Source organism: Clostridium sp. AM58-1XD (assembly GCF_003464085.1).
In the GTDB taxonomy this organism is placed as follows: Bacteria; Bacillota; Clostridia; order Lachnospirales; family Lachnospiraceae; genus Lachnoclostridium_A.
The window spans coordinates 57,672-114,769 of record NZ_QSDR01000008.1 but is presented as its reverse complement, the minus strand read 5'-3'; the positions used below and the strand labels follow the sequence as shown (position 1 = coordinate 114,769).

Genomic DNA, 57,098 nt, shown 5'->3' with positions numbered 1-57,098 from the left:
TTTGATTGCGAGCCGGTAGATTATTACCGCGACGTGATCAGGGCGGGAGGATTTTCTACTACGATGGTGAACCTGCGCCGCGAGCAGTACCGCCATCTGATTGAGACATACCATCTGGAGGGAAAGCGTTTTATTGAAGTTGGCTGTGGAAGAGGAGAGTTCCTTTCTGTGCTGACGGAATTCCCGGTGAAGGCTTATGGGATTGAACATAAAAAGGAACTGGTGCAGATCGCACGGGAGCAGGGGCTGAACGTAACGGAAGGCTTTACGGAATACGGAAATGGGACGATTGAAGGAGCCGCTTTTGACTGCTTTTTGTCTTTTAACTTTCTGGAACATCAGCCGTGCCCAAATACGATGCTTCAGGCCATTTACAACAGTCTGTCAGAAGGCGGAATGGGACTCGTCACTGTTCCAAGCCTGGAATATATTCTGCAGTATGACGGTTATTATGAACTGATCCGCGACCATATCGCTTATTATACATTTGAATCATTGAGAAATCTCATGGAGAATAACGGATTTGAGGTGCTGGAGGAAGAGATGGTCAACCGTGATACAATCTCCATGATTGTAGGGAAGGCTCCTGAGAAGAGGCAGGAAAATCCGGGGGGGAGGCCATACATCACCGGCGGCCATAAAGTCACGCGCCTTAATGCAGCCGGGCTGAAAAAGAGCCGGGAAGTGATAAGCGAAGAAGTCAACGGTCTGATTGACAGCCTGCACGGGGATGGACGAACGGCAGCCATCTGGGGAGCCAGCCACCAGGGATTTACGCTGGCGGCGACGACAAAACTGGGAGAAAAGGTGGCTTACATTATCGATTCGGCCCCTTTTAAACAGGGACGGTTTGCGCCTGCTTCCCATATTAAAATTGTACCGCCGGATCACTGGAAGGAAGAGCCTGTGGATGCCATTCTGATTGTGGCGCCAGGCTATACGGATGAGATTGCCGGTATTATCAGAGAAAAATTTGTTAAGAAAGATGGCGGCAGACCGGAAATTCTGACATTAAAATCCAATCATCTGGAGAGACTGTAAAAAAGAAGCGCAGACAAAGGAGAGAAGAAATCATGAAGGCATTTGTCTTAAAAAGAACCGGGGGTAGTCGGCTGGCATGACGCGCCGGAGCCCAAACTGGTCCCCTATGGTGCGATTCTGAAGCCGGTTGCAGTGACCCCATGTTCTTCCGACGTTCATACGGTATTTGGAGGCGGCTCCAGAAAGGAACCAAATCTGATTCTGGGTCATGAATGTGTGGCTAAAGTGCTGGAGACAGGGGAACTGGTCCGGGATTTTGTGCCGGGAGAGATCGTAGCAGTACCTGCGATTACTCCGGACTGGAGAGCCAAGGCGATCCAGGAGGGAAATGACCGCCATGCTTCCGCTCCTTTTTCCGGCCACCAGCTTGGAAGAAGCCAGCCAGGCGTTTTTGCGGAAAAATTTCTCATTCCGGATGCGGATACGACACTGGCGAAGATACCGCAGGGCGTGACGCTGGAACAGGCGCTGATGTGTGTCGATGTCGTGACAACAGGCTTTACAGGGGCAGAGTATGCTGATATAAAGATAGGAGATACGGTCGTTGTAATGGGCATTGGTCCCATTGGTCTGATGGCGGTAGAAGGCGCGAGACATTTGGGAGCTGCCAGAATTATTGCGGTAGGCAGCCGCCCTGTATGCAGAGATCTGGCAGAAGAGTTCGGCGCTACCGATCTGATCAGCTATAAGGACGGAGATGTGGTGGAGCAGGTTCTGTCTATGACGGATGGAGTCGGGGCGGATTCTGTCATTATCTGCGGAGGCGGAGACGAAGTCTTTACTCAGGCAGTCGATATGGTGCGCTACGGGACCGGAACGGTTTCCAACGTGAATTATTACGGGGGAACGGGAGCGCTGGGCTTTCCAAAATTCTCCGGAGGACGTGGCATGGCAGGAAAAACCATACACACAGAGCTGGCAAAGGGCGGCCGGGCAAGAATAGAACGTCTGCTTTCCATGGTTAAATATGGAAGGATTAATCCGCAGAAGCTGGTGACTCATCACCTGACGGGGCTTGATGAGGTAGAACGTGCGCTCTATATGATGAAAGAAAAAAAAGACGGGCTGATCAAAGTGATGGTCACGATTGATTAAATATGCAACGGCAGAATGACAGAAGAGGTAACAGATGAAGACGGTAAGTATTGTAGTACCATGTTATAACGAAGAAGAAAATGTGGAGCCGCTGAGCCAGGCGATTATTCAGGCATTTGAGAAAGAGCTTCCGGAGTACACATATGAACTTCTTTTTATAGATAATGACTCAAAGGACAGGACGAGGGAGATCATACGCAGATTGTGCGCAGAGAACGGGCGGATTAAGGGGATTTTCAATGCGAAGAACTTCGGCCAGTTCAATTCCCCTTATTATGGAATGCTCCAGACGACAGGAGATTGCACGGTTCTCATGGCTGCGGATTTTCAGGACCCGGTGGAAATGATTCCACAGTATGTAAGGGAATGGGAGAAGGGCTATAAAATTGTAATCGGCATTAAGAAGTCCAGCCAGGAGAATAAGGTGATGTACTGGCTCAGAAGCTGCTATTACAGAACGATAAAAAAACTTTCCGATGTGGAGCAGATTGAGCACTTTACGGGCTTTGGCCTGTATGACCGGCGTTTTATCCAGGTTCTTAGGGATCTGGACGATCCGACCCCGTTTCTCAGAGGTATTGTGGCGGAACTGGGATTTGGCAGGAAGGAAATTCCTTATGAACAGCCCAAGCGCAGGGCGGGAAAAACAAGCAATAACTTCTATCGTCTGTACGATGCCGCCATGTTAAGCGTCACCTCCTATACAAAAGTAGGGCTGCGCCTGGCAACCATTTTCGGCAGCCTCTGTTCTGCTGTCAGCATGGTCATAGCAGTCGTCTATCTCGTTATGAAGCTGCTGTATTGGGACAGGTTTCCGGCAGGTATGGCGCCTATGCTGATCGGAATGTGCTTCCTCGGGTCGGTGCAGATATTCTTTATTGGGCTCGTAGGAGAATATATCCTGAGCATCAATGCGAGGGTGATGAAACGGCCTCTTGTAGTAGAAGAAGAGAGGCTGAATTTTGACGAGGATAAGCTTAGCGAGGAGAATCAAAACGGTCATGAGGTATAAGGTAGATATTGTGAGAATCAGGGAAAATATGATAACCCTGAATGGATGGGCCATAGGCAGGACGCCTGAATCACGTCTGGAATTTTTTATAGAGGATAAGAACCGCAGGCCTTTGGAATGCAAATATGTCTCTACGAGACGGGACGACGTGAGCCAGATTTATTTTGGAAAGGCATATGACAGGGACTTCGGATTTGACATTCAATTTCCTTATGAGCGGGGAGAGGATTATTATCTTGTCATAGAATGCGATGGAAGAAGGGTGAAAATCCGGTATAATGAGGAATTGATTGCAAAGCGTTCCAGCGTGGCTCACAAGCGGAAAGAGAAGATTAAAGACCTGATGAATATGGAAACAGTACGCGTTGCCTGGGATTTCTGGAAAGAAAACGGACTGCGCGCGCTCGTTGTCAAATCGAGGCATAAACTTCAGGGAATTGACAATGATTATGACTATGGAGAATGGTATGATCTGACGAAGCCGTCTGATGAAGAGCTGGAAGCGCAGCGCAAGGAAGTTTTTTCGGTAGAACCTGTATTTTCCATTGTCATTCCGGTATACCAGACTCCGGAGCGTTATCTTCGCGAAATGCTGGATTCCATTATCGCTCAGACTTATGGAAAATGGGAAGTCTGTATCGCCGATGGAAGCCCAAAGGGCAGGAGCGCGGAAAAGATTCTGAAAAAATATGCGGAACAGGACGAGAGAATCCGCTACCAGATTCTGGGAGAGAACAGAGGAATTTCGGGAAATACGAATGCAGCCATGGATATGGCTGAGGGAGACTATATCGTGCTGGCGGACCACGACGATACAATCACCCCCAACGCGCTGTATGAACTGGCCAAAGCGGTCAACAAAGATCAGGATAATGAAGTCATCTACTCCGATGAAGATAAGCTTGATATGGACGGCGGAGCTCTTTTTGAGCCTCATTTTAAGCCGGACTTTAACGTAGACCTTCTGACGAGTACGAACTATATCTGCCATTTGTTTGCAGTCAAGAAAGATCTGGTGGAGAACGTAGGCCGGTTTAACCATGAGTTCGATGGCGCCCAGGACTATGACTTTATTTTCCGGTGTACGGAACAGGCAAAAAAGATTTATCATGTACCGAAGGTGCTCTATCACTGGCGCTGTCATCAGGAATCCACGGCCAGCAACCCGGAGAGCAAGCTGTATGCGTTTGAAGCAGGAGCGAGAGCGATTAAAGCTCATTTCGACAGGCTTGGAATTGAGACGGAATCCATCGTCAAGGGCGTCGATTACGGAAAATACCACACCCGTTTTCAGATTAAGGGAGAACCACTTGTATCAGTTGTTATTCCAAACAAGGACCATCATGCCGATCTGGATATATGCGTGAAGTCTCTGATGGAAAAAGAGACATACAAGAACCTGGAATATATTATCGTCGAGAACAACAGTACGGAGAAAGCCACATTTGAATATTATGAAAAGATGCAGAAAGAACATGATAATTTCCATGTGGTTACGTGGGAAAAGGAGTTTAACTATTCTGCAATCAACAATTTCGGCGAAACGTTTGCAAAAGGAGAATATCTGCTTTTCCTTAACAACGATACGGAAATGATCGAGCCTGACTGTATCCAGGAGATGCTGGGATACTGTCAGAGGGATGACGTGGGAGCGGTAGGAGCAAGGCTCCTGTATCAGGATGATACGATTCAGCACGCCGGGGTAGTCGTGGGCTTCGGAGGAATCGCCGGACATACGTTTATCGGACTTCATAAGAGCGAAAACAGCTATTTCCACAGGGCCATGTGTGCTCAGGATTACAGCGCCGTAACAGCGGCCTGTATCATGGTGAAGAAATCGGTGTTTGATGAGGTGGGAGGATTCAGCCCGGAACTGGCAGTGGCGTTTAACGACATCGATCTGTGTATGAAAATACGGTCGGCGGATCAATTGATCGTATATAATCCATACGCTCTGCTTTATCACTATGAGTCGAAATCCAGGGGACTCGAGGATACGCCGGAAAAAGTGGCCCGTTTCAACAGGGAAATCGCCATCTTTGCCAGAAAGTGGCCGGATATTCTGGAAAATGGAGATCCTTATTACAATCCGAACCTGACACTTAGAAAGTCCAATTTTGCCCTAAGGGATCTGAAAAAAGAAAAAATCGGTGAACCGTACAAATTGGAAGTGGAACTGGAAAGGGAAGGATAAAACTGGGAGAATACAAGGATTATGAAAAAAAAAGTAACGGTCATTATTCCAAATTACAACGGCCTGACGTTTATGAAGCCATGCTTCCAGGCGTTGAATAAGCAGACGTACAAAAACTTTGATGTCCTGGTGGTTGACAACGGTTCCACGGATGGAAGCGCAGAATGGCTGAAGGAAAATGGAGTTCCTTCAATATTCCTGGAAGAGAACACCGGTTTTTCGGGAGCGGTCAATACGGGGATCCGGGCGGCTTCTACTCCGTACGTCATCCTTCTCAACAATGACACAGAGGTATGTCCTGATTATGTCAAAGAGCTGGTGCGGTGTATCGAGCGTTCGCCGAAGATATTTTCTGTCAGCAGCAGGATGATTCAGTCGGCGCATCGGGAACTCATGGATGATGCAGGCGATATGTACAGCCTTCTTGGGTGGGCATATCAGAGAGGTGTGGGCCAGCCGGTAAAGGGATATAAAAGGGCAGGGAGGATATTTTCCGCCTGTGCCGGAGCCGCGATTTACCGCAGAAAGGTATTCGATGAAATCGGATATTTTGATGAAATGCATTTCGCTTATCTGGAAGATATGGACGTAGGATTCCGTGCTAAAATCGCCGGCTATGACAATCTGTACTGCCCGACAGCGGAGGTTTATCACGTAGGGAGCGGAACCAGCGGATCGAAGTACAATTCCTTTAAAGTGAAACTGGCGGCACGCAACAACATTTATCTGAATTATAAAAATATGCCGGCTCCGATGCTGGTTTTCAACAGCCTTCCCCTTGCCGCAGGGGTATTTATGAAATACCTGTTTTTCAGAAAAATAGGTTTTGGAAAGGATTATACGGCAGGTCTGAAGGAAGGAATTTGCACGGCAAAAAAATGCAGAAAAGTGTCCTTTCGAATGGAGAATCTGAAGAATTATGCCTTCATCGAATGGGAAATGGCAGTCGGAACTCTTCTTTATATATACGAATTTTCTAAAAGACAACTGAAAAAATTTCCTTTATTGTAAGAGATTTGTAATGACACGGAGCTGTGATTTCATGTATAATAGATGAGATGTTGAGGTGATATCCTATGATTAAAGATCATCAGCGGGAATTCAACAGACTTCATGTAGTGCTGGACGCCATGGTAATTATGGCTGCCTATGGGCTTTCATGGTTACTAATGATAATCGGTCTTGTTCCATCAAAGGGACGGACTCTGGAAGCGAGATACTACTTACTGGCTCTTGGTGTCGTATTGCCGGTGTATCTGCTTTTGTACGGGATTTTTCATTTGTACACACCAAAGAGGGTGCAGGGGCGCAGGCTGGAGTTTGCGAATATATGTAAGGCCAATGGAATCGGCCTGCTGATTTTTACGCTTGTATTATACCTGCTGGGAAAAGATTTATTCTGGCAGCATTTTTCGCGCCCTATGGTATTGTATTTCTTCGTAATCAATATCATTCTGGAGACGCTGGAGAGAAATGCCATAAGAATGGTCTTGCGCTCCATGCGGTCCAAGGGGTATAATCAGAAACATATTGTGCTGGTCGGCTACAGCCGGGCGGCAGAAGGCTATATCGACAGAGTGTTTGCCAACCCCGAATGGGGATACAGGATCGCCGGAATTCTCGACGACCACAGGCAGAGAGGGACAGAATACAGGGGCGTCAGAATCATCGGAACAACAGGTGAGCTGCAGTCGCTGCTGGATATGAACCTGATGGATGAGATCGCTGTGACGCTGAGCCTGAATGAATATGAAAATCTGGAAAAGATCGTTGCGGCCTGCGAAAAATCGGGGGTGCATACGAAATTTATTCCTGACTATAATAATATTATTCCAACAAAGCCATATATGGAAGACCTTCTGGGCCTTCCGGTTATTCACATACGCCATGTGCCGCTTGCAAGTGGTATTAATGCGGCGATGAAACGGGCGGTGGATATTTTCGGTGCAGTGATTGCGCTGGTTATTTTCTCACCTGTTATGTTCCTTACGGCGATTTTGATTAAAGTGACGTCGCCGGGGCCTGTTCTGTACAGCCAGGAGCGGGTGGGCCTTCACAACAGGCCGTTTAAAATGTATAAGTTCCGTTCTATGGAAGTGCAGGTGCCGTCGGAAGAGCAGAGTAAATGGACAACGCCTCACGATCCGCGGGTTACTTTTATAGGAAAGATTATCCGGAAAACGAGTATCGATGAGATGCCTCAGTTTTTCAACATCCTTGTTGGAGATATGAGCCTTGTAGGTCCCCGGCCGGAACGTCCGTTTTTTGTAGAGAAATTTAAAGAAGAGATACCGAGATACATGGTTAAGCATCAGGTTCGTCCGGGACTGACCGGGTGGGCGCAGGTAAACGGCTACCGTGGCGATACTTCCATTACGAAACGGATTGAACACGACCTGTATTACATTGAAAACTGGACCCTGGGATTTGATTTTAAGATTTTGTTCTTAACCATTTTCAAAGGGTTTATAAATAAAAACGCATACTAAAGTGATAGAAACTGAAGAAAACGAGGGTGAAAGATGAATCGTGATTATGATGATGAGGTAGGACGTTCCCGTGCCAGAAGCCGCAGGAAGCCTTCCGCCAGGGAGGTCAGGGAAACGAATGACAGAAGCGTTTCCGGAAGCGGCAGAAAAAGCAGTGCGAGGGAGCAGGCCCCGGAAAATAGAGCTACAGGCAGAAGACAGACAGAGAGAAGGCCGGAACCGAGAATTCAGGAGGATGACGGGCTGAAACTGTGGAATGAACCGAGCTATACTTCCTCTGGTTCCGGCTCCAGATCAGGCGATCCATCCGGAAAGAAAAACGGAAGACGGACGTATCAGGAGTCTCCGGCAGCTTCCAGAGTAAAAGCAAGATCGGAACAGTCCAGGAGAAAACGCAGGATTATTACCATGATTATTGCCGAATGTTTTGCCCTGCTGTTTATCTTCGGCTATGCTTTCGTAGCGAGGAAGATGAGTCTGATTCAGCATGCGGAAGACTTTAAGGCAGATGCGGTAAAGAGTGATCTTACGATTGATACGCTGGAGAAGATGGAAGGGTACTGGACCATCGCTCTGTTCGGCGTAGACAGCCGTAATTCCAATGTGGAAAAAGGTACGAATGCAGACGTCAACATTATCTGCAACATTAATGAAGATACGGGAGAAATCCGGCTTGTGTCCGTATTCAGGGATTCCTATCTGAATATCGATGACAGCGGTTCTTATAATAAAATCAACCAGGCATATTTCAGAGGCGGCCCGACACAGGCTGTAAAAGCCCTAAACAAGAACCTGGATCTGGATATTACGGATTATGTTACATTTAACTGGAAAGCCGTTGCACAAGGAATTAATATTCTGGGCGGCATTGACCTGGAACTGAGCAAGGCTGAATTCCACTATATTAACTCCTTTATCACCGAAACGGTAAAGGTAACCGGAATTCCATCCAAGCATCTGACCCATGCGGGTATGAATCATCTGGACGGTGTACAGGCCGTTGCCTACGGACGCCTTCGTCTGATGGATACGGACTATGCCAGAACAGAACGTCAGAGAAAGGTGATTCAGCTGGCCTTTGAAAAGGCAAAACAGGCTGATATCGGAAAACTGAACCAGATTGTAGAGGTTGTATTCCCGAACATTTCCTCCAGTATGACGGCTCCGGACTTCATTAGAATGGCGCAGAAGATTACAAAGTACCATCTTGGCGAGAGCGGCGGCTTCCCGTTTGCAAGAGGCGACGCGAACCTGGGTAAAAAGGGAGCATGCGTAATTCCTCAGACATTGGAAAGCAACGTAAAAGAACTTCACAAATTCCTGTTTGATGATGAGAACTATGCCCCGACTGATTCCGTTAAGAAGATCAGCGCAAAGATTTCCGCAGACTCAGGTATGTATAATCAGGGAAAATCCATCGGTCATGTATCTACGGAGGGCGGAGTTATTACGAAGCCAAAGACGACGGAAGCGGACAATAATCAGAAGAAAGAAACAAAAGAGAGCAAGGAACCGGAAACCCTTGAAGGCGGACTGGATCTGGACGGAGACGGAGTTCCTGATGTCGATTATAACGATGAGGAATTCTGGGACGACCCGGACAACTGCCTACCGACGCGGACGGCAATCCGGTACACCCTGGAATGACGGAACCATCTTCGACGAAAGCGACCGGAGAAAGTGAGAGCGTAAAGGAGACGAATCCAGATGGAACGGCTGTGACAAAACCGTCCAGAGGAGACGGCAGCACGACTGCTAAGCCTACCAGGCCCGACAGTACTACGGCAGCACGACCAACCGTTCCGAGTGAACCGAGCAGCTCGGAAAGGCCTACGAGACCGACGGAAGTCGTTCCGACATCAGGATCGAATGAAGACGGCCCGGGACCTGGAGATGCTACGGCAGGTACGACGGCTTCCGGAAACGGACCTGGCAATGACAACAGCAACACGACGCCGGTGGAACCGCCGCCAACCGGCAATAACGGAGGCGGATCAGAAGGGCCCGGAGGACCAGGAGGCCCTGGTGATCTCAACTAGACGTGTATAATTACGGATGACATAAAATGCAGCCTGCGATGCAGGGACTGAAAAGCAGCAGATTTATTTCTGCTGCTTTTCATAGTTTTATAATAGTTTTATCACATTTTAGTCACATTTCATTGTTAGACTTTAGCCGTAAGATAAACAAAACGAAAGGGGATATGTTTTATGTACGACGATTTTGAACGTGAAAATAACAGTGTTTCTCAGGGCAGCACGCATGAAGACAATGATAATACACCGAAATTACAGGCCGAAGGAGAAACAGAAAAAAACAGGGAAAACAGTCAGGTACATTGCGAACGAAGAGAAGAAGGCGCTGAGAGCAGGAATGTTCCGCCGCAGAGCGGGGGACAGCAGTATTATGGAGCACCTTATCCTCAGCCGGAACCGGTAAAAAGGAGTAGAAAGAATCACACGATGGCTGGAAGAATTGCGGGAATCACAGCGGCTGCGCTGCTGTTTGGAACGATATCGGGAGGGACGATGGTCGGAATCAATATGATGGCCGATTATCTGAACGGAGACAGACACCCTCAGATCGGACAGACGGAAACCATGCCGGATGAAGAGGAGAGCCAGACAGAGAAAGCGCCGGAAACCGTGCAGGCGGCAGAGACGGAAGCCGGCGTAAGCTCTCTGATTGCCATGGACGTTTCAGCAATCGTGGAAAAAGCGATGCCGTCTGTTGTAGCGATTAACAATACGATGCTTTATCAGAGCCAGTCCTGGTTCGGACCGAGCCAGACATATGAGGTTCCAAGCAGTGGCTCGGGAATTATCGTAGGACAGAACGATGATGAGCTTTTAATTGTGACGAATAATCATGTAGTTGAAAACTCCAAAGACCTCCAGGTAGTGTTTATTGACAATAAATCCATAAAGGCAGCTGTGAAGGGAACCGATGCAGAAAATGATCTGGCCGTCATTGCAGTGCCCTTAAAGGAGATTCCGGCAGACACCATGAGCCAGATCGCCGTAGCGACATTAGGAAATTCTGATGATCTGAAGGTTGGCCAGGGGGTAATCGCCATCGGTAATGCACTTGGATACGGGCAGTCTGTAACGGTTGGCTATGTGAGTGCGCTGAACAGAGAAGTGAAAACACAGGAAAATGAAGCTAAGAACCTTCTCCAGACGGATGCGGCCATTAATCCCGGCAACAGCGGCGGCGCCCTGCTGAATATGAAAGGAGAAGTAATTGGAATCAATGCGGCGAAATACTCTTCTACGGATGTGGAAGGAATGGGATATGCGATTCCGATCAGCAAGGTACAGGATATCATCGATGATCTTATGACTAAGAAGACGAGAATCGAGGTTGCAGAGGATAAACAGGGATATCTTGGAATCAAGGGCTATGATGTGAACGACGAGATGGTTCAGGTGATGGGTATTCCAAGAGGCGTTTATGTAACGGAAATTATTGAAGGCGAGGCGGCTTCCAACTCTGATCTTCACGAAAAGGATATTATTACAAAGTTTGACGGACAGGGAATCAGAGGAATGGACGATCTGAGAGAACTGCTTACCTATTATGAAAAAGGAACAGAAGTTACCATAACCGTACAGTCGTTAAAGGATGGCCAGTATACAGAGCGTCAGGTAACTGTAACTCTGGGAGAGAGACCCCAGGAAGATAATTAAATACCATCGATTATGATAAGAAACGGGAAACCGGACATTTGCCCCCTGCACAGAACGGGCTGTTGCTCTTCTGCAGACTGCAGGGGGCTTTTGCGCTTGTGTATAAAAGAAAAATAGCTTATAATCAGTAGACATAGGAGACTGAACAGACCAACATTTTAAGGAGAACATATTTTGGAAGATAAAGAGAGAGAAGAGCTGGAAGAAGAGAAGAACATATCTTCCGGAGAGAAAAAGGCAGAAGAAGCGGCCGCAGACGACGACGGGGACGATTATGAAAAGATATGCTACGTCTGCCGCAGGCCGGAGAGTAAGGCGGGAAAGATGGTTACCATGCCCGGCAATATGTACCTGTGCCATGACTGCATGCAGAAAGCATTTGATTCAGTAACGAGCGGAAATCTGGACTGGTCCAAGATTCAGAACATGCCTTACATGAATATGAATTTCAGCGATCTGGCCAATACAAATATACCGGAGATGGCGATTCCCAAGAAACAGAAGGTAAAGAAAAAATCAGAAAATAAAAAGGTGGAATTCAACCTGAAAGATATTCCGGCTCCCCATATGATCAAACGCCAGCTGGACGAGTATGTGATCGGCCAGGATAAGGCTAAGAAGGTGGTATCCGTGGCTGTTTATAACCATTATAAACGAATCTACCTGGAAGGACGGAAGGCGGAAGGCAAAAACGGTGCGGAGGACGAAATCGGAATAGAAAAATCCAATATTCTCATGATCGGGCCGACTGGAAGCGGAAAGACATATCTTGTAAGAACACTTGCAAAGCTTCTGGACGTACCGCTGGCCATTGCTGATGCTACGTCTCTGACAGAAGCGGGATATATCGGTGATGATATTGAAAGCGTCATTTCCAAGCTCCTTGCGGCAGCTGGAAACGATGTGGAGAAGGCGGAACATGGAATCGTCTTCATCGATGAGATCGATAAAATTGCAAAAAAGAAGAATATGAATACGAGAGATGTAAGCGGTGAGGCTGTTCAGCAGGAGCTTCTGAAGCTTCTGGAGGGGGCCAAGGTGGAGGTGCCGGTAGGCTCGAATCAGAAAAATGCGCTGACACCTATGGAGACGATCAATACAGACCATATTCTGTTCATCTGCGGAGGTGCATTCCCGGATCTCGAAGATATCATAAAGGAAAGGCTTACAAAGAAATCATCCATGGGGTTTGTGGCAGATTTGAAGGATAAATTTGATGATAACCCCAATATACTGAATTACGTCACAAATGAAGACCTGCGCCATTTTGGAATGATACCTGAATTTCTGGGCCGTCTGCCGATTACGGTAACGTTGAGCAGCCTTACGAAAGACCTGCTTGTAAAGATTCTGAAGGAGCCCAGGAATGCCATTTTAAAGCAGTACATAAAGCTTCTGGAGCTGGATGAGGTGAAACTCGTTTTTGAAGATGAAGCTTTGGAGTGGATTGCTGAAGAGGCGCTGAAAAAGGATACGGGAGCCAGAGCCCTGAGAGCGATCCTGGAGGAATTCATGCTGGATATCATGTATGAAATCCCCAAGGACCCTGACATAGGTTCTGTAATCATTACCAGGCCGTATCTTGAGAAAAACGGAGGCCCGCTGATCCGAATGAGAAGCTGACAAAATCCCGCGTCATTCGCGCATACGAAGAAAAGACTGATAGAGATCCAGTTTGCCGTATCCCCATTCTCTGGACGGATATGAATAAACTGGATTTCTTTCTGCACCGCGGATCAGTGTGGATTTGACGGAAGCCGAACTCATAAACTCCGTCAGGCCGTTGCGCAATTCCCAGCTCAGCAGGTCAGCCACAGCTCCGGCGACGTGAGCAGCAGCTACAGATGTCCCGCTCCTTCGTGTCATCGGCAGCGTTGTAGTTTCCAATTCGTCTGAAGAAGGTGCAGAAGCGGAGCGGAAAAGTCCCGGACCGTATACGTTGACTCCCGGAGCCACCAGTTCCGGCTTGATAAATTCAGTACGGGTGAAACCGCGGCTGGAGCGGATGTAAATACTGTTGTTTTCATGATTGTAAGCTCCCACGGTGATGACGGAAGGCGTATTGCCCGGATCGGTAATGGTGGTATTCGGGTTGGAACGGAGAAAAACCGTATTTTCGGAAAGAAAGCCGTGAATGGGCAGCCACATGTGGAACTGTCCGGTGATGTACAGGCTGTTGTAAACGCGTACGTGCCATATACCAGGAGTCGGAGCTTCGAACCGCATGAAAATCAGCTGGCTTCCGGATGAAAATTCTGCATTGATGTAGTTGACGGTAATCACCGTCTGTTCCAGCAGAAAGGTAATGCGGTTGTCGCTGCTGAATGTGAGGGGGATTCGGGGAATATGCTCGCCGGTTGGTGAGATAAATCCTACGGTATACAGTTCGGACTGTCTGGACCAAAGCTCTACTACAAAGCCAGGTTCGTTGGATGCCACGCTGATTTCCACGTCTTCATATTCCTGGTCTTCGGATATCATGCCTAAAAAGTGATGGCGGTATCCTGACTCGTTGCCGGCGGCAATGACTGGCACCAGGCCAGGGAAGTTGGAGACAGGGCGGAAAACCTGCCCAAGGGGCGCAGTACCGTCATGGCTTCCATATGTAGTGCCCATTCCGATCAGAATGACGAGAGGCATCGTATAGTGGGAAGCCAGAAACAAAAGGTATTTAATTCCCATCATAATATCATTTTCCTGATAAGCCTCCGCAGAGGATGAAATCAGGAAAAAATCACGGAGATATTGCTTTGCGGGCTTCAGCTTTACAATTCCGATATTGCACTTGGGAGAAGCCCCGATGAAAGAGCCGTCCTCCGCTTCCCCACCTGCGGCAATTCCGGCCAGGAAGGTTCCATGGCCGCTGGTATCCGTGGAAGGTACGACTTCCAGAGGGGATGGAGATGCGAGCGCCTGATTGATCTCTTCGTTTGTATAAGTCGTCCCATATAAAAGGGTCGGTTCCGTAAACATAATGCTCTGGTCGCGCGTACCCGGACTGGGGAGGGGAGAATCTCCGGGGATGGTCTGGTCCCATATGCCGAGAATCCGTGTCGATCCGTCTGAGTTGCGGAAAAGCGGATTTTCATATTGAATACCGGTATCGATGATACCGATAATAACATTTTCTCCGGTGGCACTTAAGGATGGCTGGGCAAAAGAAGCAGTAATTCCGGAAGCTTCCATACTGGTTGTATCAAGAGGCGTGTATAATTTTGGAATAGAACTGTAAGAATATTTGGATAGAGACAGAGGAAGAACCTGAGACAGAGGGACGTAGGCGATTGCATATTCACGGTTGGCAAAGTCTACACAATTTGTCTGAAGAATGGAATATATGGTTTCGGCAGGATAATTCGTATGCTGGAATATAAAATCGGCAAAGTCCTCGGATTCTATGGAAGAAGTACAGCGATCCATGGAAAACCCCCGTCATTTTTTTTCATTATATGCAGAATCGGGGAAAATATTAACCAATCTGTTCGGTTGTTCTGGACTGAGAGGCAAAATAAGAGTAAAATGGCATTATAAAAGCCGGAAGGAGGAGGTTTATGGTATTTATCTGGTTGATTATTGTGCTGGCTGCAGCAGATCTGCTGATAAAGGCAGAAATTGAATCAAGGGATGGAGAAGAATTTCCCAGGCCGTTTGACAAAGGAGGCCTGATAACCCTTCATAAAAGTCATAATGCAGGGCTTCCGTTTGGATTTTTAAAGAAGTACCAGGACGCTGTCAGGATGATACCGATTGTAACGCTGTCGGCACTGGGCGGCATTTTGTTCTGGCTGCTTCAGAAAAAGGGCCATTTATTTGAAAAGACAGCGTTTGCCATAACGATTGGAGGAGCGCTCAGCAATCTTTACGATCGGCTTGTACGCCATTATGTGGTGGATTATTTCTCCATTAACTGCAAAGCAGTGAAAAAGGTGATTTTTAATCTGGGCGATATCATGATATTTACCGGCTCGCTGATGGTTCTGGTTCATGAGATCTGGTCCAGTTTGAGCGATGGGAAACAGAAGAAAAAGTAAAGACATCATTCAGATGGATGAAAGGCAGGAGTACCATGGGGGAAGAACCCTGTAAACAAGGGAATTCCTGCCTTTTGGCTGTATTGACAACTATTCATATCTATTGTACAATCAGCTTACTGCTCATCAGTAGAAAATACGAAATTGGGAGTTGATTTTTTTGGATTCGAGTGACGCGAACGTCATACAATTTGCTGCATTAATCATTTTATTAGGCCTTTCGGCATTCTTTTCGTCTGCGGAGACAGCACTTACTACGGTGAATAAGATGAGGATCAGAACACTGGCGGATGCCGGACATAAAAAGGCAATTATCCTTACCAGAGTAATCGAGAATCCCGGTAAGATGCTTTCTGCCATCTTAATCGGAAACAATATCGTGAATCTTTCTGCATCAGCCCTTGCGACATCTGTTGTTTTGGGGATATGGGGAAATAAGGCGGTCGGTATTGCTACCGGTATTCTTACATTGCTCATCCTTGTATTTGGTGAGATTACACCAAAGACCCTTTCTACCATTTATTCTGAGTCAATTGCGCTGAATTATGCGAAAATCATATACGTACTTATGGTGGTGGCAACGCCGTTTATCATCCTGATCAATAAGATGTCTCTGGGTGTGCTTCTGTTGCTGCATATCGATCCGAACAGGAAACCTGAGTCCATCACCGAAGATGAACTGCGTACGATCGTGGAAGTGAGTCACGAAGAGGGGGTAATTCAGTCAGAAGAGAAAAAGATGATTAATAATGTGTTTGATTTTGGCGATGCCCGTGCAAAGGATGTGATGGTGCCGCGTATCGATATGGTGTTTATTGATGTAAATGCCACATACAGCGAGCTTCTGGATGTATTCCGAAGAGAACGGTATACAAGAATCCCTGTCTATGAAGAAACGACGGATAATGTGATCGGAATTGTCAACGTGAAGGATCTCCTTCTGATCGATGACGAGAAGGAATTTTCCATTCGGGGAATTATGAGACAGCCCCTTTACACATACGAGTATAAAAAAATAGCGGAGCTCATGGTAGACATGAAGGAAACCGTGAATAATAATATTGTGATTGTACTGGACGAATACGGAGCAACAGCCGGACTGATTACTCTGGAGGACATGCTGGAGGAAATCGTAGGAGATATCCGGGACGAGTACGATGAGGATGAAGAAGAGGAACTGGTTGAAATCGGCGAGAATGAATACCTTGTGGAAGCTGCCATGAAGCTGGATGACCTGAATGACAGCCTTGGCCTTAATCTGGAATCAGAAGATTATGATTCGATCGGAGGACTGGTGATCGGCCTTCTCGACCACCTGCCGGAAAAGGGGGAAGAGGTAACGTATGACAATATCCGCTTGACCGTAGAATCCGTGGAGAAGAACAGAATCGATAAAATTCACCTGTATCTGTTAGAAAAACCAGATGAGGAAGAAGATAAATAAAGTATATGGAGGAAGAAAGAATGGCAATAAATGAAAACAGGAAGACAGACGGCATAATCAGCCTGGACGCTGCCAGAAAGAACAGGAAAGATGAGCCCGTACCGAAAGAACTGGAATATTCCATCCATGTACCCAAAGTGGTGGACCGTATTGCAGAAGATATTGCGGAATTCAAAAAGGAACTGGAAGAGCGTGCTAAGGGAAGAGACGAAGATAAAAAACGTGAGATTGACAAGGGACAGTTTATCTGCCTGCTGAGCGGAATTTCCACCTGCCGCAGGACTCCTGGAATCCCTGAACACATGGGATACAGAGGTCTCTATATGTGCCAGACGGAGGCTGATATCAAGGCCGTCAGGGATCATCTGGAAGAGGTATTCAATATTCACGATGAGGATACGATGAAAAAGACGATGTGGGGATCTGTGTAAACCACGATTACCGTCAGTTCGAAAGCTTCTGGGAAGGCAGGCCTGACTTTGACGTGAAGGACCTGAAAACGAAGGGAAGGACGGCTTTTGAAAGTGCGAAAGCCTGCGCCGAAAAGTTCGTTCCTCTCGTTGGAAAGCAGGGATTTCTCGCATGGGATATCAACGAACAGGTGGGCATGTGCCGCAAGATGTATGCATGCGGTCTTCTTTCTGAAGAAGGATTTAAAGAACTTACCGTTCCGCTTGCAAGGAACGCATTTCGCCGTTTCCAGTCATGGGAAGAATATGCAGTGAGCTGTCTGTGCGGCGCCGCCTATTTTGGCTTCCGCAATCATGATAATGAAGACAGCCAGTGGGAATTCTACCAGCTGAATAAGGGAATTGTAGACCATTTGCTGAGTGAAAACGGAGCCTGGTCAAGAAACAAATTTAAACCATTATAAGAAAAAAATCATCCCATCCGGGACAGTGAGCGCCGCAGCGAACCCAGCGGCCGCCACCCAACCAAGAAAAAAATCATCCCAGCCTGCGCCTTGGCCACCGCCTGAAGCAGGATGGGATGATTTTTTTCTCTTCTTTTACGACAGCATACCGCCGAACATACCGCCGGCAGCACACATCGCCAGTACCTTCACGATATCTGCCATTTCTCCCTTTAGCCCTTTCTGCATGGCAAATGACATGCCGAGAAGGATGAAAAAATAGAGCAGGCCCGTAAGGAGCCCCCAGAAAAAGCGCCGCTGCCGGATGCCTTTTCCGGCAGCAAAGCCGCCGACAATACAGGTTACGACGTAAATGACGTTGACTGCCATTCCTACCTGCTTTTCACCAAGACGGAACTGATACAGAAGAAAAGCAAGAAGGACCAGAAGAACTCCGGTAAAAATGTAAGAAATGAGCAGTGAGCGCAAAACGGCTTTTACCCTTGAATTACTCATGTAATATCCCCTTTTTATTTCCTATGGTGCAGTATATTCCTTTGTCCTTTGAGGTATGCCAAAAAACCTTGCACTGGCGTGAAACATGTGTTATAATCGCTAAGAAAATCAATATTTTTCAGGAGGATGAGCGGTATGACACGTGTAAAGACATTAAATTCCAACACATTAAAAGATACAATGAAAAAAGGCGGCTGCGGTGAGTGCCAGACTTCCTGCCAGTCAGCTTGCAAGACATCCTGTACAGTAGGAAACCAGACCTGCGAGAACAGCAACCGTTAAGAGAAACCGTTGTTTTAAGCAGAAAAGGGCAGACGAGGAAAGACCCCTACAGTCCTTGGGACTGTAGGGGCTACTTGAGTTGTCTGCCCCGTTGTGTCTGATGGGATATACGAATGGTAAAGGAGAATACAAGTGATTCATCAATATAAAAACAACGGATACGACATCGTGATGGATGTGAACAGCGGTTCTGTCCACGTAGTCGATGATCTGGTGTATGATATGATAGAACTGCTTTCAGAAAAGGTACCGGAGATGGACAAGCCGGAAAAACTTTCTGAAGAGGCTAAGACATATATCAGGGAAAAGCTGAAAGGTAACTATGAGGAAGGGGATATCCAGGAAGGACTTTCCGATATTCAGGAACTGATTGACCGGGAAGAACTTTTTACGAAGGATGTTTATTCCGAATATATAACGGATTTTAAAAAGAGAAAAACAGTGGTAAAGGCGCTCTGCCTTCATATTGCGCATGACTGTAACCTGGCATGCAGATACTGCTTTGCAGAAGAGGGAGAGTACCATGGACGCCGGGCTCTGATGAGCTTCGAGGTGGGAAAGAAAGCGCTGGACTTCCTGATTGCCAATTCAGGAAGCAGAAGAAATCTGGAAGTAGACTTTTTCGGAGGCGAACCTCTGATGAACTGGGAGGTTGTAAAGCAGTTGGTTGCATACGGCCGCTCAAAAGAGGAAGAATATAATAAGAAATTCCGTTTTACACTGACGACGAACGGTGTTCTCCTGAATGACGAGATCATGGAATTCTGTAACCGAGAGATGAGCAATGTGGTGCTCAGCCTTGACGGCCGCAAAGAAGTAAATGACTTTATGCGCCCATTTCGGAACGGTAAGGGCAGTTATGATCTGATCGTACCAAAGTTCCAGGCATTTGCTGAAAGCCGTAAGGGAAAAGACTATTACGTCAGAGGAACATTTACAAGAGAAAATATGGACTTTTCACAAGATGTCCTGCACTTTGCCGATTTGGGCTTTAAGAGCATGTCGATTGAACCGGTCGTATCCCTTCCGGATGAACCGTTTGCAATTCGGGAAGAAGATCTTCCCAAAATCATGGACGAGTATGATAAGCTGGCGGTTGAGTACATTAAGAGAAAAAAAGAGGGAAGAGGTTTTACATTCTTCCATTTTATGATCGATTTGAATCAGGGACCATGTGTGGCGAAACGGCTTTCGGGCTGTGGATCAGGAACAGAATATCTTGCAGTTACCCCATGGGGAGATTTCTATCCCTGCCATCAGTTTGTAGGAGATGAAAAGTTCCTTCTGGGCAACGTTGATACAGGCGTCACCAATGTGGAAATTACGGACGAGTTCAAGCTGTGCAACGTCTATGCAAAGGAAAAATGCAGAAACTGTTTTGCCAGATTTTATTGCAGCGGCGGTTGTGCGGCGAATTCCTATAAGTTCCACGGATCTATCACCGATGCGTATGATATTGGCTGTGAGATGCAGAAAAAACGGATCGAATGCGCAATCATGATAAAAGCAGCTTTGGCTGATGAAAATTAAAAAAGGAGATATAACCATGAAAAGTAACAGAGGAAAAGGCCTTTTAGGTTTGCTGCTTGTGATTATCGCAGTTGGCGTCTTCGGATTTTTCGGATATGATACCATGGACGATATCAAGCTCGGTCTGGATCTGGCCGGCGGTGTCAGCATAACTTATGAGGCGGTGGGCGAAACGCCAACAGCGGAACAGATGTCGGACACTCGTTATAAGCTTCAGAAGAGAGTCGAAGGATACAGTACGGAAGCGGAAGTGTATCTGGAAGGCGGCGACCGTATCAACATCGATATTCCGGGCGTGTCAGATGCGAACGAAGTTCTTCAGGAACTGGGAAAACCAGGTTCCCTCGCGTTTACCGACATGCAGGGAAACACGATCCTGACAGGCGATCAGGTGGCCAGTGCAAAGGCTGCTATCGTGGATAATAACGGCATGAAAGAATATGTGGTTGCACTTTCCTTTACACCGGAAGGAACGAAGGCATTTGCAGACGCTACGACGAAAATGGTAGGCCAGCAGATTGCCATTATCTATGACGGACAGATGATATCCGCCCCAAGGGTAAAGGAAGCAATTACAGGAGGAGAGTGTACAATTGACGGTCAGGAGGATTATCAGGAGGCAGAAACATTAGCTTCCACAATCCGTATTGGTTCTCTTTCCGTAGAGCTTCAGGAACTGCGCTCCAACGTAGTCGGCGCGAAGCTGGGACAGCAGGCGATTTCCACCAGCTTAAAAGCCGGTGCGATCGGATTTGGAATCGTAGCAATATTTATGATTGCAGCATATCTGATTCCCGGACTGGCAGCAGTGATCGCCCTTTCGCTCTACGTCGGACTGATTATTATATTGCTGGCAGCATTCGGAGTAACCCTTACACTTCCAGGTATTGCTGGTATTATCCTGTCCATTGGTATGGCTGTGGATGCCAACGTCATTATCTTCACGCGTATTAAGGAAGAAATCGGCCTTGGGAAAACTGTAAAATCTGCGATTAAGACAGGTTTTGCAAAAGCCTTATCCGCAATCGTGGACGGCAACATTACAACGCTGATCGCAGCTGTTGTGCTTTACTGGAGAGGCTCCGGTTCGGTTAAGGGCTTTGCAACAACACTTGCCCTCGGTATTGTTCTTTCCATGTTCACAGCGCTGTTTATTACTAAATTTGTACTGAACTGTCTGTATAACGCAGGCTTTGAAGACGCGAAATTCTACGGTATTAAAAAGGACAAAAAGCCGATCAACTTCCTCGGAAAGAAGAATATCTGCTTTATCATTTCCCTGGCGGCTATCGCTGTTGGACTTGTAGCCATGGGAGTGAATGTTTCCAAGGGAAACGGCGCGCTGAATTACAGCCTGGAATTCAGAGGCGGTACATCGACGAATGTTACGTTTAATGAAGATATGTCTCTGGATGATATTTCACTCAAAGTCGTACCTGTTGTGGAAAAGGTTACAGGGGAAGCTGGAACACAGACCCAGAAGGTAGCTGGGACAAATGAGGTTATCATCAAGACGAGAACGCTTTCGGTGGAAGAACGAGAGGCTCTGGATAATGCTCTTGTAGAAAACTTTGGAGTAGAACCTGAGAAGATTACGGCAGAGAGTATATCAGGAGCGATCAGTAATGAGATGAAGAATGATGCTGTTGTTGCAGTTATCATCGCTACGATTGCTATGCTGATTTATATCTGGTTCCGTTTTAAAAATATCCGTTTTGCTGCCAGTGCGGTACTTGCACTCGTTCATGATGTACTCGTAGTAGTCACCTGCTATGCATTGTTCAAGTGGTCGGTTGGCTCTACATTCATCGCGTGTATGCTGACGATTGTAGGCTACTCAATCAACGCTACTATCGTTATCTTCGACAGAATCCGTGAAAATCTAAACCTTGAAGGCGGCAGAAAAGATCTGGCAGAGATTGTAAATCAGAGTATTACGCAGACATTTACGAGAAGTATCAATACATCCCTGACAACCTCGTCATGGTATTTGTACTGTTCCTGTTGGGCGTTTCTTCCATTCGCGAATTTGCTCTGCCGCTTATGGTAGGTATAGTATGTGGTACGTATTCATCTGTCTGTGTTACAGGATCTCTCTGGTATGTCCTGACGACGAGACAGCAGAAGAAGGCAGAAGCGGCTAAGAGCCTGGCAGCAGCGGAAAAAGCAGAAGCCAAGGCCGCTAAAAAGAAACATGGTAAGAAAGATGGAATATAAAATAATCGCGAAGGATGGCCGTGCAAAGCGGGCAGAGGTAAAGACCGTACATGGTGCCATCCAGACGCCGGTATTTATGAATGTGGGTACTGTTGGCGCCATTAAAGGCGCTGTATCCACAGATGATTTAAAAGAGATAGGCACGCAGGTAGAACTTTCCAACACGTATCATCTGCATGTGCGTACAGGGGATAAGCTTATTAAAGAATTCGGCGGCCTTCATAAATTTATGAGTTGGGACAGGCCGATTCTCACGGATTCCGGCGGCTTTCAGGTATTCTCTCTTTCTGGTCTGAGAAAGATAAAGGAAGAAGGCGTTTACTTCAATTCCCACATTGACGGCCACAAGATTTTTATGGGCCCGGAAGAAAGCATGCAGATTCAGTCCAACCTGGGTTCTACGATTGCAATGGCGTTCGACGAATGTGCGCCGGCGCTCTCTACAAGAGAATACGTAGAAAATTCCGTTGCGCGTACGACGAGATGGCTGATTCGCTGCAAAGATGAGATGGCAAGGCTGAACGCTCTGCCGGATACGGTGAATAAGGAACAGCTCCTTTTCGGAATTAATCAGGGCGGTATTTTTCCGGATATCCGTATCGCTCATGCGAAGACGATTTCAGAGATGGATCTGGACGGCTATGCGGTCGGCGGTCTTGCGGTCGGAGAGTCACATGAGCAGATGTATCATATTCTGGATGAGACCGTTCCGTATCTCCCGGAGAACAAGCCGACTTACCTGATGGGAGTAGGCACCCCAGCCAATATTCTGGAGGCCGTAGACAGAGGAGTGGACTTCTTTGACTGTGTTTATCCATCCAGAAACGGACGTCACGGCCATGTATATACAAATCAGGGAAAGCGTAATCTGTTTAATGCAAAATATGAGCTTGATCCCAGGCCGATCGAAGAAGGCTGCCAGTGTCCGGCATGCCGGTCTTACAGCAGGGCATACATTCGCCATCTGCTGAAAGCGAAAGAAATGCTGGGTATGAGATTATGCGTATTGCATAATTTGTATTTTTATAATAAAATGATGGAAGAGATTCGAGATGCCATCGAAAATCATCGATATTCTGACTATAAGGCTGAAAAGCTGGATGGAATGGCAAATGGTCAGAAGGAAAAATAGGAATGAAGCTCTGGGGCAGTGAAAAAGGGGCTTACAATTAAGGAGGAAATTTATGAACACAACATTTTTGATTGGCTACATTATCTTCTTCGGAGCATTGATGTACTTTATGGCAATCAGACCGCAGCAGAAGGAAAGAAAGAAAAGAGAAGCTCTTTTAGCAACGATTGCAGTCGGCGACAGCGTTCTGACAAACAGCGGCTTTTACGGAGTTATTATCGACATGACGGATGATACGGTTATCGTTGAGTTCGGAAGCAATAAGAACTGCCGTATCCCGATGCAGAAGGGTGCGATTGTCCAGGTAGAGAAGCCGGAATTGTAATAGAATAAACAGTAAGCAGACATGATAAAAGAGGGTTCTGCCGCATAGATGAATGCGGCCGGAATCCTCTTTTTTGTTACATAGGAAAGACCTTGTTATTATAAAGTGATAAAGCGTATGATTTCCTAGAAAGCAAAAACGCTCCGCTATGGATGCGCACTCGCGCGAAAGGAATTATGTCGCTAATGCGACGCGCGGGAGTTCCGCTTGCGAAACTCTTTGTACTATTTTACAATCAGCCGGTTCTGTATGAAAATTCCTTATGGATTCGAACTGTAAAAGGAAGAAGGAAGAGAACGGGAAAAATCAATAAAATCTTTTACGAAAGGAAGTTTTAAATAGTCCGACTTGCAAAAAATAACGGTATCCCTGATAACCGGCCTTCCGTCCCCATAGATAAGCGGCGAGATAAACAGGTGCTTACAGCCTGCTGTATATGCTCTCGAAAGGAAGATACTGTAGCCAAGCCCGTTCATTACCATTTCACGGGCGATTTCTCCGTGGCTTACTCTCATGCCAATCAATGGAGGGATGGAAAAATGGCTGTACCACCATTCATCAATCAGAGATTGATTATAAGGATCCATAACGAAATCGATCCGCGGCAAATAAGGAAGATCAGATATAGAAAAAGCCTCTTTGTACAAAATACATCCCTGTTCTTGGGAGAGTCTGGAAATATAACCTGTATAATGATCGATGTATCCTTTCACAATTCCTACATGAGATTCACCGCGTTCAATAGAGTGAATGACCTTTGCCCGAAGAGCGCTGGAAGCAGTGACTTTAATTCCCGGCCTGTTTTGATGAAAACTGTTTAGCAATTGAGGAAGTACAAATCGGCCGCAACTGTTGTCTGCAAATAGTTTCAAACTTCCTGCCGTATCGGACTGCATGGAATGAAGTGTCTGACAGATTTCCTGATGTATGGAAAGGATCTGCTCTGCCTTTTTTGCCAGATAATCACCCTGCACGGTGAATTCCAGACCACGTGTGTTTCTGACCGCGATTACAACATCGAGTTCAGATTCGATTTTTTGCAGACGCTTCGTTAGCGTAGGCTGGGTAATGTGGAGAAATTCTGCAGATTTAGTAATGTTTCTGGTTCGCTTAAGGGTGCTGATTATTTCCCAGTCTAGTTCGGTCATAAATGCCTCCATATTTATTCCATATTGGAATATATAGCTATATAATAAAGCGATTTTACAAACGTGTCAATGACTTATATAATAATATTACAAAACAAAGATGAATGCATTCTAAAAATTGTATAATTTGTACAAAAATGCCAAAGGAGGATAAAAATGGAAAATAGGAAGGGGTACAGCTGGACAGCTGCAGTGATTGCCGCCATTGCAATTGCTGCATGTGTCTTTCATCTGTATACTGGAATGTTTGGCGTGTTGACGGCTTTCAAACAGAGAATCGTGCATTTCGTATTAATTGGCACAATAGGGCTGCTTTATGACAAAAAGGGTAAGAGACCTTCTGTCCTGGATATGGTTCTGTCATTTGGCATGATTGTCTGTATGATTTATTTCATTGGAAATTACAAGGCGTTCACTCAGAGAAATGGACAGTTTACATCGTTGGAACTTTTCATGGGGATATGGATGATTCTGTGCGTTCTTTATGTTACGAAAAAGAATCTGGGATGGCCGATTGTAATGATCGCTCTTGTAGCTCTTGCCTATGCGTACTGCGGCGCGTATATTCCAGGACGCCTAGGACATAAAGGATTCTCAGGGCCAAGGATCGTATCTCACCTGGCATTGGGAACGGAAGGAATTCTTGGGTCTCCGGTTGGGGCGTCTGCTACTTTCGTAATTGTATTCGTGATCATGGCTGCACTGCTGGATCATTCAGGAACCGGTGATTTTTTTATAAATTCGGCATTGGCATGTACGGGAAAACGGCGCGGAGGGCCAGCAAAAGCAGCAGTACTGGCCAGTGGATTGTTTGGGGCAATATCTGGAAGTTCTGTGGCAAATGTGGTAAGCACAGGTACTTTTACGATTCCCCTTATGAAACGCACTGGATTTCGCAGTGATGTGGCTGCAGCTGTAGAAGCAGTCGCATCAACTGGCGGTCAGTTGATGCCTCCTATTATGGGAGCAGGTGCTTTTGTAATGGCGGAAGTGACTGGAATCCCATATTTTACGATTATGATTGCTGCAATAATTCCTGCAATGCTTTATTATGCAGCCCTGTTTTTTTCTATCGACTTTTACAGCGCAAAGAGTGGCTTTACAGGTACTCCGGCGGAACAGCTGCCAAGTATTAAAGAGGAAATGAGACTCAGAGGACACATGGTAATTGCACTGCTCGTATTAATTATAGCTCTTACTATGGGATATTCTCCTCTGCGTTCAGGATTTTATGGAACAACAGCAGTAGTTGTATGCTGTTTTTTAAAGAAAAGTACACGTTTAAGCCGTAAGGATTTCTTTGAAGCTCTCGTTGACGCGGGGAAGGCCTCGGTTGGGTGTACCTGCGCCTGTGCCTGTGCCGGAATCATCATGGGAGTAATGACATTAACGGGGCTGGGATTGAAATTTTCGTCTATTATTATTGCCTTCTCCATGGGAAGCAGGATTTTAGCGCTGGTGCTTACAATGCTTGCAGCGCTTCTGCTGGGTATGGGTCTTCCGACCGTAGCTTCTTATATTATGCTTTCCATACTGGTAGCTCCGGCCCTGATTGATTTGGGCATTTCAAAGCTGGCGGCACATATGTTTGTCTTTTATTTTGGCCTTCTTTCAGCAATTACTCCTCCTGTTGCCGTAGCATCTTTTGCTGCGGCCGGAATTGCGCAGTCGCCTTCCGGAAAAACAGGATGGACGGCTGTAAAGCTGGGGCTTACAGCTTTTATTGTACCATATATGTTTATTTATGGCCCAGAGATTTTAATGGTTGGTAAGCCTTTTCCTATTGCATTGGCAGCGGTTACTTCAATGATAGGGGTATATTTCCTGGCAGCTTCTACCGAAGGGTGGGGCCCTTTGGGTAAACTAAGGTGGTATGAAAGGGGGCTGTTTGCCGGAGCCGCTCTGCTTCTGATCATCCCTGGTGCAGTGACAGATGCAGCCGGCATTGCGTTGGGCATAGCGGGGCTAGGCCGGGCATTTTTGGAGAAGAGACAGAAAAAGATTATTCATACATAGGTACTCAACACAAAGATTCGAGAAGAAAAAGGAGGATAAACCATGAAAAAAGGAAATCAGATCGCAACACTATTGTCCGTACTTGCAATAACAGTATTCCTGTCAGCATGTTCTAAAAGTCCGGGAGAATTACAGCAAACATCAGAAGTCAATGATCCAGAAGGAACAGCAGAATTACATGTTGAGGCCAATGGGCCTGTAAAGCTTCACAGGCTGTCGATGGCGACAGGCGGTACGACAGGAGGAATGTATATTGTGGGAGGAGGAATTGCCAATGTCCTTTTGCAGAATATAAATAATATTGATATTGCTGCGGAAGTTACAGGAGGAACACTTGATAATCTGGGATTTCTTCAAAACGGCAGCTGTGAACTGGGGCTATCCAATGCGGACTTTGCACAGTGGGCTTATGAAGGAACAGACCCATTTACGGAAAAGCACGATATTCTTTCCATAGGAGCTCTGTTTCCAAGTGCAGTACATATAATCGCAAGCAAATCTTCCGGAATCGAAAGTGTAGCGGATATGGCTGGAAAAAAGATCGGTGTAGGTCCTCTTGGAAGCGGAAATCGATTAAATTCGGAGAAGATACTGGGATTTTATGATTTGTCTTTCGATGATATTACGCCGTATGATTATAATAACGGAGAAATGATTGATGCCCTCAAAGACGGCGACATAGATGGGATTATTTTAATTACCGGCGCACCTGTTTCTAAATTAATTGACCTGTTTATGACAACGGATGCCGATTTCGTCACCCTTGGCGATGAAATGACTGAAGAATTTATAAAGCAGTACAGCTATTTTCAAAAACTGACTCTTCCGGCTGATCTGTATGGTACGGATGAAGACGTCAGCACAATCGCTGTAACAAATCTTCTGTTGGTTCGTTCTGATCTTGAAGATGAAGTGGTGTATTGGATTACACGGGGAATATTTGAAAATCTTGAAGCGGTCAGACAAGTGCATACTCTGGTATCAGACCTTTCGCCGGAAGAGGCAGTGAATACGTCGGTACCTCTTCATCCAGGGGCGGAGCGTTATTATCGTGAAGCTGGTATTATCAAGTGATTTAGTCGGAGGAAATAAAGATGAGATATCAGGTAAATGTATTGTTTCCCGGATTTTCCGGCAGGTTAAAAAATGGAAGATTAAATTGGGGGACGGTTGCGTTAATCCAGGGCTGCGGTCACAATATTTTGATGGACTGCGGAGGAATGGTTATTCGTTCCAACCTGAAGGAAATGCTTGCAGAGTATCATCTGAAGTGTGAAGATATTGACGTGATATTACTCTCTCATATGCATGCAGACCATGTGTACAATATTGATTATTTTCCCCAGGCTGAAATTTTCCTCAGTAAAGCAGAGTGGGAGCACGCATACGATATGATCCATAGGGATTATTCGGTGGGGGAAAATGCAGTTTGCTTGTTGAGAAGCTATCATCTGAACCTGATTGAAAGAGAAGGAGAAGAGATTGCGCCGGGAATCAGGACGCTGATGACACCTGGACATACGCCAGGCTGTATGTCATATGTACTGGATCAGGAAGAAAGGGGAATCTGGATATTGACTGGAGACGCGGTAAAAAACCGATATGAGCTTTCGAATGAAACCGTACAGCAAACGTTGTGCAAGAAAGACAGCATAAGCAGTATAAGAGTAATTAAAAAATTAGCCGATCGAGTACTACCCGGACACGACTGCTGGCTGACGGTTAAGGATGGAAATGTGATTGCTGAAGGCGGCAATGATATTGTATTCCAGTTTGGACAGGGGGGACGAGTAAACGGGAAGACCTCAATCATTTTTGCAATGGAATGAGAGAGGCATTTACTTCCGTTCCTCTGGATCGTATGAAAAATCAGTTGTAACTGCTGCCTGAAGCAGGTATACTAATCAGGGAGAGACGTTCTCCATGATAAATGATTAAAAGTACGGCAGGAGGTATGAGTGGTGATTAAAAATATTGTATTTGACATGGGAAATGTTCTGGTAGGATATGATGCAGAGATCGTGTGCCGCCATTTTATAGAAGATGAAGAAGAGAGAGCGAGAGTAAAGACAGCTGTTTTCGTATCTCCGGAATGGGTCATGCTGGACATGGGCGTTATGAAAGAAGAGGACGCGATAGAGAAAATGGTGTCGCGCCTTTCTTCCGAACATGAAAAGGAAATGGCAAGGCAATGTTTTGCCCACTGGCATGAATATAATATGTGGGGCATCGATGGAATGGGCAGTTTAATACAGGAACTAAAGGCGAATGGATATGGAATCTATCTCTGTTCCAATGCTTCGGTACGCCTGCTGGAATGCTACCAGGATATTATACCGGGAATTGAATTATTCGACGGTGTTCTGTTTTCTGCACCTGAGAAGTGTATGAAGCCGCAGAAAGAATTCTACGAGAGGCTTTTTGAACGGTTTGATATAAAAGCGGAAGAGAGCTTTTTTATTGACGATCTTCAGCTGAACATAGACGGCGCGGCCGCCTGCGGAATGAAAGGCTACTGCCATACCGACGCAGACGCGGCGAAGCTAAGAAAAGTACTGGAGTCCGCATTGAAATAAGATATTTTGTTCCGGTGCAGTGGAATATGTCCTTTGGGACTTGCCTGCTTCATTTGTCTTATGACACTCTACCAGCGGATTCCTTTTAACATATGCCCGGAAGAACAGGACAAAAAAATATCCATGCGCATGACCTGGCCACTGCCTCGGAATGCGCATGGATATCTTTTTTGCCGTAACTTTATTTTCCTGCCATATTTTAATCAGCTTCCCACCTTCCGGAAGCTCCGCATGGAAGAACCAGCCCTGTTTTTGTGACAGGAAGGCCGATTTCTTCAGCATGAACACAGCCGCCGAATTTAGGACAGATTTCTACTCCCATCATATAAGAAAGGACGGAGGCAGCAAGACCTGTCGTATAGGAGTTGATGAGGAAAAACAGAGGCTTGTCAGATAAGAGTTGTGCACACAGCTTTACAAGCGGGTGTATGGCATCTTCGATTTTCCAGATCTCACCTTTCGGGCCTCTTCCGTAAGAGGGCGGGTCCATGATGATTGCATCATAATGATTTCCGCGTCGGATTTCCCGTTCTACAAATTTAACGCAGTCGTCGACGATCCAGCGTATGGGGGCTTCAGAGAGCCCGGATGATTTTGCATTCTCTTTGGCCCAGGCAACCATGCCCTTGGAAGCATCTACATGGGTCACAGAAGCTCCGGCCTGTGCGGCGGCTAAAGTAGCGCCTCCTGTATAAGCAAAAAGATTCAGAACTTTGATCGGTCTGCCGGCCTTTCTTATTCTGTCACCGAACCAGTCCCAGTTGGCTGCCTGTTCGGGAAACAACCCGGTATGTTTAAAACTGAAAGGCTTCAGATTAAAAGTCAGCCCCTTATAATTAATAGTCCACTGCTCGGGGAGGCTGAAAAATTCCCATTCACCACCGCCTTTTGCGCTTCTGTGATAGTGGCCGTCCATTTTTTTCCACCCTTTTTCCACGCGCGGAGTATCCCAGATTACCTGAGGGTCGGGACGGACAAGGATGTATTTCCCCCAGCGTTCCAGCTTTTCTCCTTTTGAACAATCTATTACTTCGTAATCTTTCCAGCTATCTGCTATCCACATATTATCGATCAGCCTTTCTGTTATCTTTTATGATTCATTTTCGCGCAGCATATGCGCTCAGCTATTCTTCATTTTGAGGGATGACAGAAAATATGTCAAGTGAATCAAGGACAAATTGTAAAGAAAAAGAAAGATTTTATTAGTTGAATAATTTACGTCTTATTGCTACAATGTATTATAGGTATATTATGAGCACCCGGCGAAGTGTTTTTAGACTTGGTGTGAGTCATACGAATGTACTTGGCGAGATGTTGGATGGGCTTAGTACAATATGTATACTATGGAGGAAACTAAAGGAGAGATGATATGAAGGGAAAAGGTTTGGCATTATTCGTTCTGACAGCGGCATTAACGGTGGGAACGGCAGTGACTTCCCTCGCCGCGGAAGGATGGGCTAAATCCGGGGATAACTGGGTATACTATAATTCCAGTGGAGACTTGATACGAGACGCCTGGCGAAAAGGTGCAGATAATAAATGGAGATATTTGAACGGCAGCGGAGAGATGGCAATCAACGAATGGGTTGATGACGACTATTATGTAGATTCCAACGGTATTATGGTATCTGATAAATGGCTTAAGATCGAATCTGATGACGACGACGCGGTGGATGGCTATAAGTGGTATTACCTGGGAAGCAATGGAAAAATGGCCAGCGATACGTGGAAGAAGATCGACAGCAAATGGTATCACTTTGACGACGACGGCGAGATGGAAATCGGCTGGATCCTGGATGATATGTATTACTGCGGAGACAATGGAGTGATGCAGACCGGATGGAAGAAGCTGTATCCGCCGGATTCGGATGAATATGAGAAAAACCGTACCAGTCCTGGCGACGATGACGACAATGATGATAAGAAGTGGTTTTGCTTCTCTTCCAATGGCAAGAAGTATGTGCCGAATGACGTAACGGGAGACGCCTGCGGTACCCGCAAGATTGACGGTGTTAATTACTGCTTCAATGCAGACGGAGAGATGCAGACGGGCTGGACAGACATGACAGGAAGCAACAGTTCTATGGCTAACTTTTCTGATTACCGCTATTTCGGCGATGACGGAAAGGCAAAGAGCGGCTGGCTGTCCCTGGAGCCGCCGGACAATGTAAGCGGATATGACGGAGAAGTAGAATGGTTTTATTTTGAAAAAGATGGTACGCCGGAGATCGGGCCGAAAGTCGGAGAGGCTACTGTCAGCGATATCAGGACAATCAAAGGTAAGAAATATCTGTTTAACGACAGAGGAAATCCAGTGTACGGACTGCAGAAGGTTTACCTGAATAAGAACGGTACGGAATATACTTCCTACTATTTTGGTAAGAACAGAAATAACTGCTCTATGGACAAAGGAAAGATAAAGGTAGAAGAAGGCGACGGTACGATCAGCGATTTCTATTTTACAGATAATGGAAAGGGCTATACGGGACCGAAAGACGGTTACCTTTACTATTTGGGCAAGCTGCAGAAGCCTGATTCGGGAGCGAAGTACACCATCATCTCTCTTCCGGATAATGATGGGAAAAAGAACTACGTAGTTAACAAGAACGGAAAGCTGGAAAGTAATAAAACGGTTAAGGATGAAGACGGTGTGAAGTATACAACTGGTTCCAACGGCATTCTCCAGAAGATTGATGGAGAGGCGGCCGGAAGCGGTACATACGAAGAAGCGATTGAACCGTCCTACCAGGAAGACTGGTAATACTTATATTATATATAGAAGAGAGTGCTGCAAAAAATCACTGCCCTCAATATCCGGTGAAGTTAACGGATACTGCCTGAAACGGAATTTGGGATCGGAGGCTTGGCTGATTATATTTTGACAGCACTCTCTTTTTGACTTTTTGCACTGGTTTGCGGAAACATGTTTATCTTATTTTGCTGTACGAATCCAATGTAAGGCAAGATAAATATAGAATTATTTGGAAATAATAAGACTGAAAGATTATCTCAGTTCGCAGGAAATCGGCAGCGGAAATATCCGAATGAGGACAATAAAAAAAGTGCGGAAAAGATTGAAAAATAAAGAAAAAATACCTTGCATTTCTAAAAAAAGTGTGATAAGCTAATGAGGCTGTGGCATGATAGCTGTGAAGCGCGAGGTTGCTGCCCGTCAAGGCAGGTTTTCCGTGGAGCGAATGTCAAGTTAGGAAACTGGCGACAAGTCACTGTACAATTTAGGAATTATTTCTGCTTTATTAAGTGAGGAATGATGTGTGAGTCTTTATGACACACACGGGAACGTGTACAGTCACCGCTTGTCGTACTACGAATAGTGCGAAAAGGAGGCGACTTTTTTTATGGCAAGTCAAGTAATGAGAATCACATTAAAAGCTTACGATCATCAGTTAGTAGATCAGTCAGCTGGAAAAATCATCGAGACTGTAAAAAAGACAGGATCACAGGTGAGCGGACCGGTGCCGTTACCGACAAAGAAGGAAGTAGTAACAATTTTAAGAGCTGTTCATAAGTACAAAGATTCCAGAGAGCAGTTCGAGCAGAGGACTCATAAGAGACTCATCGATATCATCACACCAAGCCAGAAGACGGTTGATGCATTATCCAGACTGGAAATGCCGGCAGGTGTTTATATTGATATCAAAATGAAAAACAAATAAGGTAAAATCCTGAAGGGTTTAGATAGATTCTGGACTGTTCTAGGATGAACACTTCGATTAAGAAGTGTTCCGCTGTAGAAAAGCAACAGGAGGTCAAAAAATGAAGAAAGCAATTTTAGCTACAAAAGTTGGAATGACACAGATTTTCAATGAAAATGGCGTGCTTGTTCCGGTAACTGTTCTTCAGGCTGGTCCTTGTGTAGTAACACAGGTTAAGACAGAAGATAATGACGGTTACAAAGCAGTACAGGTTGGTTTTGTTGACAAGAGAGAAAAATTAGTTAACAAGCCGGTAAAAGGTCACTTTGATAAGGCAGGCGTTTCTTACAAGAGATATGTAAGAGAGTTCAGACTCGACAACGCTGAAGAATATTCTGTAAAAGATGAAATCAAAGCAGACATCTTCGCAGCTGGCGATAAGATCGACGTAACAGCTATTTCCAAAGGTAAAGGTTTCCAGGGTGCTATTAAGAGACATGGACAGCACAGAGGACCTATGGCTCATGGTTCTAAGTTCCATCGTCATCAGGCTCAAATGGTTCCGCTACTACACCAGGCCGTGTATTTAAGGGCAAGAAGATGCCAGGCCAGATGGGTAATGTAAAGGTTACAGTTCAGAATCTTGAGGTTGTAAGAGTAGACGCAGACAACAGCTTGATCCTTGTTAAGGGCGCTGTACCAGGACCGAAGAAGTCTTTAGTAACACTGAAAGAAACAGTAAAAGCTGGCAAATAAGCTTTTATAGGAAAGGAGGAACACACAGATGGCAAACGTATCTGTTTACAATATGGAAGGCAAAGAAGTTGGGACATTAAGTTTAAACGACGCTGTGTTTGGTGTTGAAGTAAACGAACATCTGCTTCATTTAGCAGTAGTTGCCCAGCTGGCAAATAAACGTCAGGGAACACAGAAAGCAAAAACTCGTTCTGAAGTTTCCGGCGGTGGTAGAAAACCATGGAGACAGAAAGGAACCGGTCATGCAAGACAGGGTTCAACGAGATCTCCTCAGTGGACAGGCGGCGGAGTTGTATTCGCACCAGTTCCAAGAGATTATACAATCAGATTAAACAAGAAGGAAAAGAGACTTGCTCTTAAGTCTGCATTAACAAGCAGAGTACAGGACAACAAATTCATCGTTGTAGATGAAATGAAGTTCGAAGAGATTAAGACGAAGAATTTCCAGAATGTAATGAACAGCTTAAATGTTAAGAAAGCACTTGTTGTTCTTGGCGGAGAAAATGAGAATGCAGTTAAAGCTGCAAGAAACATCGCTGACATCAAGACAGCTTCTGTCAATACAATCAATGTATATGACATCTTAAAATACAACACAGTCGTTGCTGACAAGGCTGCTGTTGCTGCTATCGAGGAGGTGTACGCATAATGGCTGCTATTAAATACTATGATGTAATCCTCAGACCAGTTGTAACTGAAAAGAGCATGAATGCCATGGCGACCAAGAAGTATACATTCCTGGTTCATCCGGAAGCAAATAAATCTATGATCAAAGAAGCTGTTGAGAAAATGTTCCCAGGCACGAAAGTTGCCAATGTCAATACCATGAACCTTGAAGGTAAGACAAAGAGAAGAGGAATGACATTCGGAAAAACAGCAAAGACAAAGAAAGCAATCGTTCAGCTGACAGAAGACAGCAAAGAGATTGAAATCTTCGAGGGATTATAAGCACTTAGCGAGGTCTTGGCGAGCTTAGTGCGGACCTCGTTCGGGAATCTTAGCTAGGTCTTTACGAGCTTAGATGAACGAACACATCCGTTCTAAATGAGAGGCAGCGAAAACCTCAATAAGAAGCCCCGATACAGCCAGGAAAACCTATCTGGCACCTATACGATACCAATCGTGACAAATTAATTGAGAAACGCTAGGGAACGTTGAACCCCTGACGTTTGAAAGGAGTTAAAATCATGGGAATTAAAACATACAGCCCATATACACCTTCCAGAAGACATATGACTGGTTCTGATTTCTCCGAAATCACAAAAGCAACACCAGAAAAGTCTTTGGTTACTTCTTTAAAGAAGAACGCAGGTCGTAATAACCAGGGTAAAATTACTGTAAGACACCGCGGCGGCGGTTCCAGAAGAAAATATAGAATTATCGACTTTAAGAGAAATTCCAAGGATGGCGTTCCGGCAACAGTCGTTGCAATCGAATACGATCCGAACAGAACAGCAAATATCGCTTTGATCTGCTACGCAGACGGCGAGAAAGCTTATATCCTTGCTCCTGCAGGCTTAACTGTTGGAATGAAGGTTATGAGCGGTGAAAATGCAGAAGCCAAAGTAGGCAACTGTCTTCCATTAAGCCAGATCCCGATCGGTGCTCAGATCCATAACATCGAGTTATATCAGGGAAAGGGTGGCCAGCTGGTTCGTTCTGCAGGAAATGCAGCACAGTTAATGGCTAAAGAAGGCAGATATGCAACTTTAAGACTTCCTTCAGGCGAAATGAGAATGGTTCCGATCGCTTGCCGCGCAACAATCGGTGTTGTTGGCAATGGTGATCATAACCTGATTAATATCGGTAAAGCAGGAAGAACACGCCATATGGGATTCAGACCTACTGTACGCGGTTCCGTAATGAACCCGAATGACCATCCGCATGGTGGTGGTGAAGGTAAGACTGGTATCGGCCGTCCAGGTCCATGTACGCCATGGGGCAAACCAGCACTTGGCTTAAAGACGAGAAAGAAACACAAACAGTCTAACAAGTTAATCGTAAGAAGACGCGATGGCAAGGCCATTAAATAATTGAAGGAGGCACACCTATGGCACGTTCATTAAAAAAAGGACCATTTGCAGATGATCATTTATTAAAAAAGGTTGAGGCAATGAACGAAGCAGGACAGAAGCAGGTTATCAAGACCTGGTCCCGCCGTTCCACAATCTTCCCACAGATGCTCGGACATACAATTGCAGTTCACGACGGCAGAAAGCACGTTCCGGTATATGTAACAGAAGATATGGTTGGACATAAGCTTGGCGAGTTCGTAGCTACCAGAACCTATAGAGGACACGGAAAAGACGAGAAGAAATCAGCTCGTAAGTAATCGATCGCTTTGAAAGGAGGTTATAACAATGGCTAAAGGACATAGATCCCAAATAAAGAGAGAAAGAAATGCGAAGAAAGATACAAGACCTAGCGCAAAATTATCCTACGCCAGAGTATCTGTTCAGAAAGCATGTTTCGTTTTAGATGCCATCAGAGGCAAAGATGTGCAGACTGCACTCGGTATTGTAACTTACAATCCCAGATATGCTTCTAGTTTAATAGAAAAATTATTAAAGTCAGCAATCGCAAATGCTGAAAACAATAATAACATGAATGTTGAGAACCTGTACGTAGAGGAATGCTACGCCAACAAGGGACCGACCATGAAGAGAATTCACCCAAGAGCACAGGGAAGAGCTTACAGAATCGAGAAGAGAATGAGCCACATCACGATTGTGCTGAATGAAAGATAGGAGGCAAATATGGGACAGAAAGTTAATCCACACGGCTTGAGAGTCGGTGTTATTAAAGACTGGGACTCAAAATGGTATGCTGAAGCTGATTTTGCAGACTGCTTAGTTGAAGACTACAATATCAGAACATTCCTTAAAAAGAGATTATACAGCGCCGGAATTTCCAAGATCGAAATCGAGCGCGCATCCGATAGAGTTAAAGTTATTATCTATACTGCAAAACCAGGCGTTGTAATTGGTAAGGGCGGTTCAGAGATCGAGAAGTTAAAAGTAGAAGTTCAGAAACTGACTGACAAGAAGATCTTTATCGACATCAAAGAAGTAAAGAGACCAGACAGAGATGCTCAGCTGGTTGCAGAATCCATCGCACAGCAGTTAGAGAATCGTATTTCCTTCAGACGTGCAATGAAGTCCACAATGTCCAGATCCATGAAGGCTGGCGTTAAGGGTATCAAAACAGCAGTTGCTGGCCGTCTTGGCGGAGCTGATATGGCTCGTACAGAGTTCTACAGTGAGGGAACAATCCCGTTACAGACATTAAGAGCAGATATTGACTATGGTTTCGCTGAGGCAGATACAACCTACGGCAAATTAGGCGTTAAGGTTTGGATCTACAAGGGCGAAGTACTTCCTACTAAGGGAAATAAGGAAGGGAGCGATAAATAATGTTAATGCCTAAGAGAGTAAAGCGTCGTAAACAGTTCCGTGGATCTATGGCAGGCAAGGCCCTGAGAGGCAATACAATATCCAACGGTGAATATGGTTTAATCGCTACAGAGCCATGTTGGATTAAGTCCAATCAGATCGAGGCAGCCCGTGTTGCCATGACACGTTATATCAAGCGTGGCGGTCAGGTTTGGATTAAGATTTTCCCTGATAAGCCAGTAACAGCAAAGCCGGCAGAAACCCGTATGGGATCTGGTAAAGGTGCTTTGGAATATTGGGTAGCAGTTGTTAAACCAGGTCGTGTAATGTTCGAAATCGCTGGTGTACCAGAAGAGACAGCTCGTGAAGCTTTACGTCTTGCTATGCACAAGTTGCCATGTAAGTGTAAAATTGCTTCTAAAGCAGATTTAGAAGGCGGTGATAACAGTGAAAACTAATAAATTTGTTGAAGAATTAAAGGCGAAATCAGCTGCAGAGTTAAACGAAGAATTAGTAGCTGCAAAGAAAGAACTTTTCAATTTAAGATTCCAGAACGCAACTAACCAATTAGATAACACCAGCAGAATTAAAGAAGTTCGCAAGAACATCGCTAGAATCCAGACTGTTATTACAGAAAACGCTAAATTAGCTTAATTGGAATTTGAGACGTTTTGGTATACCGATGTCCTGATTTGAGGGCAATTTGAATGAAAGGAGAACATCTACCGTGGAAAGAAACCTTAGAAAGACACGTACAGGTAAGGTTGTAAGCAGCAAGATGGACAAGACAATCGTAGTTGCTATCGAAAACCATGTAAAGCATCCTGTAATCGGTAAGATTGTAAAGAGAACCTATAAATTAAAAGCTCATGATGAAAACAATGAGTGCTCTAAAGGCGATATTGTTAAGGTAATGGAGACAAGACCTTTGTCTAAAGATAAGAGATGGAGACTTGTTGAGATTATTGAAAAGGCTAAATAATATATTCTATTCTAGGAAGGAGTATTAGGCATGATTCAGCAGGAAACCAGACTTAAGGTTGCCGACAATACAGGTGCAAAAGAGCTTCTTTGTATCCGTGTTTTGGGCGGTTCTACCAGAAGATATGCTAATATTGGTGATATTATCGTTGCTTCCGTTAAAGATGCAACACCAGGCGGTGTTGTAAAAAAAGGCGACGTTGTAAAAGCTGTTGTTGTTCGTACCGTAAAAGGCGCACGTCGTAAAGACGGTTCTTATATCAAATTTGATGAGAACGCAGCAGTAGTTATTAAAGATGACAAGACCCCAAGAGGAACACGTATCTTTGGGCCGGTTGCAAGAGAACTGAGAGAGAAACAGTTCATGAAGATTGTTTCTTTAGCTCCAGAAGTATTATAAGGAGGTGTCCACTGTGCAGAAAATCAAAAAAGATGATCTGGTAAAGGTCATCACAGGAAAAGATAAAGATAAACAGGGTAAGGTCCTTGACGTTGATACAAAGAAGGGCACCGTTTTAGTAGAAGGCTGCAATATGGTGACAAAGCACTCCAAGCCGGCACCAGGCAACCCACAGGGCGGTATCATTCATAAAGAAGCTCCAATCGATATCTCCAATGTTATGCTGGTTGTAGACGGAAAAGCTACGAGAGTAGGCTTTGAAGTTAAGGATGGCAAAAAAGTTCGTGTTGCCAAAGCAACCGGCAAGGCTATTGACTAATTGAAGAGAGGAGGAACAGAGAGTTGAGTAGATTAAAAGAAATTTATCTGAATGAAATCGTTGATGCAATGGTTAAAAAGTTCGGATATAAGAACGTTATGGAAGTACCGAAGTTAGATAAAATTGTTATCAACATGGGCGTTGGCGAAGCAAAAGATAATGCAAAAGTTCTTGATTCTGCAGTAAGAGATCTGGAGATCATTTCCGGACAGCATGCAGTGCTTACAAAGGCTAAGAAGTCAGTTGCTAACTTCAAAATCAGAGAAGGCATGGCAATCGGATGCAAGGTTACTCTTCGTGGAGAGAAGATGTATGAGTTTGCTGATCGTTTAATCAATCTGGCACTTCCACGTGTACGTGACTTCAGAGGTGTTAATCCAAACGCATTTGACGGCAGAGGAAACTACGCTCTTGGTATCAAGGAACAGCTGATTTTCCCTGAGATTGAATACGATAAAGTTGACAAAGTAAGAGGTATGGATATTATCTTCGTTACGACTGCAAAGACTGATGAAGAAGCTCGTGAACTTTTGACATTATTCAATATGCCATTTTCAAAATAATTAGGAGGATTTATCAATGGCTAAGACTTCAATGAAAGTAAAGCAGCAGCGCAACCCAAAATTCTCCACAAGAGAATATAATCGCTGCAGGATTTGTGGCCGTCCACACGCATATTTGAGAAAATACGGAATCTGCCGTATCTGCTTCCGTGAACTGGCATATAAAGGTCAGATTCCAGGCGTAAAGAAAGCAAGCTGGTAGACCGAAAGCAGCTTAGCGAGCGCGAGCCGCAAGGCGAAGCGGAAGCTTAGCGCGAGGTCGTTCACGAACCTTAAGGAGGCAGAGCCAAAGGCGATGGCCGAGTTTAGTTGAGTGAACATTCCCGTGTGCAGCTTAGCGAGCGCGAGCCGCAAGGCGAAGCAAGAGCTAGCGAGGTCCGCAGCAACCATTTCCGAATAAAGTAGAAGAAAGATAAGAAAAGGAGGCAATCTCAAAATGACAATGAGCGATCCAATTGCAGATATGCTTACAAGAATCCGTAATGCCAACACTGCAAAACATGATACAGTAGACGTACCTTCTTCTAAAATGAAATTAGCAATTGCCGATATTTTAGTTAAAGAAGGTTATGTTAAAAAATACGATCTTGTAGAAGATGGCGGTTTCCAGACGATCCGTATCGCTTTAAAGTATGGTAAGGATAAGAACGAAAAGATCATCACAGGTATTAAGAGAATCTCTAAGCCGGGTCTTCGTGTTTATGCAAACAGCGAAGAAATGCCGAAAGTACTTGGCGGCTTAGGAATCGCAATCGTTTCCACCAACCAGGGTGTGATCACTGACAAAGAAGCAAGAAAACTCGGCGTAGGCGGAGAAGTTCTGGCATTCGTTTGGTAGGCCGAAAGCAACTTAGCGAGGCGGAGCCGAAGGCGACAGCGGAGTTTAGTTGAGCGAGCATACCCGTTATGTATTATTAATACGCATGTTATTCAACATGAAAATAGAAGCACTGAAAACAGAGAAGCCGCAAATGGCTTCTCCGAAAATCTAAGTAGGAGGTAAATGGCATGTCACGTATAGGAAGAATGCCAATCGCGGTTCCGGCAGGAGTAACTGTTACAATCGCAGATGACAACACAGTGACTGTAAAAGGTCCAAAGGGAACACTTGAGAGAGTATTGCCTGCAGAAATGACAATCAAAGAAGAAGATGGTCAGATCTTAGTTACAAGACCAAATGATTTAAAGAGAATGAAATCTTTACATGGTCTGACAAGAACCTTAGTTAACAACATGATTCATGGTGTTACAGAAGGTTATGAGAAAGTCCTGGAAATCAACGGTGTTGGTTACAGAGCACAGAAACAGGGCAAGAAGTTAACACTTCACCTTGGTTATTCTCATCCAGTTGAAATGGAAGATCCGGAAGGAATCGAAACCATACTTGACGGACAGAATAAGATTACAGTAAAAGGTATCAGTAAAGAAAAAGTTGGCCAGTACGCTGCTGAAATCAGAGACAAGAGAAGACCTGAACCGTATAAGGGCAAGGGTATCAAATATGCTGATGAAGTGATCAGACGTAAAGTTGGTAAGACTGGTAAGAAATAAGTAAGGAGAGTGTAAAAATGGTTAGTAAACAATCAAGAAGCGAAGTTCGCGTTAAAAAGCACGCTAGATTACGTAATCGTTTTGCCGGTACTGCAGAAAGACCGCGTTTAGCAGTGTTCAGAAGTAATAATCATATGTATGCTCAAATTATTGACGATACAGTTGGTAATACTTTAGTAGCTGCTTCAACAGCAGAAAAGGCAGTAAAGGCAGAATTAGAATATACAGACAATGTAGACGCTGCTGCTTATGTTGGTACATTAATTGCCAAGAGAGCATTAGAAAAAGGTATTAACACGGTTGTCTTTGATAGAGGCGGATTCATATATCATGGTAAAGTCAAAGCTTTGGCAGATGCTGCTAGAGAAGCTGGACTGGAATTCTAGTAGAGAGGAGAAGACAGCATGAAACGTACAATCATTGATGCAAGTCAGTTAGAGTTAAATGACAAAGTAGTTGCTATCAAGCGCGTATCTAAAACTGTTAAAGGTGGACGTACCATGAGATTCTCTGCTTTAGTAGTTGTAGGCGATGGCAATGGTCACGTAGGCGCAGGCCTTGGAAAAGCAGGTGAAGTTCCGGAAGCAATCCGTAAAGGACGCGAAGCTGCAACGAAGAATCTGATTACGATTCCGTTAGATGAAAACAACAGTGTACCTCACGATTTCGTAGGTAAATTCGGAAGCGCAAATGTATTATTAAAGAAGGCTCCGGAAGGTACTGGTGTTATCGCAGGCGGTCCGGCACGTTCTGTACTGGAATTAGCAGGTATTAAGAACATCCGTACAAAATCTCTTGGTTCCAACAACAAGACAAATGTTGTTTTGGCAACAATTCAGGGATTATGCGAAATGAAGACTCCGGAAGAAGTTGCAAAACTTCGCGGCAAATCTGTTGAAGAGATTTTAGGCTAAGGAGGAGAACAAAATGGCAGAGAAATTAAAAATCACATTAGTGAAATCTCCAATCGGTGCTGTTCCGAAGCAGAGAGCAACTGTTGAAGCTTTAGGATTAAAGAAACTTCAGAAAACAGTTGAAATGCCTGACAACGATGCTGTAAGAGGCATGATCCAGAGTGTCAGACATTTAGTAAAAGTAGAAGAAATCTAATCATTCAGTAAGGAGGTGCAAAATCATGGAATTATCCAATTTAAGACCTGCTGAAGGTTCTAAACACAGTGATAACTTCAGAAAAGGACGTGGCCATGGTTCAGGCAACGGAAAGACAGCTGGTAAGGGCCATAAAGGTCAGAAAGCCCGTTCCGGAGCTACAAGACCAGGTTTTGAAGGCGGCCAGATGCCTTTATACAGACGTATTCCTAAGAGAGGATTTACAAATAGAAATACAAAAGTGATCGTTGGAATCAACGTGAACGCTTTAGAGAAATTCGATAACGACGCAGTAGTTACTGTCGAGACTTTAATCGAGGCTGGAATAGTTAAGAATCCACGCGACGGCGTTAAGATTCTTGGAAATGGAGAGTTAACCAAAAAGCTTACTGTTAAGGTTGACGCTTTCAGTGAAGGAGCAAAGGCTAAGATTGAAGCTTTAGGCGGAACCTGCGAGGTGATCTAATATGTTAAAAACCATCCAGAATGCGTTTAAGATTCCGGATATTAGAAAAAAGCTGATTTATACCTTTATGATGCTGGTTGTCATCCGGTTTGGCTCACAGTTGCCAATCCCGGGTGTAGACCCGTCATTTATCAGAGATTTTTTTGCAAAACATCAGGGCGATGCATTTAACTTCTTCAATGCGATGACAGGTGGTTCTTTTACCAACATGTCCATTTTTGCATTGAGTATTACTCCGTATATCACATCTTCCATCATTATACAGCTGCTTACCATTGCAATCCCCAAACTGGAGGAAATGCAGAAGGAAGGCGAAGACGGAAGAAAGAAGATTATTGAGTATACACGTTATCTGACAGTCGCTCTTGCTCTGATTCAGTCGACTGCTATGTCAATCGGTTTTGGCAGTTCAGGACTTCTGATTAATTACAACGCACAGACGACAATGGGTAAGATGGGTATGATTGTGGTTGCGGTTGCTACCATGACGGCAGGAAGTGCCCTTCTTATGTGGATCGGTGAGAGAATAACGGAAAACGGAATTGGAAATGGTATTTCCATCGTCCTGTTATTCAACATTATCTCCAGTATCCCGGAAGATGCGAATACACTTTACACCAGATTTATGGCTAACAAATCAGTTGCGATTGCCGTAACATCAGCTATTATTATTCTGGCGGTGCTCGTAGCTGTTGTAGTATTCGTTGTAATTCTGCAGGATGCTGAGAGAAGAATTCCCGTTCAGTATTCCAAGAAGATGCAGGGCCGCAGGATGGTTGGGGGACAGTCTTCCCATATTCCGTTAAAAGTGAATACGGCAGGCGTAATCCCGGTTATCTTCGCCTCTTCCATCATGTCTTTCCCGGTTGTTATCGCTCAGTTCTTTAAAGTGGACTACAGCACAATCGGCGGAAAGATTCTTATGATGATGAATTCATCTTCCTGGTTTAAACCGGAGCAGCCACTGTATTCAATCGGTATGATTGTATATATTGCGCTGATTATCATATTTGCGTATTTCTATACGTCGATTACCTTTAATCCGCTGGAAGTAGCGAACAATATGAAGAAACAGGGTGGTTTCATCCCTGGCATCCGTCCAGGCAAACCAACTTCTGATTATTTAAACAACCTTTTAAATTACCTCGTTTTCATCGGTGCAGTTGGACTGACTATCGTATGTATCATTCCGATTATGGTTTCCGGCCTCTTTAATGTAAGCCACTTATCTTTCGGAGGAACATCTTTAATCATTATCGTATCTGTTACGCTTGAAACGATTAAGGCGGTAGAGTCTCAGATGCTCGTACGCAATTATAAAGGCTTTTTAAATGATTAATTACTGGAAGAAACACGCCTGGCGTGTTTCTTTTGGTCTTTAAAGAAAAAATAAAAGGGGGTTATACGATGAAGATTATTATGTTAGGAGCTCCTGGAGCCGGAAAAGGCACTCAGGCAAAAAAAATCGCAGAGAAATATATGATTCCACATATTTCGACCGGCGATATCTTCAGAGCAAATATCAAGGGCGGAACAGAACTGGGCATGAAGGCGAAAGCATTTATGGATCAGGGACAGCTTGTACCGGATGAGATCACGATCGGGATGCTGATGGACAGAATTAAGGAAGATGACTGTAAAAACGGTTATGTTCTGGACGGCTTCCCAAGAACGATTCCACAGGCAGAAAGCCTTACGAAAGCGCTGGCAGATATGGGCGATGCGATTGACTACGCAGTCAATGTAGATGTTCCGGATGAGAAGATCGTATCCAGAATGTCCGGAAGAAGAGCATGTTTAAAATGCGGAGCGACCTACCACATCGTGTATAACGCGCCGAAGACAGAAGGAATCTGCGACGTATGCGGCGATAAACTCGTACTTCGTGACGACGATCAGCCGGAGACCGTACAGAAACGCCTGTCGGTTTATCATGAGCAGACGCAGCCTCTGATCGATTATTATAAGAAGGCAGGCTGCCTTGCCGAGGTAGACGGAACAAAGGATCTGGATGAAGTATTCCAGGATATTGCAGCAATCTTAGGAGAGTAATCATGGCGGTATCAATTAAATCCGAAAGGGAAATTGAACTGATGAGGGAGGCGGGGAAAATCCTCGCCGCCACTCATGAAGAATTAAAAGAAGCTCTGAAGCCGGGCATGTCTACCTGGGAAATCGACAGGTTATGCGAACGGATAATCAGAGGCTACGGCTGTATTCCTTCATTTAAAAACTATCAGGGATTTCCGGCATCTGTCTGTGTCTCGATCAATGATGAAGTAGTTCACGGAATTCCCAGGAAAAACAGATTTCTACAGGAAGGCGATATTGTCAGCTGGATACAGGAGTTATTTACAAAGGTTACCAGTCAGATGCAGCCAGGACTTATGGTATTGGAAAAATCAGTCCGGAAGCAGAAAAACTGATCCAAGTTACGCAACAATCTTTTTTTGAAGGGATTAAATTTGCAAAAGCTGGAAATCATCTAAATGACATTTCCTCTGCAATACAGGCTTATGCAGAAAAATTCGGCTACGGAGTCGTACGTGATCTGGTTGGCCATGGAATCGGCACAGAGATGCATGAGGACCCTGAAGTACCGAATTTTGCACAGAAGAGAAAAGGCATTAAACTGCAGGCAGGCATGACGCTTGCGATCGAGCCGATGATTAACGCTGGCCGTTATGACGTGGCAGGTCTGGATGACGACTGGACCGTAGTAACGGAAGACGGTTCCCTTTCTGCTCATTATGAAAATACGGTTCTGATTACAGACGGTGAGCCAGAGATTCTCTCTTTACCGAAATGATGAGGTGAGAAATGGTAATTTATGAGCAGGGCGGTTTGGTAAAGAGCCTGTCCGGACATGATAAAAATGAGATTTTTGTCATATTGCGTGAAGAGGGCGAATACCTTTATCTGGCGGACGGAAAAACACGGACATCAGATAAGCCGAAAAGGAAAAATAAAAAACACGTACAGATCATCCATGTAAAGAAGGAAGAACTGAACCAGAAACTGGTTCAGGGACTCCCTGTAACCGATGTAGAAATCAAAACTTTTATCAGGCATTTCAAAAGAGAAAATTAAGGTTTATTAGGAGGAAATTGCATGTCAAAAGCTGACGTTATTGAAATTGAAGGAACAGTTGTAGAAAAGCTTCCGAACGCCATGTTCCAGGTTGAACTGGAAAACGGCCACCAGGTGCTTGCACATATCAGCGGTAAGCTCGTATGAATTATATTCGTATTTTACCAGGTGATAAGGTGACAATTGAGTTGTCTCCATACGATCTGTCAAAGGGCAGAATTATCTGGAGAGATAAATAAAAAAAAGTGACGCGCATGGAAAGCGCGGTACTTTTTGCTACGGCTTGACTGCCAGGTCAAGGCGGTTCCCGTATCTCTGTTATTTTTATGGAACGGGGAACGAGTAAAATATAAAAATCGCTTGCATAAATGCGGAATAAGTGTTATAATGCTCAAGCGACTTTGTTGAATGCTGGGTGAACTTTGCCCAAAAGTGAGTCCAGCTGCGTGATGTACCTGAAAAAGCAGAATCAGAGATTTATGACACTCACGGGTGCGTTTGAAGTCTGTATAATCAGGGAGTCAAGGAAAGGAGAATTGCTGTGAAGGTTAGATCATCAGTAAAACCGATTTGCGAAAAATGCAAAATCATTAAGCGTAAAGGCAGTATCAGAGTAATCTGTGAAAACCCGAAGCACAAACAGAGACAAGGTTAAGATTTACTAATAATTAATGGAGGTGTACTACACAAATGGCTCGTATTTCAGGTGTTGATTTACCAAGAGAAAAACGTGTTGAAATCGGCTTAACTTACATCTACGGAATTGGTAGAGCAAGTTCAAACCGTATTCTTGCAGAGGCTGGCGTGAGTCCTGACACTCGTGTTAAGGATTTAACCGACGACGAAGTTAAGAAGATCGCTTCAGTAATCGCTGATACTCAGTTAGTAGAAGGTGATTTACGTAGAGAGATCGCTATGAACATCAAGAGACTTCAGGAAATCGGATGCTATCGCGGAATCCGTCACAGGAGAAGTCTGCCGGTTCGTGGTCAGAAGACAAAGACTAACGCAAGAACCCGTAAAGGTCCGAGAAAGACTGTAGCAAACAAGAAGAAATAATAAGAGCACTTAGTGAACTTACGATCACGAGTTCGGTGCAAGTTACGAAACTAAAAACGAATCACGTTGCATGTTTTAAAAACAGGAAACAGGATTCAGTAATTGAAGAGAAAGTAGGTTAGTTTAAAATGGCTAAAAAAATGTCCACTGGCAAGAAAGTGACAAAAAAGCGTGTAAAGAAAAACGTTGAACGCGGACAGGCGCACATCCAGTCATCTTTTAATAACACAATCGTGACATTAACAGATGCACAGGGAAATGCTTTATCATGGGCAAGTGCAGGCGGTCTGGGATTTAGAGGTTCAAGGAAATCTACTCCATATGCAGCTCAGATGGCGGCAGAAACTGCAACTAAGGCAGCTCTTGTACATGGTTTAAAATCCGTTGACGTTATGGTTAAAGGACCGGGCTCAGGCCGTGAAGCAGCTATTCGTGCTCTTCAGGCATGTGGCTTAGAGGTAACAAGTATTAAAGACGTAACACCAGTTCCACACAATGGTTGTCGTCCACCAAAACGTAGAAGAGTCTAATTAGGAGGAAATAAAATGGCAGTTGATAGAGTTCCTGTTCTTAAAAGATGCAGATCCCTTGGTCTTGATCCAATCTATTTAGGAATTGATAAAAAATCAAACAGAGAATTAAAAAGAGCAAACAGAAAAGTAAGTGAATACGGCCTTCAGTTAAGAGAAAAACAGAAAGCAAAATTCATTTACGGTGTACTGGAGAAACCTTTCCGTAATTATTATGCAAAAGCTTCCAAGATGGACGGCATGGTTGGTACAAACCTTATGGTCCTTCTTGAAAGAAGACTTGACAACGTACTGTTCCGTATGGGCCTCGGACGTACAAGAAAAGAAACAAGACAGATCGTTGATCACAAGCACGTTTTAGTAAACGGCAAGCCTGTAAACGTTCCGTCTTACTTAGTAAAAGCCGGCGATGTAATCGAAATCAAAGAGAAGTATAAATCTTCTCAGAGATACAAAGACGTGTTAGAAGTAACAGCAGGAAGAATGGTTCCGGCATGGTTAGATGTTGACCAGGAGAACCTTCGTGGCACTGTTAAAGAAATGCCAACCAGAGACGAAATTGATGTTCCTGTAAATGAAGTGCTTATCGTCGAGCTGTACTCTAAATAATAGGCTTTCGCAATAGTCCGGCTTTAGAGCCGGACGTTGCCGCTTTCGCGTAGCCGCTATTAAAAAGAGTACAGAAAAACCCTCGATATAATTCCCAGAAGGAGGGGCTTAGTAGTGTTCGATTTTGAAAAACCAAACATTGAGATTGCGGAAATCTCAGAAGACAAGAGATACGGCAGATTTGTAGTAGAACCCCTGGAAAGAGGTTACGGTACTACACTGGGAAACTCCCTGAGGAGAATCATGCTTTCTTCTTTGCCTGGTGCTGCAGTCAGCCAAGTGAAAATCGATGGCGTTTTGCATGAGTTCAGTTCGATTCCTGGCGTAAAGGAAGATGTAACTGAAATTATTATGAACATCAAGAACTTAGCAATTAAAAATGACAGTGACAGCAACGAGCCTAAGATCGCTTACATTGAGTTTGAAGGCGAAGGTGTGATCACTGGTGCTGATATCCAGACTGATGCGGATGTTGAGGTTCTCAATCCGGACCAGGTAATCGCTACTTTGAGCGGCGGCGCTGACAGCAAGTTCTATATGGAGCTTACCATTACAAAGGGCCGTGGATACGTAAGCGCAGAGAAGAACAAGAGTGAGGATTTGCCAATCGGCGTGATCGCGGTGGATTCCATCTACACACCGGTAGAGCGTGTAAACCTCTCTGTTGAAAATACACGTGTCGGTCAGATTACAGACTTTGACAAGCTTACTTTGGATGTATATACCAACGGAACGCTTGATCCTGACGAGGCAGTCAGCCTTGCAGCAAAGGTTCTGAGCGAACATCTGAATCTTTTCATTGATCTATCTGAAAATGCCAAGACTGCAGAAGTCATGGTAGAGAAGGAAGATAATGAGAAGGAAAAAGTATTAGAGATGAATATTGATGAACTGGAGTTATCCGTTCGTTCTTATAACTGTCTCAAACGTGCCGGAATCAATACCGTTGAAGAACTGTGCAACAGGACTCCGGAAGATATGATGAAGGTTCGTAACTTAGGCCGCAAGTCCTTAGAGGAAGTGCTAGCCAAGCTAAAAGAACTCGGATTACAGCTAAATCCAAGCGAGGAGCAGTAAAAGCGACGAGCTTGGATGCTACTTCTTGTTACGTAAGAAACAAGAAGGTTCCCGTAAGAGGAGCAGTAAAAGCGACGAGCTTGGATGCTACTTCTTGTTACGTAAGAAACAAGAAGGTTCCCGTAAGAGGAGCAGTAAAAGCAGTAATCTAATGGAATTTATGGATGCTAGGCACCGTGACAGTAAGCCCGAAGAAGCATGTGCGGTGTTCCACAAATGGAGGAAAGAGATATGGCAGGATATAGAAAGCTGGGAAAAACTTCCAGCCAGAGAAAAGCGTTAATCAGAAATCAGGTAACAGCTCTGCTGCACAACGGCAAGATCGTTACTACAGAAGCAAGAGCTAAGGAAATCCGCAAAGTTGCAGAGGGCCTGATCGCTTTAGCTGTTAAGGAAAAAGACAACTTTGAAACCGTTAAGGTACTGCAAAAGTAGCTCGTAAAGATGCTGACGGCAAGAGAGTGAAAGAAGTAAAAGACGGAAAGAAAGTTACTGTTTACGATGAAGTAGAGAAGGAAATCAAGAAAGATATGCCGTCCAGACTTCACGCAAGAAGACAGATGTTAAAGGTTCTGTACGATGTAACAGTTGTTCCGACAGAATTAGCAGGCAAGAAGAGAAACACAAAGTCAGTTGATCTTCCTGCAAAATTATTTGATGAGATCGCTCCTAAGTATACAAACCGCAACGGTGGCTATACAAGAATCGTAAAGATCGGCCAGCGTAAAGGCGATGGAGCTATGGAAGTTCTGATCGAATTAGTATAATCGAAGGCTATGCTAGAAGGTATGCCGTCCTGAACGGATACATTTATCCAAGCAGAGATTGAGGCTGTCAGATAGGAAAATTATTCCTGTCTGACAGCCTTTTTGCTTTCCAGGAAAGACCTTGTTCTTGTAAAGTGTTAAAGTTCTAGGAGAAACCATTTTTCGTATGTGTGCCGGTTTGCCGGATACAGAAGAAGCCGCTTTTACATGCATTTGACATGAATTACCGGAAATGTTACCATTGTGCCAGGAGGACGAGACATGGGAAAGATCATACTGATAGCGACTACGCCAGCAATGCGGGAGATGGGGATCGAATTAAAACGGAAATTACCCGATAGTGATAATCTGATTGTGCTTCAGGGCGCGATGGACAATGCGGTAACGATAGCGAAAGACCTAAACAGCAAAGAAGCAGATGCGATTATCTGCCGCGGAGCATCGGGGAGAATGCTGGAAGAGATGGATCTGAGCATTCCGATCATCGATATTTCAGTTTCCGATGAAGAAGTCATTCATAAAATATAACTGTACCTGTCCGTTTCATGGAGCAAAAGACCGCGCAATAAAAAAGAAAGAATAATGTAAGTTGACGGGGGTGTTTGGTAGACAGTATAATTAAACTAGGCAGAAGGTATTTCCTAAAAGGTAAACAGGAGGGATTGGAAATGAAAAGTTTCAGGAAAAAAGTCTGGTTAATACTGCTTGCCGGCATATTTGCCGTCAATACATGCATACCGGCGTTTGCCGCCTCTCATACGATTTCGTCAGTCAGCATTAAGATCAAAGCAGATGATGTGGAAGTTGGGGAACATCTGCCGGATCTGTCTTATGGAAGTTCTGCTGGAGATAATGACGGAGGCGTATATGTATATACGACATCAGGTAAATATATTATCCGGGAAGTGGAATGGGTGACATCAGAATCCAAGGATATGAAGGTCGGAGACGAGCCGAAGATGAAGGTGTGGCTTACTTCAGATGATGATGATTACTATTTCCGCGGGACATATCGTTCCAGCAACGTTTCGGTAAGCGGCGGAAGCTTTGTGGACGCGAAGAAGGACGACGGCGATCTGGTAGTTACAGTCAAGCTAAATCCGATCAAAGGTACGTACGACGAGCCGGATGATGCATACTGGAAGGAAAACAGCCTTGGAAAGGCAAGATGGAGCAGAGGCGACAGCAGCAGCGGAGCGTACGATGTGTATCTGTACCGCGGCAGTTCCCTGATTAAGAAGGTAGAAGAGATTGAAGCAACATCTTATAACTTTTATCCATATATGACCCAGAAGGGAACCTACAGTTTTAAGGTCAGGACAGTGCCGAAGAGTTCAGATGAGAAGAAGTATGGCAAGAAGAGTGACTGGGTAGAATCAGATGAACAGTATATTGCATCAGAAGATGTTTCTGACGGAAGCGGACAAACGGACAACAACGGAACAGGCAGCGGCGGCAACAACGGACAGGTCGGATGGATCCAGGATGGCGACAACTGGTACTTTAAGTATCCCGACGGCAATTATCACAAGAACGGCTGGCTGAAATGGTCGGATAAATGGTATCTGTTTGATGCCAACGGCTACATGCAGACGGGATGGAAACAGATCAACAATATATGGTATTACCTGAGTACAGATGGAAACGGCCCGAAAGGGGCCATGAAGACTGGATGGATTCAGCTGAATAATGCCTGGTATTATCTGAACCCCAGCCCAGACGGACCGGAGGGCGCAATGGTGACCGGTTGGCTCACTGTGAACGGCAAACGGTATTACATGGGCCCTGGCGGCGCTATGATAGAGGGATGGTATAAAATCGGCGACGGATACTACTATTTCTATCCGGGCGACGGCTCCATGGCAGCAAATACGACAATTAATGGATTCCAGCTGGATGCGAACGGCGTCTGGATCATGAGATGAGGTTGAGTGCATAAATGAAAGAATGCTGCGTACTGTTGGCGCCTCAGAGAGAAATTGCTGATATCGCAGAGGAAGAGTGCAGGAAAAGAAAGTGGCCGTGCAGAGTCATTTACTGTGTGAACAACAGCGTTGCCGTTGAATTTGCTAAAAAGTACAAGGAAAACGGCATCAAAGTGTTCATCAGCCGCGGCGGCATGGCCAAGGCAATTGAACGGGAGGCCGGAGTGACGGCAGTGCCTATAGAAATCAGTTTCCAGGATATTGCTGAGGCTGTCACGCTGGCGAAATCATTGGGAAAGAAAGTGGGAATCAGCATCAATACGGTTCTGGAATATGATTTAAACAGAATCAGAGAGATGTTGTCCATAGACGTGGATGTCATAAGGATTCCGCCGAACGGACTGCTAATTGATGCGATCCAGAAGGCGAAGGCAGACGGATTCGACGTAATCGCAGGCGGCGTGGCTCCTGTATATTTTGCCCAGCAGGAAGGAATGAAGACCGTTTCTCTTCAGTCAGGGAGAGATTCTGTTTTTACAGCCATAGAGAAGGCCGTGGTGAGAGCCAGAGGCAGCTATGGGCTGGAGATGTTTCAGAGTCTTCAGGAAGGAATTATCATACTAGACCAGGCGAATGAAGTGTTTTATGTCAATGACAGCGCTTGCAGAATGATGGCAGCCGATCAGGCTGCCATTTTAAATAAACGCCTGGAAGACGTGCTGCCGATGCTGTCGTCAGCAGGAAAAACAAAAGATGACACGTATGGAATATATACGGCGTTTACATTTAAGAAAAAATGTTTTCTTCAGACATATTCCTCAGTCTGTCTGGACAATACGTTTGAAGGAAAAATGATACAGATTTACGATTCCGATGTGATCGAAATGCTTCATTCGAGAATGCGAACGTACAGCCCTGAAGGTAAGAAAACGGCGAAATACATGTTTTCAGATATCGTAACCCGAAATGACGGTATGAAAAAACTGATCCGTCACGCCGTTTTATATGCAAAGACAAACTCTACGATTCTGATTACCGGAGAGACGGGCACGGGCAAAGAGCTTTTCGCTCAAAGCATCCACAATGCGAGTTACCGGAGAGACCAGCCATTTATAGCAGTAAACTGTTCTGCAATTCCAGAAAGTATTTTGGAAAGTGAACTGTTCGGGTACGAGCCGGGAGCATTTACAGGAGCGCTGCGCTCCGGAAAAAAGGGGCTATTTGAAGCGGCGGAAGGCGGCACCATATTTCTGGATGAAATTGGCGAGCTTCCGGCACAGCTGCAGGCTAAGCTCCTGCGTGTGCTGCAGGAAAAGGAAATTATGAGGGTTGGCAGCAGCGAGGCAATTCCTGTTCATGTGCGTGTCATAGCGGCTACTCTTGCGAACCTGGAAGAAAAAATGGAAAGAGGAACATTCCGGAGAGACTTGTATTATCGGCTGAATATTCTGAACCTCCATATTCCGCCCCTGAGAGAGCGGGCAGATGATATCCCATGCTGATCCAATATCTGACGGATAAGATTTCGCACAGACTGCAGATTAGCCGGCCTGATTTCAGTGAAGAAGAGATATGCCTGTTTCAGAAGCGACCATGGGAAGGAAACGTACGGGAGCTGGAAAATATTTTGGAAAGGATAGCAGTTCTGAACGGTCAGCCTGGTGAAGGTGGGATAGAATATGTAACAGAAGAGATTTTATCAGATAAAAGCCGAAGGAATTCTAAGACAGTTTATCATGCTGAGGCGGAAAAAAACATACAGACGCTGGAAGAAACAGAGAAACGGATGATTCTAAAAGCGTTGCAAAGAAACGGTGGGAATAAAGAGAAAGCCGCCGGAGAACTGGGGATCAGTGCAACTACCCTATGGCGCAGAATGAAGGAATGGGAAATTCAAAATGAAAAATAAATTTTCGTTTTGAAAATCATCAGGCAGTTTTCCCGATGAAATGAAGCGGAAAAGGGACTACTGATCGTGAAATAGTAGTAAAAAAACAGTAAATAAAGCAAAAAGAGTAGGATTATCAGAAATAATAAATAATCCTGCTCTTTTTGCACTTTTTGGCATATGAATTGCTTTATATTTAGGTAGAAACCTGATTTCTATTTCAGAAAGGATCGAAGGTATGAGAGCAATTATTCTGATGTACGATTCATTGGTAAAAAATATGCTTCAGCCGTACGGATGTGAGTGGACGAGAACTCCAAATTTTCAAAGGCTGGCAGAGCATACTTTAAAATTTGAAAATTGTTATGTGGGAAGCCTGCCATGCATGCCGGCGAGGCGGGAGATGCATACGGGGCGATATAATTTTTTTACGAGAAGCTGGGGGCCGTTAGAGCCGTTTGACGACTCGCTTCCTGAAAATTTGATGAAAAACGGAATTCATACTCATTTAATCAGCGATCACTATCACTACTGGGAAGAGGGAGGCGCTAATTACCACACACATTTCGGAACCTGGGAAATTGTCAGAGGACAGGAAGGAGACAAATGGAAAGCGAATCTGAAGGACCCCTCAATTCCTAAAGAGGTGATCGCCAGGCCTACCCACAGATGGAGGCAGGACTGGGTAAACCGCGGATACATGGACTGTGAAGAGAAACAGCCGCAGACGGTAACATGGGGGCTGGCCTTAGATTTTTTAAAAGAAAACAGCGATTGTGACAACTGGATGCTCCAGATCGAATGCTCGATCCTCATGAACCCTTTTTTACCCAGCAGAAGTATAAAGATTTATATCCTCATGATTATAAGGGCCCGTTTTTTGACTGGCCGCCTTACAGGAAGATTCAGGAGGATGATCCGGACGGCGCCAGAGAACATATACGCTGCCAGTATGCGGCGTTGCTTTCCATGTGCGACAGGAATCTGGGTAAATTGCTGGATTGGATGGATGAGAAAAATATGTGGGATGACACAATGCTGATTGTAAATACGGATCACGGATTTATGCTGGGAGAACATGACTGGTGGGGGAAAAATGTAGGTCCTACATATAATGAAATTGCCAACATCCCCTTATTTATATGGGATCCAAGACACAAAAAAGTAGGTGAAACGAGGTATGCACTGGTCCAGACAATAGACCTGGCGCCAACCATTTATCAATATTTTCAGGTTCCTGTACCTGAAAGTGTCATGGGAAAGGATTTGCAGACTGTGATCCAGGGAGATCAAAAAATTCATGAGGCAGTCGCATATGGAAGTCATGGCGGCAATATCAACTGTACGGATGGAAGATACGTATACATGCGCGCTCCGGACCCGGAAAATGATGAGCTTTTTAATTATACGCTGAACTGTTCTCACATGTGCCAGGGATTTACAAGGGAGGAAATGGAGAAGGCCAGGCTGACAGGACCGTTTGGCTTTACGAATGGCTACCCTGTACTGAAGGTCAAAAAGATAAAACCAAAGACACAGTCAGGACAGATGAATCTGGGGGATTTCCTGTTTGACCTGAAGGAAGACAGGAGTATGAACCGGAATATGGAAGATGAGAAAATCGCTAAAATGATGCGTGAACATATGATTCATATTATGGAAGAAAACAGTGTCCCTGAGGAAGTATTCGTGCGGTACAGGCTGAGAGAGGAGGATACGACGTGAAGAGGCTGAACATGAAAAATTTTCCGCTGTGTACCATAGCTGCGGCTGCTGTATTTCTCTACCTTGGGATCAGCAAATTCGGATTTTGGGACGAGGTGAAAGGCCCGGTAGGTGGATTTTATCCATCCCTGATTGCAGGAATGCTGCTGATAGTCAGCGTCCTGGCCTTTGGACAGTCCTGGAAGGAAGACGTACCGGAGTTGAAAAAGGACGACATTAAGGTCGCCCTTGCTGCTGTCGGGATTCTGGCTGCCTCATATGTGGTGGGGATGATTCCGGCAATCTTCCTCTATCTTGCGATCTGGATGAAATGGATCGAAAAGGCGGGATGGAAACAGACGCTGCTGTTGACTGTATGTGTTGGAGGGGCAGCATGGATGATCTTTTCCGTATGGCTGGGAATCCAGTTTCCCAGGGGCATGTTGGGAAACTTTATAAAGTACTAGAAAGGAGGCAGGTATGGAAAATCTGAACTTATTGTTCCGGGGATTTCAGGTGGCGCTGACCGTGCAGAACATAGGAGCTGCAGCCCTGGGAGCCATGCTGGGAATTATAGTCGGAGCCATGCCGGGAATCGGAAGCCTGGCAGGAGTTGCATTGCTGCTTCCGCTCACGTACAAGTTTAATCCGACGACGGCAATTATCATGTTGGGAGCGCTTTATTATTCCAATATGTTTGGCGGAGCTACAGCGCAATTCTGATTAATATCCCCGGCGACGGTCCGGCAGTTATGACGTCTCTGGACGGATATCCCATGGCTCAGAAAGGACGGCCGGGACAGGCGCTGTTTACAGCCAATATTTCCTCCTTCCTGGGCGGTCTGATCGGCATGATTATCCTCGCGTTTACCGGCCCTATGCTGGCCAGGCTGGGGCTGAACTTCGGCCCGGTGGAAATGGCGGCCCTTCTGCTGGTGGCGATGACTTCGATCGGATGGTTGATGGGAGAGAATCCCACGAAAGGAATCATATCATCCCTGACCGGAATCCTGATTGCATGTATTGGAATGGATGCCGTGACTGGCACGCCCAGATACCATTTCGGAAATACGTATCTGCTGGGCGGCATTCCATTTACACCGCTTGTCATCGGTATTGTTGGCTTTTCAAGGGTTATGAGCCTGATGGGGAAGAGAGAAGAACGACCTCCGGTAACCGTGAAGCTGCGGTTAAAGGACAGTTTTATAACATCCTCTGATTTCAGACGGCTGCTGCCTGTTGCGATCCGGTCAGGAATTTTGGGAACGTTTATCGGAATACTGCCGGGAGCCGGAGCCACGACGGGAGCATTTGCAGGTTACGCGGTGCAGAAGAAGTTTAAAAGTGCTGAGCCTCTTGGTACAGGGGCTGTAGAAGGAATTGCAGCATGTGAAGCGGCGAACAATGCCGCGGCGGCAGGGGCATTTTCTCCTCTTCTTGCCTTGGGAATACCGGGATCAGGAACGGGAGCCGTGCTGCTGGGCGGACTGATGATGTGGGGACTGAATCCAGGACCGCTTTTGTTCACAACGAATCCTGATTTCGTATGGGGGCTGATTGCCTCGTTGTTCCTTGCAAATATTATTACGTTGGGAATTGCATTTTGCATTATTCCATTCCTCGTAAAAATACTGTCCGTACCAACAAGATATATGATTCCTGCGA

At 45.2% G+C, this 57,098-nt stretch carries 64 protein-coding genes and 5 pseudogenes (2 of these 69 cut by a window edge); 65 read left to right on the top strand and 4 right to left on the bottom strand.

The annotated features are described in order from the left end of the window. From DXA13_RS06865 to clpX, 10 genes are all read left to right on the top strand, one after another. A protein-coding gene (locus tag DXA13_RS06865) for a class I SAM-dependent methyltransferase (protein ID WP_118242767.1) crosses the window boundary here: on the top strand, positions 1-1,041 show its 3' portion. It extends 165 nt beyond the left edge of the window; only the last 1,041 of its 1,206 coding nucleotides appear in the window; the start codon falls outside the window, past its left edge; its stop codon occupies positions 1,039-1,041. A 96-nt stretch (positions 1,042-1,137) separates the two neighbouring features. Further along, positions 1,138-2,136, top strand: a complete 999-nt coding sequence (locus DXA13_RS06860) for a zinc-binding dehydrogenase (protein WP_118242765.1) — start codon at positions 1,138-1,140, stop codon at positions 2,134-2,136. Between the two features lie 34 nt (positions 2,137-2,170). Then, a complete protein-coding gene (locus tag DXA13_RS06855) occupies positions 2,171-3,148 on the top strand; it encodes a glycosyltransferase family 2 protein (RefSeq protein ID WP_118242763.1) in 978 nt (325 codons plus the stop codon). Continuing rightward, positions 3,138-5,342: a glycosyltransferase family 2 protein gene (locus DXA13_RS06850; RefSeq protein ID WP_118242761.1), complete on the top strand. Its 2,205-nt coding sequence runs from the start codon at positions 3,138-3,140 to the stop codon at positions 5,340-5,342. The genes DXA13_RS06855 and DXA13_RS06850 overlap by 11 nt, the downstream gene beginning before the upstream one ends. A gap of 21 nt (positions 5,343-5,363) precedes the next feature. Then, on the top strand, positions 5,364-6,353 hold the full coding sequence (locus tag DXA13_RS06845; protein WP_118242759.1) for a glycosyltransferase family 2 protein: 990 nt from the start codon (positions 5,364-5,366) through the stop codon (positions 6,351-6,353). A 65-nt stretch (positions 6,354-6,418) separates the two neighbouring features. Continuing rightward, positions 6,419-7,831 carry an undecaprenyl-phosphate glucose phosphotransferase gene (locus tag DXA13_RS06840; RefSeq protein ID WP_118242756.1) on the top strand — a complete coding sequence of 471 codons (1,413 nt, stop codon included), beginning with the start codon at positions 6,419-6,421 and terminating at the stop codon, positions 7,829-7,831. A 33-nt stretch (positions 7,832-7,864) separates the two neighbouring features. Next, positions 7,865-9,478 carry an LCP family protein gene (locus DXA13_RS06835; protein WP_118242754.1) on the top strand — a complete coding sequence of 538 codons (1,614 nt, stop codon included), beginning with the start codon at positions 7,865-7,867 and terminating at the stop codon, positions 9,476-9,478. Beyond that, positions 9,475-9,870 carry a hypothetical protein gene (locus DXA13_RS06830; protein ID WP_118242752.1) on the top strand — a complete coding sequence of 132 codons (396 nt, stop codon included), beginning with the start codon at positions 9,475-9,477 and terminating at the stop codon, positions 9,868-9,870. Before DXA13_RS06835 ends, DXA13_RS06830 begins: the two co-directional genes overlap by 4 nt. Before the next feature lie 171 nt (positions 9,871-10,041). Continuing rightward, complete coding sequence (locus DXA13_RS06825) at positions 10,042-11,520, top strand: trypsin-like peptidase domain-containing protein (protein ID WP_118242750.1); 1,479 nt, start codon at positions 10,042-10,044, stop codon at positions 11,518-11,520. A 174-nt stretch (positions 11,521-11,694) separates the two neighbouring features. Beyond that, positions 11,695-13,143, top strand: a complete 1,449-nt coding sequence (clpX, locus tag DXA13_RS06820; protein WP_118242748.1) for an ATP-dependent Clp protease ATP-binding subunit ClpX — start codon at positions 11,695-11,697, stop codon at positions 13,141-13,143. A gap of 12 nt (positions 13,144-13,155) precedes the next feature. Here clpX and DXA13_RS06815 read toward each other — a convergent pair whose 3' ends face one another. Beyond that, positions 13,156-14,940 (bottom strand): S8 family peptidase, encoded by a 1,785-nt coding sequence (locus tag DXA13_RS06815; protein WP_118242746.1) that lies wholly within the window; start codon positions 14,938-14,940, stop codon positions 13,156-13,158. 131 nt (positions 14,941-15,071) lie between these two features. On the opposite strand from DXA13_RS06815, the gene DXA13_RS06810 reads away from it, so the two are divergent. The 4 genes from DXA13_RS06810 (at position 15,072) to DXA13_RS06795 (ending at position 17,869) form a co-directional block, all read left to right on the top strand. Then, the gene (locus DXA13_RS06810; RefSeq protein WP_118242744.1) at positions 15,072-15,551 is read left to right on the top strand and encodes a signal peptidase II; all 480 of its coding nucleotides are present in this window, start codon (positions 15,072-15,074) and stop codon (positions 15,549-15,551) included. Between the two features lie 160 nt (positions 15,552-15,711). Beyond that, on the top strand, positions 15,712-16,995 hold the full coding sequence (locus tag DXA13_RS06805; RefSeq protein ID WP_118242742.1) for a hemolysin family protein: 1,284 nt from the start codon (positions 15,712-15,714) through the stop codon (positions 16,993-16,995). A gap of 20 nt (positions 16,996-17,015) precedes the next feature. After that, positions 17,016-17,426, top strand: a complete 411-nt coding sequence (locus DXA13_RS06800) for a hypothetical protein (RefSeq protein ID WP_147348001.1) — start codon at positions 17,016-17,018, stop codon at positions 17,424-17,426. Next, positions 17,411-17,869: a DUF1266 domain-containing protein gene (locus DXA13_RS06795; RefSeq protein ID WP_118242738.1), complete on the top strand. Its 459-nt coding sequence runs from the start codon at positions 17,411-17,413 to the stop codon at positions 17,867-17,869. The genes DXA13_RS06800 and DXA13_RS06795 overlap by 16 nt, the downstream gene beginning before the upstream one ends. Before the next feature lie 135 nt (positions 17,870-18,004). On the opposite strand, the gene DXA13_RS06790 is transcribed toward DXA13_RS06795, so the two are convergent. Further along, on the bottom strand, positions 18,005-18,364 hold the full coding sequence (locus DXA13_RS06790) for a TIGR04086 family membrane protein (protein WP_118242736.1): 360 nt from the start codon (positions 18,362-18,364) through the stop codon (positions 18,005-18,007). A 135-nt stretch (positions 18,365-18,499) separates the two neighbouring features. Here DXA13_RS06790 and scfA point away from each other — a divergent pair, with 135 nt between their 5' ends. From scfA to yajC, 5 genes and pseudogenes are all read left to right on the top strand, one after another. After that, positions 18,500-18,646: a six-cysteine ranthipeptide SCIFF gene (scfA, locus tag DXA13_RS06785; RefSeq protein ID WP_118242734.1), complete on the top strand. Its 147-nt coding sequence runs from the start codon at positions 18,500-18,502 to the stop codon at positions 18,644-18,646. A gap of 132 nt (positions 18,647-18,778) precedes the next feature. After that, entirely contained in the window at positions 18,779-20,176 is a 1,398-nt protein-coding gene (gene scfB, locus DXA13_RS06780) for a thioether cross-link-forming SCIFF peptide maturase (protein ID WP_118242732.1), read from the top strand. 16 nt (positions 20,177-20,192) lie between these two features. Then, positions 20,193-22,393, top strand: a pseudogene (gene secD / locus DXA13_RS06775) (protein translocase subunit SecD). Further along, positions 22,383-23,525, top strand: a complete 1,143-nt coding sequence (tgt, locus tag DXA13_RS06770) for a tRNA guanosine(34) transglycosylase Tgt (RefSeq protein WP_118242834.1) — start codon at positions 22,383-22,385, stop codon at positions 23,523-23,525. The pseudogene secD and the gene tgt overlap by 11 nt, the downstream one beginning before the upstream one ends. 52 nt (positions 23,526-23,577) lie before the next feature. Next, the gene (gene yajC, locus DXA13_RS06765) at positions 23,578-23,850 is read left to right on the top strand and encodes a preprotein translocase subunit YajC (RefSeq protein ID WP_118242730.1); all 273 of its coding nucleotides are present in this window, start codon (positions 23,578-23,580) and stop codon (positions 23,848-23,850) included. 260 nt (positions 23,851-24,110) lie between these two features. On the opposite strand, the gene DXA13_RS06760 is transcribed toward yajC, so the two are convergent. Then, positions 24,111-24,998, bottom strand: a complete 888-nt coding sequence (locus DXA13_RS06760) for a LysR family transcriptional regulator (protein WP_181995552.1) — start codon at positions 24,996-24,998, stop codon at positions 24,111-24,113. Positions 24,999-25,154: 156 nt separating this feature from the next. Here DXA13_RS06760 and DXA13_RS06755 point away from each other — a divergent pair, with 156 nt between their 5' ends. The 4 genes from DXA13_RS06755 to DXA13_RS06740 all read left to right on the top strand — a co-directional run bounded on the left by DXA13_RS06755 (position 25,155) and on the right by DXA13_RS06740 (position 29,590). Beyond that, a complete protein-coding gene (locus DXA13_RS06755; protein ID WP_118242725.1) occupies positions 25,155-27,014 on the top strand; it encodes a TRAP transporter permease in 1,860 nt (619 codons plus the stop codon). A 42-nt stretch (positions 27,015-27,056) separates the two neighbouring features. Further along, positions 27,057-28,088, top strand: a complete 1,032-nt coding sequence (locus DXA13_RS06750) for a TAXI family TRAP transporter solute-binding subunit (protein ID WP_118242723.1) — start codon at positions 27,057-27,059, stop codon at positions 28,086-28,088. A gap of 20 nt (positions 28,089-28,108) precedes the next feature. Then, positions 28,109-28,843 carry an MBL fold metallo-hydrolase gene (locus tag DXA13_RS06745; RefSeq protein WP_118242721.1) on the top strand — a complete coding sequence of 245 codons (735 nt, stop codon included), beginning with the start codon at positions 28,109-28,111 and terminating at the stop codon, positions 28,841-28,843. Between the two features lie 132 nt (positions 28,844-28,975). Next, a complete protein-coding gene (locus DXA13_RS06740; protein WP_118242719.1) occupies positions 28,976-29,590 on the top strand; it encodes an HAD family phosphatase in 615 nt (204 codons plus the stop codon). Between the two features lie 199 nt (positions 29,591-29,789). Here DXA13_RS06740 and DXA13_RS06735 read toward each other — a convergent pair whose 3' ends face one another. Then, positions 29,790-30,653 (bottom strand): class I SAM-dependent methyltransferase, encoded by an 864-nt coding sequence (locus DXA13_RS06735; protein WP_118242717.1) that lies wholly within the window; start codon positions 30,651-30,653, stop codon positions 29,790-29,792. 306 nt (positions 30,654-30,959) lie between these two features. Here DXA13_RS06735 and DXA13_RS06730 point away from each other — a divergent pair, with 306 nt between their 5' ends. The 42 genes and pseudogenes from DXA13_RS06730 to DXA13_RS06535 form a co-directional block, all read left to right on the top strand. After that, a complete protein-coding gene (locus tag DXA13_RS06730; RefSeq protein ID WP_118242715.1) occupies positions 30,960-32,351 on the top strand; it encodes a cell wall-binding protein in 1,392 nt (463 codons plus the stop codon). 598 nt (positions 32,352-32,949) lie between these two features. Continuing rightward, on the top strand, positions 32,950-33,267 hold the full coding sequence (gene rpsJ / locus DXA13_RS06725; protein WP_101877071.1) for a 30S ribosomal protein S10: 318 nt from the start codon (positions 32,950-32,952) through the stop codon (positions 33,265-33,267). Between the two features lie 100 nt (positions 33,268-33,367). Then, positions 33,368-34,002: pseudogene (gene rplC, locus DXA13_RS06720) on the top strand (50S ribosomal protein L3). Between the two features lie 28 nt (positions 34,003-34,030). Then, positions 34,031-34,651 carry a 50S ribosomal protein L4 gene (gene rplD / locus DXA13_RS06715; protein WP_118242713.1) on the top strand — a complete coding sequence of 207 codons (621 nt, stop codon included), beginning with the start codon at positions 34,031-34,033 and terminating at the stop codon, positions 34,649-34,651. Further along, positions 34,651-34,950: a 50S ribosomal protein L23 gene (gene rplW / locus DXA13_RS06710; protein ID WP_118242710.1), complete on the top strand. Its 300-nt coding sequence runs from the start codon at positions 34,651-34,653 to the stop codon at positions 34,948-34,950. Before rplD ends, rplW begins: the two co-directional genes overlap by 1 nt. A 239-nt stretch (positions 34,951-35,189) precedes the next feature. Then, complete coding sequence (gene rplB / locus DXA13_RS06705; RefSeq protein ID WP_118242708.1) at positions 35,190-36,035, top strand: 50S ribosomal protein L2; 846 nt, start codon at positions 35,190-35,192, stop codon at positions 36,033-36,035. A gap of 17 nt (positions 36,036-36,052) precedes the next feature. Continuing rightward, a complete protein-coding gene (gene rpsS / locus DXA13_RS06700) occupies positions 36,053-36,334 on the top strand; it encodes a 30S ribosomal protein S19 (protein WP_118242706.1) in 282 nt (93 codons plus the stop codon). 28 nt (positions 36,335-36,362) lie between these two features. Next, positions 36,363-36,749, top strand: a complete 387-nt coding sequence (gene rplV, locus DXA13_RS06695; RefSeq protein ID WP_101877077.1) for a 50S ribosomal protein L22 — start codon at positions 36,363-36,365, stop codon at positions 36,747-36,749. A 9-nt stretch (positions 36,750-36,758) separates the two neighbouring features. Further along, a complete protein-coding gene (rpsC, locus tag DXA13_RS06690) occupies positions 36,759-37,415 on the top strand; it encodes a 30S ribosomal protein S3 (RefSeq protein WP_118242704.1) in 657 nt (218 codons plus the stop codon). Beyond that, positions 37,415-37,852, top strand: a complete 438-nt coding sequence (rplP, locus tag DXA13_RS06685; protein ID WP_118242702.1) for a 50S ribosomal protein L16 — start codon at positions 37,415-37,417, stop codon at positions 37,850-37,852. The genes rpsC and rplP overlap by 1 nt, the downstream gene beginning before the upstream one ends. Next, positions 37,842-38,048 (top strand): 50S ribosomal protein L29, encoded by a 207-nt coding sequence (rpmC, locus tag DXA13_RS06680; RefSeq protein ID WP_118242700.1) that lies wholly within the window; start codon positions 37,842-37,844, stop codon positions 38,046-38,048. Before rplP ends, rpmC begins: the two co-directional genes overlap by 11 nt. 73 nt (positions 38,049-38,121) lie before the next feature. Continuing rightward, positions 38,122-38,376, top strand: coding sequence for a 30S ribosomal protein S17 (rpsQ, locus tag DXA13_RS06675; protein ID WP_118242698.1), 255 nt, complete (start codon positions 38,122-38,124; stop codon positions 38,374-38,376). A gap of 30 nt (positions 38,377-38,406) precedes the next feature. Continuing rightward, positions 38,407-38,775, top strand: a complete 369-nt coding sequence (gene rplN, locus DXA13_RS06670; RefSeq protein WP_118242695.1) for a 50S ribosomal protein L14 — start codon at positions 38,407-38,409, stop codon at positions 38,773-38,775. Between the two features lie 13 nt (positions 38,776-38,788). Further along, a complete protein-coding gene (gene rplX, locus DXA13_RS06665) occupies positions 38,789-39,094 on the top strand; it encodes a 50S ribosomal protein L24 (RefSeq protein WP_118242692.1) in 306 nt (101 codons plus the stop codon). Between the two features lie 23 nt (positions 39,095-39,117). After that, positions 39,118-39,657, top strand: coding sequence for a 50S ribosomal protein L5 (gene rplE / locus DXA13_RS06660; RefSeq protein ID WP_118242690.1), 540 nt, complete (start codon positions 39,118-39,120; stop codon positions 39,655-39,657). 16 nt (positions 39,658-39,673) lie between these two features. Next, a complete protein-coding gene (locus DXA13_RS06655) occupies positions 39,674-39,859 on the top strand; it encodes a type Z 30S ribosomal protein S14 (RefSeq protein ID WP_101877084.1) in 186 nt (61 codons plus the stop codon). A gap of 234 nt (positions 39,860-40,093) precedes the next feature. Next, entirely contained in the window at positions 40,094-40,495 is a 402-nt protein-coding gene (gene rpsH / locus DXA13_RS06650; protein ID WP_118242688.1) for a 30S ribosomal protein S8, read from the top strand. Between the two features lie 170 nt (positions 40,496-40,665). Next, a complete protein-coding gene (gene rplF / locus DXA13_RS06645; RefSeq protein ID WP_118242686.1) occupies positions 40,666-41,208 on the top strand; it encodes a 50S ribosomal protein L6 in 543 nt (180 codons plus the stop codon). Between the two features lie 17 nt (positions 41,209-41,225). Further along, entirely contained in the window at positions 41,226-41,594 is a 369-nt protein-coding gene (gene rplR / locus DXA13_RS06640; RefSeq protein WP_118242684.1) for a 50S ribosomal protein L18, read from the top strand. An 18-nt stretch (positions 41,595-41,612) separates the two neighbouring features. Then, positions 41,613-42,122 (top strand): 30S ribosomal protein S5, encoded by a 510-nt coding sequence (rpsE, locus tag DXA13_RS06635; RefSeq protein ID WP_118242681.1) that lies wholly within the window; start codon positions 41,613-41,615, stop codon positions 42,120-42,122. 13 nt (positions 42,123-42,135) lie between these two features. After that, entirely contained in the window at positions 42,136-42,318 is a 183-nt protein-coding gene (gene rpmD, locus DXA13_RS06630; RefSeq protein WP_118242679.1) for a 50S ribosomal protein L30, read from the top strand. A gap of 25 nt (positions 42,319-42,343) precedes the next feature. Beyond that, a complete protein-coding gene (gene rplO, locus DXA13_RS06625; protein ID WP_118242677.1) occupies positions 42,344-42,784 on the top strand; it encodes a 50S ribosomal protein L15 in 441 nt (146 codons plus the stop codon). Between the two features lies 1 nt (position 42,785). Then, the gene (gene secY, locus DXA13_RS06620; protein WP_118242675.1) at positions 42,786-44,123 is read left to right on the top strand and encodes a preprotein translocase subunit SecY; all 1,338 of its coding nucleotides are present in this window, start codon (positions 42,786-42,788) and stop codon (positions 44,121-44,123) included. Positions 44,124-44,191: 68 nt separating this feature from the next. After that, positions 44,192-44,836, top strand: a complete 645-nt coding sequence (locus tag DXA13_RS06615; protein ID WP_118242673.1) for an adenylate kinase — start codon at positions 44,192-44,194, stop codon at positions 44,834-44,836. Between the two features lie 2 nt (positions 44,837-44,838). After that, positions 44,839-45,593 (top strand): annotated as a pseudogene (gene map / locus DXA13_RS06610) (type I methionyl aminopeptidase). Between the two features lie 11 nt (positions 45,594-45,604). Then, entirely contained in the window at positions 45,605-45,874 is a 270-nt protein-coding gene (locus DXA13_RS06605; RefSeq protein ID WP_118242671.1) for a KOW domain-containing RNA-binding protein, read from the top strand. A 21-nt stretch (positions 45,875-45,895) separates the two neighbouring features. Further along, positions 45,896-46,113, top strand: a pseudogene (gene infA, locus DXA13_RS06600) (translation initiation factor IF-1). A 302-nt stretch (positions 46,114-46,415) separates the two neighbouring features. Beyond that, a complete protein-coding gene (gene rpmJ, locus DXA13_RS06595; protein ID WP_003497809.1) occupies positions 46,416-46,529 on the top strand; it encodes a 50S ribosomal protein L36 in 114 nt (37 codons plus the stop codon). A 35-nt stretch (positions 46,530-46,564) separates the two neighbouring features. Beyond that, on the top strand, positions 46,565-46,933 hold the full coding sequence (rpsM, locus tag DXA13_RS06590) for a 30S ribosomal protein S13 (RefSeq protein ID WP_118242668.1): 369 nt from the start codon (positions 46,565-46,567) through the stop codon (positions 46,931-46,933). 128 nt (positions 46,934-47,061) lie between these two features. Further along, the gene (gene rpsK / locus DXA13_RS06585) at positions 47,062-47,463 is read left to right on the top strand and encodes a 30S ribosomal protein S11 (protein ID WP_118242665.1); all 402 of its coding nucleotides are present in this window, start codon (positions 47,062-47,064) and stop codon (positions 47,461-47,463) included. A 15-nt stretch (positions 47,464-47,478) separates the two neighbouring features. Next, positions 47,479-48,072: a 30S ribosomal protein S4 gene (gene rpsD, locus DXA13_RS06580; protein ID WP_118242663.1), complete on the top strand. Its 594-nt coding sequence runs from the start codon at positions 47,479-47,481 to the stop codon at positions 48,070-48,072. 114 nt (positions 48,073-48,186) lie between these two features. Next, positions 48,187-49,149: a DNA-directed RNA polymerase subunit alpha gene (locus tag DXA13_RS06575; RefSeq protein ID WP_118242660.1), complete on the top strand. Its 963-nt coding sequence runs from the start codon at positions 48,187-48,189 to the stop codon at positions 49,147-49,149. Between the two features lie 231 nt (positions 49,150-49,380). Beyond that, positions 49,381-49,916, top strand: a pseudogene (locus DXA13_RS06570) (L17 family ribosomal protein). A gap of 261 nt (positions 49,917-50,177) precedes the next feature. Then, positions 50,178-50,444 carry a PrpR N-terminal domain-containing protein gene (locus DXA13_RS06565; RefSeq protein WP_118242657.1) on the top strand — a complete coding sequence of 89 codons (267 nt, stop codon included), beginning with the start codon at positions 50,178-50,180 and terminating at the stop codon, positions 50,442-50,444. Between the two features lie 140 nt (positions 50,445-50,584). After that, on the top strand, positions 50,585-51,841 hold the full coding sequence (locus tag DXA13_RS06560; protein WP_118242654.1) for an N-acetylmuramoyl-L-alanine amidase family protein: 1,257 nt from the start codon (positions 50,585-50,587) through the stop codon (positions 51,839-51,841). Positions 51,842-51,855: 14 nt separating this feature from the next. Next, positions 51,856-53,343, top strand: a complete 1,488-nt coding sequence (locus tag DXA13_RS22350) for a sigma 54-interacting transcriptional regulator (protein WP_118242652.1) — start codon at positions 51,856-51,858, stop codon at positions 53,341-53,343. After that, entirely contained in the window at positions 53,337-53,750 is a 414-nt protein-coding gene (locus DXA13_RS06550; RefSeq protein ID WP_118242649.1) for a helix-turn-helix domain-containing protein, read from the top strand. Before DXA13_RS22350 ends, DXA13_RS06550 begins: the two co-directional genes overlap by 7 nt. Before the next feature lie 217 nt (positions 53,751-53,967). Continuing rightward, entirely contained in the window at positions 53,968-54,771 is an 804-nt protein-coding gene (locus tag DXA13_RS22875) for a sulfatase-like hydrolase/transferase (RefSeq protein ID WP_347559736.1), read from the top strand. Then, positions 54,669-55,454, top strand: a complete 786-nt coding sequence (locus tag DXA13_RS22870) for a sulfatase-like hydrolase/transferase (protein ID WP_347559739.1) — start codon at positions 54,669-54,671, stop codon at positions 55,452-55,454. Before DXA13_RS22875 ends, DXA13_RS22870 begins: the two co-directional genes overlap by 103 nt. Next, positions 55,451-55,900, top strand: coding sequence for a tripartite tricarboxylate transporter TctB family protein (locus tag DXA13_RS06540; protein WP_118242647.1), 450 nt, complete (start codon positions 55,451-55,453; stop codon positions 55,898-55,900). Before DXA13_RS22870 ends, DXA13_RS06540 begins: the two co-directional genes overlap by 4 nt. 13 nt (positions 55,901-55,913) lie before the next feature. After that, on the top strand, positions 55,914-56,156 hold the full coding sequence (locus DXA13_RS21580; protein ID WP_243009009.1) for a tripartite tricarboxylate transporter permease: 243 nt from the start codon (positions 55,914-55,916) through the stop codon (positions 56,154-56,156). A gap of 29 nt (positions 56,157-56,185) precedes the next feature. Continuing rightward, a protein-coding gene (locus tag DXA13_RS06535) for a tripartite tricarboxylate transporter permease (protein ID WP_347559735.1) crosses the window boundary here: on the top strand, positions 56,186-57,098 show its 5' portion. The gene runs 311 nt beyond the window's last position; 913 of the gene's 1,224 nt are visible here — the first part of the coding sequence; the start codon lies at positions 56,186-56,188; the stop codon falls past the right edge of the window.

Excerpts from the sequence above, each read along its gene's own strand:
- DXA13_RS06735 (WP_118242717.1), bottom strand. The coding sequence starts at position 30,653 with ATGTGGATAGCAGATAGCTGGAAAGATTACGAAGTAATAGATTGTTCA.
- DXA13_RS06615 (WP_118242673.1), top strand. The coding sequence starts at position 44,192 with ATGAAGATTATTATGTTAGGAGCTCCTGGAGCCGGAAAAGGCACTCAG.
- DXA13_RS06550 (WP_118242649.1), top strand. The coding sequence starts at position 53,337 with ATGCTGATCCAATATCTGACGGATAAGATTTCGCACAGACTGCAGATT.
- DXA13_RS06855 (WP_118242763.1), top strand. The coding sequence starts at position 2,171 with ATGAAGACGGTAAGTATTGTAGTACCATGTTATAACGAAGAAGAAAAT.
- DXA13_RS06830 (WP_118242752.1), top strand. The coding sequence starts at position 9,475 with ATGACGGAACCATCTTCGACGAAAGCGACCGGAGAAAGTGAGAGCGTA.
- DXA13_RS22875 (WP_347559736.1), top strand. The coding sequence starts at position 53,968 with ATGAGAGCAATTATTCTGATGTACGATTCATTGGTAAAAAATATGCTT.
- rpsD (WP_118242663.1), top strand. The coding sequence starts at position 47,479 with ATGGCAGTTGATAGAGTTCCTGTTCTTAAAAGATGCAGATCCCTTGGT.
- rplW (WP_118242710.1), top strand. The coding sequence starts at position 34,651 with ATGGCTGCTATTAAATACTATGATGTAATCCTCAGACCAGTTGTAACT.
- DXA13_RS06790 (WP_118242736.1), bottom strand. The coding sequence starts at position 18,364 with ATGAGTAATTCAAGGGTAAAAGCCGTTTTGCGCTCACTGCTCATTTCT.
- DXA13_RS06850 (WP_118242761.1), top strand. The coding sequence starts at position 3,138 with ATGAGGTATAAGGTAGATATTGTGAGAATCAGGGAAAATATGATAACC.
- rpmD (WP_118242679.1), top strand. The coding sequence starts at position 42,136 with ATGGCAGAGAAATTAAAAATCACATTAGTGAAATCTCCAATCGGTGCT.
- DXA13_RS06845 (WP_118242759.1), top strand. The coding sequence starts at position 5,364 with ATGAAAAAAAAAGTAACGGTCATTATTCCAAATTACAACGGCCTGACG.
- rpsE (WP_118242681.1), top strand. The coding sequence starts at position 41,613 with ATGAAACGTACAATCATTGATGCAAGTCAGTTAGAGTTAAATGACAAA.
- DXA13_RS06835 (WP_118242754.1), top strand. The coding sequence starts at position 7,865 with ATGAATCGTGATTATGATGATGAGGTAGGACGTTCCCGTGCCAGAAGC.
- rpsS (WP_118242706.1), top strand. The coding sequence starts at position 36,053 with ATGGCACGTTCATTAAAAAAAGGACCATTTGCAGATGATCATTTATTA.
- DXA13_RS06605 (WP_118242671.1), top strand. The coding sequence starts at position 45,605 with ATGGTAATTTATGAGCAGGGCGGTTTGGTAAAGAGCCTGTCCGGACAT.
- tgt (WP_118242834.1), top strand. The coding sequence starts at position 22,383 with ATGGAATATAAAATAATCGCGAAGGATGGCCGTGCAAAGCGGGCAGAG.
- DXA13_RS06560 (WP_118242654.1), top strand. The coding sequence starts at position 50,585 with ATGAAAAGTTTCAGGAAAAAAGTCTGGTTAATACTGCTTGCCGGCATA.
- DXA13_RS22350 (WP_118242652.1), top strand. The coding sequence starts at position 51,856 with ATGAAAGAATGCTGCGTACTGTTGGCGCCTCAGAGAGAAATTGCTGAT.
- rplR (WP_118242684.1), top strand. The coding sequence starts at position 41,226 with ATGGTTAGTAAACAATCAAGAAGCGAAGTTCGCGTTAAAAAGCACGCT.
- DXA13_RS06565 (WP_118242657.1), top strand. The coding sequence starts at position 50,178 with ATGGGAAAGATCATACTGATAGCGACTACGCCAGCAATGCGGGAGATG.
- DXA13_RS21580 (WP_243009009.1), top strand. The coding sequence starts at position 55,914 with ATGGAAAATCTGAACTTATTGTTCCGGGGATTTCAGGTGGCGCTGACC.
- DXA13_RS06840 (WP_118242756.1), top strand. The coding sequence starts at position 6,419 with ATGATTAAAGATCATCAGCGGGAATTCAACAGACTTCATGTAGTGCTG.
- DXA13_RS06755 (WP_118242725.1), top strand. The coding sequence starts at position 25,155 with ATGGAAAATAGGAAGGGGTACAGCTGGACAGCTGCAGTGATTGCCGCC.
- DXA13_RS06750 (WP_118242723.1), top strand. The coding sequence starts at position 27,057 with ATGAAAAAAGGAAATCAGATCGCAACACTATTGTCCGTACTTGCAATA.
- DXA13_RS06655 (WP_101877084.1), top strand. The coding sequence starts at position 39,674 with ATGGCTAAGACTTCAATGAAAGTAAAGCAGCAGCGCAACCCAAAATTC.
- yajC (WP_118242730.1), top strand. The coding sequence starts at position 23,578 with ATGAACACAACATTTTTGATTGGCTACATTATCTTCTTCGGAGCATTG.
- DXA13_RS06815 (WP_118242746.1), bottom strand. The coding sequence starts at position 14,940 with ATGGATCGCTGTACTTCTTCCATAGAATCCGAGGACTTTGCCGATTTT.
- DXA13_RS06745 (WP_118242721.1), top strand. The coding sequence starts at position 28,109 with ATGAGATATCAGGTAAATGTATTGTTTCCCGGATTTTCCGGCAGGTTA.
- rplO (WP_118242677.1), top strand. The coding sequence starts at position 42,344 with ATGGAATTATCCAATTTAAGACCTGCTGAAGGTTCTAAACACAGTGAT.
- DXA13_RS06800 (WP_147348001.1), top strand. The coding sequence starts at position 17,016 with ATGGCAATAAATGAAAACAGGAAGACAGACGGCATAATCAGCCTGGAC.
- DXA13_RS06825 (WP_118242750.1), top strand. The coding sequence starts at position 10,042 with ATGTACGACGATTTTGAACGTGAAAATAACAGTGTTTCTCAGGGCAGC.
- rpsK (WP_118242665.1), top strand. The coding sequence starts at position 47,062 with ATGGCTAAAAAAATGTCCACTGGCAAGAAAGTGACAAAAAAGCGTGTA.
- DXA13_RS06760 (WP_181995552.1), bottom strand. The coding sequence starts at position 24,998 with ATGACCGAACTAGACTGGGAAATAATCAGCACCCTTAAGCGAACCAGA.
- secY (WP_118242675.1), top strand. The coding sequence starts at position 42,786 with ATGTTAAAAACCATCCAGAATGCGTTTAAGATTCCGGATATTAGAAAA.
- rpsH (WP_118242688.1), top strand. The coding sequence starts at position 40,094 with ATGACAATGAGCGATCCAATTGCAGATATGCTTACAAGAATCCGTAAT.
- DXA13_RS06730 (WP_118242715.1), top strand. The coding sequence starts at position 30,960 with ATGAAGGGAAAAGGTTTGGCATTATTCGTTCTGACAGCGGCATTAACG.
- rplD (WP_118242713.1), top strand. The coding sequence starts at position 34,031 with ATGGCAAACGTATCTGTTTACAATATGGAAGGCAAAGAAGTTGGGACA.
- rpsJ (WP_101877071.1), top strand. The coding sequence starts at position 32,950 with ATGGCAAGTCAAGTAATGAGAATCACATTAAAAGCTTACGATCATCAG.
- DXA13_RS06810 (WP_118242744.1), top strand. The coding sequence starts at position 15,072 with ATGGTATTTATCTGGTTGATTATTGTGCTGGCTGCAGCAGATCTGCTG.
- rplB (WP_118242708.1), top strand. The coding sequence starts at position 35,190 with ATGGGAATTAAAACATACAGCCCATATACACCTTCCAGAAGACATATG.
- rplV (WP_101877077.1), top strand. The coding sequence starts at position 36,363 with ATGGCTAAAGGACATAGATCCCAAATAAAGAGAGAAAGAAATGCGAAG.
- rpsM (WP_118242668.1), top strand. The coding sequence starts at position 46,565 with ATGGCTCGTATTTCAGGTGTTGATTTACCAAGAGAAAAACGTGTTGAA.
- rplF (WP_118242686.1), top strand. The coding sequence starts at position 40,666 with ATGTCACGTATAGGAAGAATGCCAATCGCGGTTCCGGCAGGAGTAACT.
- rplP (WP_118242702.1), top strand. The coding sequence starts at position 37,415 with ATGTTAATGCCTAAGAGAGTAAAGCGTCGTAAACAGTTCCGTGGATCT.
- rpsC (WP_118242704.1), top strand. The coding sequence starts at position 36,759 with ATGGGACAGAAAGTTAATCCACACGGCTTGAGAGTCGGTGTTATTAAA.
- rplN (WP_118242695.1), top strand. The coding sequence starts at position 38,407 with ATGATTCAGCAGGAAACCAGACTTAAGGTTGCCGACAATACAGGTGCA.
- scfA (WP_118242734.1), top strand. The coding sequence starts at position 18,500 with ATGACACGTGTAAAGACATTAAATTCCAACACATTAAAAGATACAATG.